General features: G+C 40.8%; 39 protein-coding genes. 14 read left to right on the top strand and 25 right to left on the bottom strand.

From position 1 onward, the window contains the following. A partial coding sequence (locus C200_RS08700) for an IS30 family transposase (RefSeq protein ID WP_033923738.1) occupies positions 1-299 on the top strand: 299 nt, incomplete at its 5' end. Positions 300-881: 582 nt separating this feature from the next. On the opposite strand, the gene C200_RS08695 is transcribed toward C200_RS08700, so the two are convergent. Continuing rightward, on the bottom strand, positions 882-2108 hold the full coding sequence (locus C200_RS08695; protein WP_016209398.1) for an AmpG family muropeptide MFS transporter: 1227 nt from the start codon (positions 2106-2108) through the stop codon (positions 882-884). Between the two features lie 598 nt (positions 2109-2706). On the opposite strand from C200_RS08695, the gene C200_RS08690 reads away from it, so the two are divergent. Beyond that, positions 2707-4413: a hypothetical protein gene (locus C200_RS08690; RefSeq protein WP_016209362.1), complete on the top strand. Its 1707-nt coding sequence runs from the start codon at positions 2707-2709 to the stop codon at positions 4411-4413. Between the two features lie 167 nt (positions 4414-4580). Here the strand turns inward: C200_RS08690 and C200_RS08685 are convergent, their stop codons facing one another. The 17 genes from C200_RS08685 to bamA form a co-directional block, all read right to left on the bottom strand. Then, on the bottom strand, positions 4581-5720 hold the full coding sequence (locus tag C200_RS08685; protein WP_162180151.1) for an MFS transporter: 1140 nt from the start codon (positions 5718-5720) through the stop codon (positions 4581-4583). A 329-nt stretch (positions 5721-6049) separates the two neighbouring features. Continuing rightward, on the bottom strand, positions 6050-8740 hold the full coding sequence (locus C200_RS08680; RefSeq protein ID WP_016209395.1) for a DUF4135 domain-containing protein: 2691 nt from the start codon (positions 8738-8740) through the stop codon (positions 6050-6052). A 291-nt stretch (positions 8741-9031) separates the two neighbouring features. After that, the gene (locus C200_RS14565) at positions 9032-9847 is read right to left on the bottom strand and encodes a hypothetical protein (protein ID WP_016209384.1); all 816 of its coding nucleotides are present in this window, start codon (positions 9845-9847) and stop codon (positions 9032-9034) included. A gap of 350 nt (positions 9848-10197) precedes the next feature. Further along, positions 10198-11118, bottom strand: a complete 921-nt coding sequence (locus C200_RS08670) for a hypothetical protein (RefSeq protein ID WP_032126585.1) — start codon at positions 11116-11118, stop codon at positions 10198-10200. A 541-nt stretch (positions 11119-11659) separates the two neighbouring features. Beyond that, on the bottom strand, positions 11660-12748 hold the full coding sequence (locus C200_RS08665; protein ID WP_129556473.1) for a hypothetical protein: 1089 nt from the start codon (positions 12746-12748) through the stop codon (positions 11660-11662). A 132-nt stretch (positions 12749-12880) separates the two neighbouring features. Then, positions 12881-13303 (bottom strand): hypothetical protein, encoded by a 423-nt coding sequence (locus C200_RS08660; RefSeq protein WP_016209380.1) that lies wholly within the window; start codon positions 13301-13303, stop codon positions 12881-12883. A 575-nt stretch (positions 13304-13878) separates the two neighbouring features. Continuing rightward, the gene (locus C200_RS08655) at positions 13879-15408 is read right to left on the bottom strand and encodes a SulP family inorganic anion transporter (RefSeq protein ID WP_016209368.1); all 1530 of its coding nucleotides are present in this window, start codon (positions 15406-15408) and stop codon (positions 13879-13881) included. A gap of 35 nt (positions 15409-15443) precedes the next feature. Next, the gene (tilS, locus tag C200_RS08650) at positions 15444-16895 is read right to left on the bottom strand and encodes a tRNA lysidine(34) synthetase TilS (RefSeq protein WP_016209374.1); all 1452 of its coding nucleotides are present in this window, start codon (positions 16893-16895) and stop codon (positions 15444-15446) included. After that, entirely contained in the window at positions 16870-17829 is a 960-nt protein-coding gene (locus C200_RS08645) for an acetyl-CoA carboxylase carboxyltransferase subunit alpha (protein WP_016209366.1), read from the bottom strand. Before C200_RS08645 ends, tilS begins: the two co-directional genes overlap by 26 nt. Before the next feature lie 77 nt (positions 17830-17906). Further along, a complete protein-coding gene (dnaE, locus tag C200_RS08640) occupies positions 17907-21413 on the bottom strand; it encodes a DNA polymerase III subunit alpha (protein WP_016209365.1) in 3507 nt (1168 codons plus the stop codon). 23 nt (positions 21414-21436) lie between these two features. Then, a complete protein-coding gene (rnhB, locus tag C200_RS08635; protein ID WP_032126583.1) occupies positions 21437-22006 on the bottom strand; it encodes a ribonuclease HII in 570 nt (189 codons plus the stop codon). 212 nt (positions 22007-22218) lie between these two features. Next, positions 22219-23373 (bottom strand): lipid-A-disaccharide synthase, encoded by a 1155-nt coding sequence (lpxB, locus tag C200_RS08630; RefSeq protein WP_016209376.1) that lies wholly within the window; start codon positions 23371-23373, stop codon positions 22219-22221. A gap of 18 nt (positions 23374-23391) precedes the next feature. Further along, positions 23392-24165, bottom strand: a complete 774-nt coding sequence (gene lpxA, locus C200_RS08625; protein ID WP_016209377.1) for an acyl-ACP--UDP-N-acetylglucosamine O-acyltransferase — start codon at positions 24163-24165, stop codon at positions 23392-23394. Further along, complete coding sequence (fabZ, locus tag C200_RS08620) at positions 24165-24629, bottom strand: 3-hydroxyacyl-ACP dehydratase FabZ (protein ID WP_032126582.1); 465 nt, start codon at positions 24627-24629, stop codon at positions 24165-24167. Before fabZ ends, lpxA begins: the two co-directional genes overlap by 1 nt. Then, the gene (lpxD, locus tag C200_RS08615; RefSeq protein WP_016209391.1) at positions 24629-25678 is read right to left on the bottom strand and encodes a UDP-3-O-(3-hydroxymyristoyl)glucosamine N-acyltransferase; all 1050 of its coding nucleotides are present in this window, start codon (positions 25676-25678) and stop codon (positions 24629-24631) included. The genes fabZ and lpxD overlap by 1 nt, the downstream gene beginning before the upstream one ends. A 51-nt stretch (positions 25679-25729) precedes the next feature. After that, positions 25730-26263 (bottom strand): OmpH family outer membrane protein, encoded by a 534-nt coding sequence (locus tag C200_RS08610; RefSeq protein ID WP_016209381.1) that lies wholly within the window; start codon positions 26261-26263, stop codon positions 25730-25732. Positions 26264-26343: 80 nt separating this feature from the next. Then, on the bottom strand, positions 26344-28737 hold the full coding sequence (gene bamA, locus C200_RS08605) for an outer membrane protein assembly factor BamA (RefSeq protein ID WP_129556472.1): 2394 nt from the start codon (positions 28735-28737) through the stop codon (positions 26344-26346). 311 nt (positions 28738-29048) lie between these two features. Here bamA and C200_RS08600 point away from each other — a divergent pair, with 311 nt between their 5' ends. From C200_RS08600 to C200_RS08570, 7 genes are all read left to right on the top strand, one after another. Then, the gene (locus C200_RS08600) at positions 29049-30116 is read left to right on the top strand and encodes a hydroxymethylglutaryl-CoA reductase (protein ID WP_016209401.1); all 1068 of its coding nucleotides are present in this window, start codon (positions 29049-29051) and stop codon (positions 30114-30116) included. Between the two features lies 1 nt (position 30117). Beyond that, positions 30118-32331 (top strand): hydroxymethylglutaryl-CoA synthase, encoded by a 2214-nt coding sequence (locus C200_RS14980; protein ID WP_080664815.1) that lies wholly within the window; start codon positions 30118-30120, stop codon positions 32329-32331. Continuing rightward, positions 32319-33383 carry a mevalonate kinase family protein gene (locus C200_RS08590; protein WP_016209394.1) on the top strand — a complete coding sequence of 355 codons (1065 nt, stop codon included), beginning with the start codon at positions 32319-32321 and terminating at the stop codon, positions 33381-33383. The genes C200_RS14980 and C200_RS08590 overlap by 13 nt, the downstream gene beginning before the upstream one ends. Next, the gene (gene mvaD / locus C200_RS08585) at positions 33373-34401 is read left to right on the top strand and encodes a diphosphomevalonate decarboxylase (RefSeq protein ID WP_016209364.1); all 1029 of its coding nucleotides are present in this window, start codon (positions 33373-33375) and stop codon (positions 34399-34401) included. Before C200_RS08590 ends, mvaD begins: the two co-directional genes overlap by 11 nt. After that, positions 34398-34937 (top strand): isopentenyl-diphosphate Delta-isomerase, encoded by a 540-nt coding sequence (idi, locus tag C200_RS08580; protein ID WP_016209393.1) that lies wholly within the window; start codon positions 34398-34400, stop codon positions 34935-34937. Before mvaD ends, idi begins: the two co-directional genes overlap by 4 nt. Positions 34938-36630: 1693 nt before the next feature. Beyond that, complete coding sequence (locus C200_RS16370; RefSeq protein WP_230383376.1) at positions 36631-37443, top strand: hypothetical protein; 813 nt, start codon at positions 36631-36633, stop codon at positions 37441-37443. Between the two features lie 470 nt (positions 37444-37913). Further along, positions 37914-39494, top strand: a complete 1581-nt coding sequence (locus C200_RS08570; protein WP_248782673.1) for a hypothetical protein — start codon at positions 37914-37916, stop codon at positions 39492-39494. 120 nt (positions 39495-39614) lie between these two features. Here the strand turns inward: C200_RS08570 and C200_RS08565 are convergent, their stop codons facing one another. From C200_RS08565 to rpsB, 7 genes are all read right to left on the bottom strand, one after another. Beyond that, positions 39615-40490, bottom strand: coding sequence for a lysophospholipid acyltransferase family protein (locus C200_RS08565; protein ID WP_016209397.1), 876 nt, complete (start codon positions 40488-40490; stop codon positions 39615-39617). Between the two features lie 87 nt (positions 40491-40577). Then, entirely contained in the window at positions 40578-41384 is an 807-nt protein-coding gene (locus tag C200_RS08560) for a phosphatidate cytidylyltransferase (protein WP_016209379.1), read from the bottom strand. Between the two features lie 7 nt (positions 41385-41391). Further along, on the bottom strand, positions 41392-42138 hold the full coding sequence (locus C200_RS08555) for an isoprenyl transferase (protein WP_016209371.1): 747 nt from the start codon (positions 42136-42138) through the stop codon (positions 41392-41394). Between the two features lie 7 nt (positions 42139-42145). Next, positions 42146-42703: a ribosome recycling factor gene (gene frr / locus C200_RS08550; protein ID WP_016209396.1), complete on the bottom strand. Its 558-nt coding sequence runs from the start codon at positions 42701-42703 to the stop codon at positions 42146-42148. A 3-nt stretch (positions 42704-42706) separates the two neighbouring features. Further along, positions 42707-43444, bottom strand: a complete 738-nt coding sequence (pyrH, locus tag C200_RS08545) for a UMP kinase (RefSeq protein ID WP_016209399.1) — start codon at positions 43442-43444, stop codon at positions 42707-42709. A gap of 3 nt (positions 43445-43447) precedes the next feature. Beyond that, positions 43448-44326: a translation elongation factor Ts gene (gene tsf, locus C200_RS08540; protein ID WP_016209372.1), complete on the bottom strand. Its 879-nt coding sequence runs from the start codon at positions 44324-44326 to the stop codon at positions 43448-43450. A 174-nt stretch (positions 44327-44500) separates the two neighbouring features. After that, the gene (rpsB, locus tag C200_RS08535; protein WP_032126579.1) at positions 44501-45268 is read right to left on the bottom strand and encodes a 30S ribosomal protein S2; all 768 of its coding nucleotides are present in this window, start codon (positions 45266-45268) and stop codon (positions 44501-44503) included. Between the two features lie 422 nt (positions 45269-45690). Between rpsB and map the strand changes: the two genes are divergently transcribed. From map to C200_RS08510, 5 genes are all read left to right on the top strand, one after another. Further along, the gene (gene map, locus C200_RS08530; protein ID WP_016209375.1) at positions 45691-46500 is read left to right on the top strand and encodes a type I methionyl aminopeptidase; all 810 of its coding nucleotides are present in this window, start codon (positions 45691-45693) and stop codon (positions 46498-46500) included. A gap of 77 nt (positions 46501-46577) precedes the next feature. Continuing rightward, positions 46578-49235, top strand: a complete 2658-nt coding sequence (gene glnD, locus C200_RS08525; RefSeq protein WP_016209367.1) for a [protein-PII] uridylyltransferase — start codon at positions 46578-46580, stop codon at positions 49233-49235. Then, positions 49236-50273, top strand: a complete 1038-nt coding sequence (gene ansA / locus C200_RS08520) for an asparaginase (protein ID WP_016209389.1) — start codon at positions 49236-49238, stop codon at positions 50271-50273. Position 50274: 1 nt separating this feature from the next. Further along, positions 50275-51096 carry a 2,3,4,5-tetrahydropyridine-2,6-dicarboxylate N-succinyltransferase gene (gene dapD / locus C200_RS08515; RefSeq protein ID WP_016209373.1) on the top strand — a complete coding sequence of 274 codons (822 nt, stop codon included), beginning with the start codon at positions 50275-50277 and terminating at the stop codon, positions 51094-51096. Positions 51097-51225: 129 nt separating this feature from the next. Next, the gene (locus C200_RS08510) at positions 51226-52110 is read left to right on the top strand and encodes a DUF2608 domain-containing protein (protein ID WP_016209387.1); all 885 of its coding nucleotides are present in this window, start codon (positions 51226-51228) and stop codon (positions 52108-52110) included. The last annotated feature ends 271 nt before the right edge of the window (positions 52111-52381 follow it).

Raw genomic sequence — 52381 nt, 5'->3', positions numbered from 1 at the left:
TCTTTGATTTTAAAACCATCACCTCTGACAATGGAACAGAGTTTGCGGGTCATGAGGCCATTTCAAAGATCACTGAAGCAGACTTTTACTTTGCTAGACCTTATCGTTCTTGTGATAGAGGTCTAAATGAGCACACAAATGGTTTGATAAGGCGTTTTCTACCTAAAGGGACAGATTTTAATGAAATTAGTGACAAAGAAATAGCAAAAATAGAGCATACATTGAACACCAGAAGAAGAGCGAGTTTGAATTATTGCTCACCTAATCATGTTTTTTTAGAGTATTTGATGGCGGCTTAGTATAGAGTAGTGTTGCACTTCAGATGACGGAGGGCGATTTTGGCATCATTGCCTCCAAGCAAAATACTACTTATTCTCAGGATTTATATGGAAATGTCAACGGAGCCTAATAGCCAGCATACTTAAAACTCCAAAATTTATTTTAACTCTTAAAAATAAAAAATTTAAAATTTAACATCATTTCAATTAAAATTTTTAATTTATCCCCAACACAAAACCTCTTAATTATATTGTTAAATTAAATACTGTTATCTTTTAAAGATGCATTTGTAACTAGCATAAGTTTATTATCAGTAAAATATAAATTTATATTTATATTTATATTTATATTTATATTTATATTTATATTTATATTTATATTTATATTTATATTTATATTTACATAGATGATAAACTAAAGGCAATATCAATATTTTATTATTATTCATAAAATACAAATATAAAATTTACATAATTTTACTTGAAAAAAAATTAGAACTTTACTATGCAAATCAACCCCCTCGACTTTAATTGAACCAAAAAGGTAAATAAATTGGGTGTCATTGCAAAGAGCATCCCTGCCTTAGGTAAAGTGGTAACTTATTATTCTGTATCGAGCCGGTAATTTAATAAATGTTTTTTCATCCTAAACAATAAAATCAATGGCGGAAAACCAATCAAGCAGGTGATAAAATAAAACTGAGCCCAACCAAAATAATCTACCATAATCGCCGCTAATGGCCCAAAATAAACTCGGGGAATGGCGATAATAGCTGATAATATTGCATATTGAGTGGCTGAAAAGCGTTGCTTGCACAAACTCATTAAATACGCAACAAAAGCAACGGTTGACAATGCGCCACAAAAATACTCCACAAATACAGCTGTGGCCATTAAAAAATAACTTTTACTGGCCAGAGCCAGTCCCATATACGCTAAATTAGAAAGCGCCTGTAATATTCCATAACACATCAGCGTACGATAAAGACCTAATCGCTTATAAAAAATCCCACCAACGACGGTTCCCAGCAGTGAAGCTACCAAACTCATTGTCTTATAAATCGTGCCCATTTCTAGCAATGAAAACCCAACCCCTCTAATTAAAAAAGGTGTATTAAGTGCCAATGCCAAAGCATCACACATTTTATATGTTAAAATGAAAATCAATATTGAAAGCGCATGCTCTCGCCGCACAAAATCTTTCAGTGGACCGACAATGGATTCTTGTAATGATCGTGGAGTCGCTTCCTCATTCCTTAGTGCCGGCGCTGCAAATGTTGCTAAAATTTCTAAGGCCATCACCGCTGCCATAATTAAATACGTATTCTGCCAACCTATCTCTGCTGCAAAAACTAAGGCAACAGCGCCCCCAAATAGCATCGCAATACGGCCAGCTAAACTGGTAATTGCAGCCCCCACACCTAATTCATTGGCATGCAAAACATCAATACGATAGGCATCAATTGCAATATCTTGAGAAGCAGAGAAAAAAGAAAAAATCAAAGCAATCATAGCCAAGCCAAATGGGTACTGCTTGGGGCCCGTATACGCCATAAGCACCAAGCCAATCACCAACAGAACTTGAGTCAATAAGATCCAACTACGCCGTCGGCACCAGCCAAAAAGCGAAAAGCGGTCCATCAGCGGCGCCCATAAAAATTTAAAGATATACGGCTGTTGCACCATACTCAAAGCACCAATACCTAAGAGACTCACCCCTGCGACGGTATACCACGCCGATAAGGTCGAACCAACTAATATTAAAGGCAATGAAGATGAAAAAGTAAGTAAAAAAACAGCAGTCGTTCGGCGATTTAAGGATAAATTCATGTGTATTCATACTCAATATCTAAAATTTTACCATTACGCTCTTATCTAGCCGCCTTATCAGCAAAACAAAATAAGCTCTGTCATAATACCATCCTATTTCAACCATCAGCTACAATTAATCTATTTATTTTCTTAACGAGATTGACAGTGTATTACCTTTAAAAAAAGAAGCGATCACTTCATATTCAACACAAATTATTGACTCATTCACTTATATATAAGTTGCATATAATTTACATTATTAATTAAAATAAAATAACAAATTATTATTATAAAAATATATTAACAAATCAAATATCAAGTAAATAACAAATCAATAAATACCCAAAGTAATTATTTATAATATTATGATCAATATTTCCTTATGGAGCAAAGCACAATAAATAAAAGTAAGTTAGATAACTAATACAACCAAACTTTAACTAAACTTTAATAAAATAGATGTTTTATAAATTATTTTTCATTAACCCTCTAATAAATAGAGCGTTAAAATATTACTCAGACTAAGCTTAATATTTAAAAATAAAAAAATTATTATAGCCATTTAGATATTTATGATGTAGTAATATAACAACGTAAAAGTATGGAAGCATAGATTATGTCAACAATAGACGATTTATTACGTGGCCTTAGTGCAAGTCGACAACGAGAACTACTCGAAGAATTAACTGCCGTTTATAATAGTAGCTCTTCAAGACAACACCTTAACACTGAAGCACGTGAAAAATATCGCCAACTCCTCAGAAAGTTTGGCTACATGAACCGATTGCAACAATTTGATAAAACAGAAGGCGAATATAGCTCTCTAAACCACGGATTAGGCCCTTGGCCCGGCGTCCAGTTTTTTCCAAATTGGAATTATACTCGGCTACTCCTTCTGCGCTTTAGAAGGCAAGCCCAGGCCATTGCCAATGCTTTCCATTCAAATGTTTTCAATCGTAACCTTGGTCGTAGAGAGGTCGGAATCGGCTTTTCAATCCTTGGTGTCGTTTGGTATTTACCCAGGTTATTACGCCATACGGCGCTCTCATTAAAACATTTATTCAGCAATGAAAAAAGTTCTAGTGATTACTTTAAGAAGTACTGGTTTCAGTTTTTTAATGATCTCATTTGGGCTGCGACAGGCGCGATCACCTTAGGCATTGGTACCGGTTGGTATCTTGGCCCGTGGGCGGCAGCTTTAGGGCCTGGCGGAATCATCCTAACCGTCGCGCTGTATGCCTTCGACGTTGTTAATATGGTCGCTAAAGCGTATACGAAAATCCGCAAAATGAATCGTATTATTTCCCATACTAATGAACAAATTCAAGGTATTTGCCTAGAGCTTGCCTTACCATACTCTGCAGATATTGACACTCTACGCAGAATAATTGCAGAAGCAGAAGCAAAAATTTACCAAATGCAAGGACAAAGGACCTCTCAATTAGAGGGCTCTAATATTACTCCTGAAATAGTAAGTCGATTCGTATTCCAAAACATCACTGAAGAAATGAAGAAACTCCAACAATTAAAAGACCTTCTTGATATTAAAGAAAGAACGCTCCTTAGAAAATCCTATGTAAAATATGACCAATTCAGCAAAGTTGGCATTACTGTCGGCTTGCTTGCCGGCATGGTTTTAATGCTAACAGGTCCCATCGGTGCCGCAGTAGGTGCAGGTGTTGTTCTTGTAACCTGTGGTATTCAATATTGGCTTAACCACTACTTCTTACCTAAAAAGGAAGTTCAACTTGCTTCAGATCCATTAGAACTGCTGCATTTAAAGTTAAATAGCCATGTTGATAAGCAAATAATTAAGCTCAATGAAGAGCTCCAGTACTTAAAGAACGGTCCAGAGAAAAAACAAACTAACGACAAACTTCTCATGTATATGAGGGCAAGGGGAGCGCTCAACCACTGGAAAGGCCGACTAGAACGTAACAGTGACAGCTCTATATTGTTACGAGCTGCCGCATTAACTATGGATGCAAGCAAAATCCGCAGAAAAGGCACTGGAGCACCTGCTAGCTATAAAGACCTTAAATCCGCACTCAAACACTTTTCAACACCCTGGAGAGATGCATTTAAGGACACACAAGCACAATTTAGTCCGTTGCTCAAAGACTTCTCAGCATCGAGTAAAGTAAAACCTAACGCTGAAAGCCCAAGCCCACTATCACGAAGTAGTACGGACTCTCAAGGCAGTAGCAACGACGAGAACTTTAGCGAGAGACATTTGCTCTTCAAAGCAGCAGCTTCTCAAGCCGCCGCCGATAGCGGTTATCAGCCACTCCAAAGCGGAGTAACCATCGCCACATCACGATAACCATAATCGGCTCCAGTATAAAACTAGAGCTTGAAAGCGCCAGTCTCGCGATGGCAATGTTTTTAATATACCTTCTTAGCCATTGCGAAATGCATAAAATAAAACGAATCAGGGACTATCCTAAGCGTATACCCATAACTTAGCACACTATAAAACAAGTTCTCATTTTAATTTATGGATTTTTTCTGCCATTTTTTCTGAGATTTTTTTCTAGCCAATGAAGTGCTTAAGTTGAAATATTGCATGATAAGTAATATGCCAAGTGTAATTATCGATAATAATAAAAACGGCAACTTTACTGAAACTAACTGACTAAATGTTAACCCAAGCATCGGTATAATAATAGAAGCTAAGCCAAAGATCATCGTGTTTATTGAAGAGACTTTACCCATCATATGGGTCGGCGTATTTTTTTGCAAAAGCGTTGCGCTGGAAATACTAATTAAGGTGATTCCTCCGGCATTGAGCATTGCAAATACAAAAAATACACGTTGAGAAAGCATGGAAGAAAATGCGCCATAAGTAAACATGGAAATAATGACAAGAGTCGCACCTAATTTTATTAAAGTCACTTCATTGCTATTTTTATAACACTGACAAAAAATGCTCGCTGCCATTCCCCCAATACCAAAAAAAGAGCCAATTAAAGCAAAATCTTTGAAGTCTAACCCGATCGACTTTAGCAGCACAGGAAAAAGACTATCTCCTAAATAAATTGCAAATGCAGCTATTATCATCCCTAAAAAAGGAACCAGTAATTTTTTTATATCTAAATCACCTTGTGACAGTGGTCCCATAGCAATTTTAGAGCATTTATCACTCACCTCTTTCAAAAAAAAGGACAGGCCAAATGTCAAAAAAAATAAAATTGATGTAATTAAAAAACACCACTTTTTACCTAGAGTCGAAAAAACAACCATACCAATAATAGGCGCAATAATAAGCAAGCCATTTGCATTAAACTGAATCAAACTATTAACACTTAATAGCTGTTTTTTATCAACCGTTAGTTTTATGATCCTAGAGAGTGCAGGGAAAAACACTGTTTTTAAAGAAGAGCGAATAAAAACAAGAGCAAATAAAATAAAATAGCTATTAGTAAAAATTAATCCTATCGTCAAAAAAAAACACAAGATACTACTATATTGTATACATGTTATCGAGCCTTTGGCATCGACCAAGCGCCCAGCAAAAGGAGAAATAATAATACTCGGTATCGATACAGTAAAACTAAATAGAATAACTTTATATAGGGGTAACTTCCATAGATAAACAATCACTGTATATAACACAGTAAAGTCCATCATGAGCGCAAAGCTTTCTAAAAAAGAAAAGGCTAATACCACTCTAAATATAGTCGATTTTTTTACTAGCCTTATCGCCTCCATAAAATTAATATAGCCAATATTTTAAAGTTAAATACAAAATAAAAATGACAGCAATAATTTTTAAAGCTGCCATAACTAGAATTAAATCTTAGCCGATTGAGCCTGTGCATGAGCAGCTTGAGGAACAAGCTTCAGACCAAGCAAATTCATCAATAGACACTGACTCTAACTCACCCACTAAGGCAATAATTTGACTTTCAGACATATCACACTCCAATTTTATATTTAAATATTCACATTATTGAATATCAATGTACGCCAATTGATAACATGCTGTCAACAACATTCCTTTCATGGGAAGAAAGTAATGTAAGTAAAAATCCTGCTGTGCCGGAGAGCAAACCTGGAAGTTCGTCTTCATGGTAATAATTATCAACCAACACACCATAATTTAAGTAGATTAAATTAATTTTTTGAATTAAACTTTCTTTAACTTGCTCGCATCTTCGCTTAGTACTCTCTTTAATCTCTAGCTGACTCATCGTTAAGATCGTATTCAAAAATTCCAAATAGCCCGCTAAACCATGACACAGATTTAAATTGGCACTTTTTGAATACTCCATATGCGTAAGCACAATCTCTATCTCTTTATCAAAGTCTATATTAATATAGCGCCTTGCATAAAGCTTAGATAAAACAATCCCAATACTACCATGACACCATGACTCATCAGATTGACCATTATCCGGACGTCGCCAATGATTAATACTCGGATCAAAAAATGAACGTTCTCTTTTCATCAACATATTAATCACTTTGATATACTGTATATTTCGACCATAATGGTTCATATAAGCAGAAAGAGCGGCAATAATCCCTGCCGTTCCATGGGCAAAGCCAAGCAATGTTTTATCATTAAGGTGCTGATCAAGAGCATTCACTATTTTTAGAACCACTGACTGGCAAATACAGCCAAGACTTTTACTGATCGCATGATAGCTTTGCAATTGGCCTTTAATAGTCAGTAAGCCTAATACAATGCCTGATAGCCCTTTAATCACATCCAAATCAAGCACGCTTTTTACTTCCAACGCTGATGCCCCATAGGCTATCTTTTGCAAAGCCACTTGAATCACCGGCAGCTCTTCTAATAAATTCTCAGAAGTAATGATATAGACATAAAGGCAACCCACTAAACCCTGATATAAAGATGGCTCATAGGTAATTCTTTCTCGATAAAGGTAATTCTTAATATCATTACGAATGGTTTTATAATGTTTCGTTTTCTTAATGTTTAGCACAGAATTCAGCTGATGCCAGACCAATAAAATCCCCGGTGTACCATTATACAAATCTAAACTTGCCAGACCATTCCAAGTGTTATTTTCTAAGATAATCGTTGACATATGTGCCGTGCTAGAAATATAACAAAGCTTGTTAACTAAGCGCTGCCACATTGATTTAATAATTTCTATATGTGATACCCCTGCATCAAAAAAATCTTTTCTTTCAAGTGTATTAATATCAGGGGATATTTCTGTTAACGTTATTCCATCTCGCCTTGCAACAAAGGCTTTTTTAGCAACTAAGATATTATTAATTTGATTTTCTTTATCCTTATTAGAAAGTAACTTTATTTTTATATCAAACAGATCCTTCGCTGATTTTTCCATCTTTGTAAAAAGAACCTTACCATCATAAGAGCATAACTTTTTAGAATCAAATTTTGCATAAAAAATGGGGATACTCGCACTTTTTAATTGCTCAGCCTCATACTGATATAATGCTGTCGGCAAATCAACTTCATACATTTTATTGATTTCTAATGCTTGGCTTTGCTTAATGAGAGTCACCGGGTGATTAATGTTTTTAATAATATTAAAATAGGTTTTTGTTCCCCTTAAGATTACCCGATAATCAATATCACTAAATAACTCATTGACCTTGGCAATAAAGTCAGGCTTGATTTTCATGATTAAATCGTATGTTTTCTCAAAGCCTACAATTAAATCATCAATATGAGCTTCAAAGGCATTCTTCCTATTGATATCATAGGTTAAAGGACTGGCTTCTTCTTCACGATTAAGAATACTTCGCGGTAACATCAATGTGTCATATAAATGTCCAACCTCTTGATACTTATGCCATTTACCAGAAAAAATTGTTTCTATATCAACAATCACCGGATAATCACCATTGAAAACGATATTTTCATAATGCAGATCACACGATGAAAAAACATAAGCCAAGCATAGCAAAGCACCAAAGCGCTCGAATGCTAGATGATCATTTTGACCTTGCAAAGCCGAGCTTAACCGCTGATGATCCGCTGTAGCCGTTAAGATCGCATGCACTGATTGTATCCATGAATAATCTTGTTTATTAATATTTTTTAAAGCAATATTATCAAGCATTGCTGAAGTCTCAACTTCATTGAGCCAAGTGATAAAATTATTATATTTTTCAAATAAATCGCTTAACCTCGGCTTATAGTAAAACTCACCTGACTCTTTTAGCTGGCTCTTAAAACCAATACAAAATCCACACTCAAGCGCACCATGAAAGTCTCCCACAGGAGAGACCTCAGTAATAACTTCAATTTTCTCACCAACTAAAATATGCGACTCAATTTCTCGTATATCAGCCGCTAGACGCAGATAAAATTGCAGCAGTGCATCTTTTAAAAAACGACACTGTAAATCAAATGAGTTTTTGCTATGGTACTTACTTAAACATGCATTTAAATCAAACCCAGTTAAATATTGATGATAATCATTGCTTTTGTTCTCTTTAAAGTAAATTTGGCTATCCACTTCAAGCGCTCTATATAAAGTAACATCTAGCAAAGAAGAATAGAGTTTTAAAAAGCTCTTCGTAAGAGTTGTCTCACTGATTTTACCCTGAGGAAAAGAATCAAGAATATTCTGAACATCCTTGGAAGAAATGAACTGGCCAATGATACTTCTATAAATGTCTAAGAATGCCTCATTTTTATTCATAACTGTAACCGAGCCTATTATTTAAATCGTCAATATTAAGATCTATAACAGCCGAGTATTTTATCACAAACTAATCATGGGCATAGTGAATTAACAGCAATATCACCATCAAGTTTTTTATATTAAAAACTTAATTTTTAAGATAAAAAATTAGTTTAATTAAAACAATAAATTAACATCATTAAAGATAGAAAAAATAATAAATGCAACTTACAACGCAGAGCCTTTGCCTTGTAAATTGCTAATATTAAACACTTCAAACTATGTTATAGCAAGGCAGGCAAGTCACCTTTAAGCCTCTAAACAGACCTCTAATGTTTGACTCTGAGCTACTTTATAATGATCAAACATCAACATGGGTTGACTTTGGTCTTCATTTTTTGAATGCGAGAAAAACCTTTCATTTTCACGATCTTTAGCACTTAAAAAATACCCTTGACTTGAGCTTTTCACACCAAACCGAGCATAATGGTGGATATCTCGCATCCGAACTTTTGCACCATCCGGGCAAATTTCTTGCCTTAACAAGCTATTCGTAGGAAGATTCAAGAGTCGAACCAGCTCATTCGCTGTTGCTGTGGTGTTGCCTAGATGGAGCAGACCACTTTTTTGCCTAATCGATGCCGCAAAACACAAATCTTGTAATGTCTGGCATTGCCCCAATGTCTCTTGTTTTGATGCTGAAGTATCAAAATTTTGAAGTACCTGTCGCAATCCAACAAGTTTTTCTTCTTTAGCAGTTACTTTTTTTTGTTCCGTACTAGCCACTAATTCTGGCCCTATACATTTCTCGCAGCTCGCTATATACTCATTTAATTGAGTGTTGACCTCTGCAATAAGCTGAGGACCCCTTATATTCAACAGATACCTAGAGAGTTTAGAATTCCTTTTTAAATAGTCTTTTTCTAGATACCTTAAAGCATCTAAAAGGTCTCGACCTGATTGCGCAGTAGTCACTGCAGATAGCGTCTTTCTAATAGTAAGAAGAGGATCGTAACCTTTAATATTAGAAGCAGGGTTATATGGGTTGCCGGAGTTATCCATTACCTCTTGACGAAGCTCTATGAGCCATTGGCGTATTTTACTACGTAAAGGAGAAAAATTCATTTCAACCTCCATCAGATCCAAGGTAAGGATAACTTTACAATTTAAAAAATATTTAATTTATTTAATAATAGTAAATCAATATATAAATATTACCTTAGTTTAACTCTATAATAAATATAATATTTTTTAACAAAATTTTGTAAGGCTGTCACTTTATATCAACTCCAAAGTAAAGTCGCTATCTTTTTTATTTGAAATGCTGTAAATCCCCCAAGTAACCCATGTTTATGGTTTCATGAAACAACAGATAACAAAAAAAGACAATGCGTTATCAATCAGAAAACGGCCTTGAGTTCGATTGGTATTTGAACATTAAGGCCGCTTAACTGGTTATATTTAAAGTAGTATTTTTACATAGAAGGACTTGCAGAATCCATTTTACCCTTCAGACTTTGAAGAAATTTATTGGTGTCAGGTTGAGTTCTCCCCCAAAAAAGAACACCACTTTGGTGATCGCCTTTTACTGTAGCAAGTATCTTTTCTACTTCTTGTAACTTTTCCTCTAAATTCCTGTGATCACGACTCTCGATACAGTTAAAGAGCTTAAATACTCTTTCAGGAACTTTAGCGAGCACACCATCTATTAATGGAATCTCGAATTTACTACTACCAATCCCGAGCTTAAAGCCTCCTTCTTCCGGACCAAGTGCAGCTTTTTTCAAAATATCTTGCTTCAGCAGTTCTAGCCGACTTGAGCAATCTTCAGGTCCAGCTTCAGCCTTTTCACTCTTTTGCTCTAACAATTGCTGCTGCAACTCTTCTACTTTCCGCTGCTTCTCTTCCAGCAATTGGTCCTTCTGCTCCAGCTCCGCCTCTAACAAAGAGATATTTTCTTTACTCTTTACATGTTTGTGGCTACTAATTGCTTCCAGTAACTTTAATCGTAACGAGTGAATTTTCGTCCGCTCTGCTCTTAATTTCGACCCGCTCTGCTTCTGGCTCTCTTGATGCTCTTGATGTCCCTGATGCTTCTGTTTAGTCTGTTCGTGCTCACAAATATTGATACAAAACTCTAGCTGTTTTTCAAAAACAACACATCCCGGCATATCAAAATATTTCTGAAGCAACTCATGCCGTTGCATCTCATCTAAAAACTCTTGAAGATCATCCAATGAGCTAAGATTCTCAAGTTTCCCCTGAAAAATCTCCAAATTATTAAGCAACCCTGGTATAAGACGAGCCCGCCTCTCTAGCTCACTCTTATGAATACTATTTAGCCACTTCTGCACAAGATTTTTCAAAGAATCAAGCTTGTTATATACATCCGGCATATTTATCTCCAAAGCTGCATGAAAATTTAAGAATAATCAAAGGAAATCAATCAAGTTAATCTTCCCTAAAATATTCTATATAAATATTTATATTTAAATTTTATTTATTTAATAATACAGATTATTATCCAACTGATTTAATTAAGTTTATTTTAATTAAAAAATTTTATAATAAAAACAATAGTATTGCCTACGTAAATATTGTAAATATTAAGTAAAGAAAACCAAAGGTAAAAGTTAACAACCCTGGAATTTTTATCGAAGTTTTATTTTTTCAGATTGACCTAGAACGGCTAGAACCAAGAGACTAACAGGCTGTAACAACATTTTTTCAAGCGTTTTCAACGCCTTTTTATTTAAAATCCATTATATTTTTCTCATATTATTTTTTATTTAATTCTATAAATTTTAACTCTGTTAATATCATTTAAAACGATTTAAAAGATATAAATTTTAACTAAAGTGATAGGGTTAACGGAACACTCAATCAAGTATATAAATTATAAATAGACAAGCTAAAAGCGATTTTCCTCACTATCCGTTAATCACCACAATCAAGATTCTTGATATACACATTTGTCGACGGCTGTGTTCTAGCAAAAAAGAAAAAAACCCGGTGCTGAACCTCATCAGCAACTGCTTGTATCGCTTGTATTCTCCTGAGCTTATCCTCTGGGGTAAAATTAAGACCATCCTGGTTTGCCTGAATTATCAACAGGATTTGAGCAATCCTTTTCGGCACTTCTATAGATCTACCACCATTTACACTTATAGAGCATGTACTGCCACCGATCCCCAACTCAAAACGTCCAGCTTGAGCATCCCTCACAATCTTCTGCATTACTAAATCTAGCCTTTGCTGTGCGGAGGGTCCACCTTGAATATTCATATTTGACTGATGAGAAGCTCCAGCTCCTGGAGTACTTGGGCTTGGCTCTACAGTTTGGTCATTTGCTCTTGATTGATGCGAAGGTCCTGCTTCTGGAGTCCTTGGGGTTGGCTCTGCAGTTTGAGTACTTGTAGCCCCTAGCTTTTGCCGCCTAGCAGACAGCATTTGTTGAAGGTGCTGTATTCGTATTTCAAGAGTAGTGAGTGATTCTACACAATTATCTAACCTTTGCTCACAAGCAGCTTCCTGCTTCTTAAAGTTCTCTAATTGCCGTTCACAAAGGTCAAATCCCCGGCCTGTAACTTCTGCTCTCTGTCCAACACTCTGTGCTTGTTGTTCTAATGACAAGCTAGCACCTGTACTAATGGACTCATCTTCATCACTAACACTGGATTGAAGAAAAATCTCGGCCTCTAAAGCACTAGTGCTTGGCCCTGCGACTTGGAGACTCGTACTAGATTGATGAGAAGATTCTGTCTCTGGAATATTTGCGCTTTGTTCTACAACTTGAACACCTACACTTAGCTGATTAGAGGTTCCTGCTCCTAAAGCACTTGTACTTGGCTCTGCGACTAGCTCCCCATTATATACTTGATTCAAAGTACCTGTATCATCGCTTTGCTGCACATCAACCCTTACGCTATGACGAGGAGGAAGCCTATCAAGAGAGTCTTCTACTCCCTTCAGGGTATCTGCTACTTTCTGACTAAGGATATTATATCTCTGGCGAATAACAGCCAAAAGAGCTGCGTTCTCTTCAGTCCAGTGCTGACTAATAACCTCCACTTGTCCATCAGGAGAATCTGCCTCCTGTGCAGTGACCTCTGAGTCTAATACTATTTCTTCATCACTAAGGCTAAGCTCACTAGAAGATTACATTTCTAAAGCAGTTATGCTTAGTTCACTGTCTTTTTCACTAGTTAGCGCCACCCCAGCAACTAATAGTTCATCCCTCAATGATGGTCCCCACTCAACAATCTCTTTAGCTGCTACCCCTATCTCTTTAGCAGCTATCCCCACCATTTCTTCACAAGCTAGAATATATTCTGCTAACAATTTGTCTTGTAAAACAGAGTCGTATGCACCAACTAAGTGACTTTCTTGAAGACAAACTAAAATATCGAGGAGAACTTCCGCCGATTTGGCTCTCTCTACCTGCTTCTCAAGCTTACTAAGAAAGCTAATAGCTCTATGAACTTCCTCTTCAAAATTACCGTCTGGTTGAGCAACAGGTAAACTTATAGCAACATGTTCTAATAACCTCAGCACACTCGCCTGTAAATCTTCAAATAACATAGTCATCTCCAACAGATAATGTTAAAAATAATTCTGCTAGCTAAAAAAAGAACAAGCTAACTTTAGGATAATAATCAGGCTTTATATTTTTATGCTACATCTAAAATACTGCTGTGATAACCTGCTTTTAAGTATTCGATTTGTTCTCCTAAATATAACTGCACAGCACTCATGCTTTTAAAATAGGGAGATTACAATCTAAAAATTAAAGCAATTTTTTGTACATGTAAAGTAAATTTTAAGCAAGGGAAGCTATCGCCCCTTTAAATTTAACTGCTTTAACATACTCTGACTCATTAAAAGTGATAAACAATACATATTAAAATAAATAGATAGTAAAATTACAACTCAATAATTAATTTAAATAATAAGGGCTTGAAATAAAATAGCTTATTGACTGCCGTCTCCAGCCTCTGATAAACCAACCTGTTTCGCGTCAATTTATCTAAGTTTCTCCCTTAAATTCTACTTCTTAGCAGCAGCATATAAATTACTACTCATATACCCACACCACATTGTCCACACCAGCTGTTTTGATATAAAAACAAAAAAGGGAGCTAAAGCTCCCTAGTATTTTATTCAGCAACTCGATAGGTGGGATCTTCCAAGATATTCACCTCAACTTTATTTTTTGCCTTCGATAATAAGACTCGACAATCTGCACTTAAATGCCTTAGGTGCAACGTTTTATTCACAGCATCATAGCGTTCAGCCAGCTGGTTAATCGCCTCTAACGCCGAATGATCACACACACGCGAGTTATCAAAATCAACGATCACATCCTCAGGGTCGTCATACGGCGTAAATAGCGATTTAAAATTAGATACTGAGGCAAAAAATAATGGCCCTTCCAGTTGGTAGACTTTACTACCTGCCTCATTAATATAGGTTTTAGAGTGAGTATTCTTGGCACTTTTCCAAGCGAAGGCTAAAGCTGCGACGATCACACCAACAATCACGGCGGTTGCCAGATTACTAAATACTGTCACTGCCGATACGAGAACTAACACAAAGGCATCGACTTTTGGGATCTTGTGTAAAATTCTAAAACTAGACCATTCAAACGTTCCAATCACCACCATAAACATAATGCCAACTAATGCTGCTAAGGGAATCTGCGCAATGAGTGGCGAGGCAACCAGAATAATCGTTAATAAGCCTAAGCCTGCAATAATACCTGATAAACGTCGACGTGCTCCGGAGTTAATATTGATCATACTTTGACCAATCATTGCGCAGCCCCCCATACCACCGAAAAACCCACAGGTGATATTAGCAACTCCTTGGGCTACGCATTCTCGATTTTCCTGACCGCGCGTTTCGGTCAGCTCATCAATCAACGTTAAGGTCATGAGTGATTCTGTCAGGCCAACAATGGTTAAAATCACCGCATACGGCAAACAGATTTTAATCGTCTGCCAGTTTAAAATAACATCCGGCACATGAAACTTAGGAAAACCTCCTGCCGTTGATGCCAGATCACCCACTGTGCGCGTCTCTAAGCCAAACATATGCACAAGTGCCGTAACTACTAAAATCGCTACTAATGCCGCAGGTAGAAAGCGCGTAATCTTAGGCAATGCATAGACAATCACCATCGTTAATGCAACTAAACCCAGCATAATATACAATGAATTGCCACTGACCCACTGTATCACATCATTCGCATCGTTAAACTGAAACTGCTTGAGTTGCGCTAAGAAAATGACAATCGCCAAGCCATTCACAAAACCAAACATTACCGGCTGTGGTAACATTCGCACCACACGCCCTAAGCGCAGCACACCGATTAAAATTTCTAAAATTCCAGTCATAATAATCGTCACAAAAAGGTATTGTAAGCCTTGCCAACCTGGGTATTGCGAGACCAAACCAACGATAACAACCGCCATCGCCCCGGTCGCCCCAGAGATCATCCCTGGTCGCCCACCTAAAATCGCCGCCAATGTACACATAATAAAAGCCGCATATAAACCCACTAAAGGGGCAACATGTGCAACCAAGGAAAACGCAACCGCCTCAGGAACCAGCGCCATCGCTACCGTAACCCCGGATAAAACCTCATCTTTGACACTTGCTGTTGTTTGCTTAATCAGCCCGAACATATATATTAAAGTCCTCTACCATTATTTCTTTTTGATTACTCGCCCTGCGCGGCCAGAGCAAGACCTAAAATTGCCACTGTTTTTTGATCGCGTTTGACCAAAATTAGCTGCTCACGTAACCAAGGCGGGATTTTTTGTGCATGTAAAAACTTTTTTAACGGCTGCGAATGCGGATGCCCTTGAGGGTGAAAACGCTCACCGCCTTGTCGCAAGCCAATCGTCACGCCTTGCCAATCCCAGTGTGCCAAATCTACACCCAGGTCAACTAAATGCTGACTTGAGATGACCTGGCCATTTTCAAGCGTGACTGTTTCACCACCCCAGGTTTGTTCTTGTAAATGATAAGCACAGCAATGATGACTATCGTCTTGTTGTTGATCAAATAAATACAAATGGCCATGATAACGACGCAATAGCCAATGTCCCCATGTCAGCATGGGCTGAGCATCAACTTTAGCCAAACAGACATCATGAATTAAGTGAGTAAGCTTTACTTCACTTGGCATCAGCACCTGAGAGTGGGCAAGCCAAGCACGAATCAAGGCCTTTTGACGCGCCAAGGAATAAGCCTCAAATCCTGCAAGCTTAAATAAGCTCAAGCAATATTTAGAACATAGACTATTATTTAAATTTAAATTTAAATAATTATTACCCACGTTACTTTGACCCTGATGAGTAAGGTGCTTAACTAAATCCTCCTGTACATAGGCATTAAGCAACTCATTATGCTCAGCACATAAACGTGCACTACGACCAACTGTATCAATTAATCCAGGATAACGTTGATGCAAATTAGGTAACACTTGATGACGTAAAAAATTGCGCTCAAACCTTAAATTATCATTTGAATCATCATGCACCCAGTCTAGCTGATGATCGCGCGCATAATGCGCTAAATCAATTTGCTTAAGTTCTAACAATGGCCGCAAGACTATACGGTCATCGTCAGCTGAAAATTGAGACTCTTTAGCCATCGCTGCCAAACCCTGTGGCCCGGCACCGCGAAACAGCTGCAATAAGACCGTCTCAATCTGGTCATCGCCATGTTGACCTAACAATAATAGGTCACTCTCTTGCATGAATTTTTTAAACACCCCATAACGGGCTGTGCGAGCAGCCGCTTCAAGTCCCGAAGATAATTGACTTAAATTCAGACTGACTTTCTCACAAATAAAATTAATTTGGTAAGACTGACAAACACACTGGCAGTACTCAGCCCAAGCATCCGCCTGAGCATTTAAGTCATGATGAACATGGACTGCAGTGAGTTTATTTTTAATTTGATAGTGTGGGTAATGCTCTGCTAACCGCATCAATGCGGCTAAAAGAACACGGGAATCAAGACCACCACTGAAACCTAAATACAGCTGCCGTGCGCCTATCAGGCGTGGCAGGCAGCTTGTTAAAGCATCGCTAATCGCATCCTTATCATCGCTTCCCAACCCCGTCACACCAACAGGACTAACTGCGTGTTTCAAAGGTTCCATAGCGCATAAAGCGTTGATAGCGTCCTTCTAGAACCTCTTCGATGGGTAACGCTTTCAAGCGCTCAACACGACTGGACAAGCTATCACGAATGGTTTGGCTCACCGTTAACAGATCGCGATGTGCCCCCCCTAAGGGTTCAGCAATAATTTCATCAGCAATGCCATGCTCAAGCAAACGATCTGCGGTAATCCCCATGATTTCAGCTGCATCCGAGGCTTTTTCTGCCGTATGCCATAAAATCGCCGCACAGCCTTCAGGTGAAATGGTCGCATAATAGCTGTATTGCAGCATTAAGGTCACATCACCCACACCAATGCCTAGCGCGCCACCCGAACAGCCCTCACCAATCACACAACAAATCACCGGTACACGTAGCTTCGACATTTCAAATAAATTACGCGCAATCGCCTCAGCTTGACCACGGGCTTCCGCACCGACACCAGGATAGGCTCCCGGTGTGTCAATAAACGTAATTACCGGCAATTTAAAGCGTTCTGCCATCTTCATCAAGCGTAATGCCTTACGGTAGCCTTCTGGGTGTGGCATACCAAAATTACGATACGTCCGCTCTTTCGCATCACGGCCCTTTTGCTGACCTATCACCATCACTGGCCGGTCATTTAAGCGCGCCACACCACCAATCACCGCCTTGTCATCGGCAAAAGCACGATCGCCATGCAATTCATCAAACTCAGTGAAGACATGTTTAATATAATCCAACGTATAAGGACGCTGAGGATGACGTGCCAGCTGAATCACCTGCCATGCACTCAAGTTCGAAAAAATCGACTCAGTCAGTTTACGGCTTTTCTCTTCTAACGATTCAATCTCATTACTGATATTAATATCTGAATTTGAGACACTACGTAGCGTCTCAATCTTCGCTTCTAATTCAGCAATCGGTTGCTCAAAATCTAAAAAATTTAAATTCATCTAATTTAACTTCCCACTCGAATGTAAGAAGGCCAGGCAAAACGCCTATCTTGCCATTGCCATTTGGAAAAATCAAGCTAAGCATAACATACCTCAACCCCCTGATCTGTAAATCCTTGTTTTAGCTTAACAATAAACTCATCCGCCAAACACACTCGCCAGTCCATGCCTAAGCGCAGCTGCCCTTTTAATTGCGAGCTTGTGTAATAATCAATACGGACCGGACATTCACCACGATAGTCTTCAAGCAAGTGTTTAAACGCCACTATATCTAAATCCTGACTCTGTATTTTTAGTAATAAATGCGACGCAAATTGCTCACGAGCGCTTTGCAGATTCCAGACATTTTTAGTACTGATCTTACGTTGACCACTATAATCATCAATACCAGCCTCACCTTCAACCACCACCAACTCATCGATCACCAATAATTCACGTGCAGCCTCAAAACTCTCACTAAATACCGCCATCTCAACACGCGCACCATGGTCATCCAAGGTTAAAATTGCCATGCGCGTCCCACGCTTGGTTTTCATCACCCGTAAGGCAACCACAATCCCGGCAATGACCACCGTTTTTTTCGTCGATGTCACTTGTAAATCAGCCAAACGACAGGTCGTCAACGCTGAAATTTCAGCTAAGTATTGATCAATCGGGTGGCCACTTAAATACAAGCCCAACGTTTCTTTTTCAGCTTTTAGACGAATATCATCAGGCCATTTTTCAACCGCAATCAACTCTGGTGTTTTAACGGACATGCGCGCTGAACCTGACTCAGGTGCTTCAGCTAAGGCAAATAAATCATTAATCCCCTGCTGTTGATTCATTTGCTGTTGCTCGGCAAATTGCAAGGCCCGCGGCAAATTTTCCAGCAAACTGGCTCGGTGCGGCCCTAAACCATCGAATGCTCCAGCACGAATTAAGCTTTCAAATACACGTTTATTAAACTTCTTTAAGTCCACGCGCAAACAAAAATCAAATAAATCAGTAAACGGTCCACTTTGACGCGTCTTAATCAGCTCATCAATCGGCATACGACCAACACCCTTCACCGCCCCCAAACCATAAACCACCGCTCCCTGATCATTCACGGTAAACTGGTATTGACTATGATTAACGTGCGGAAAGATAACATTAAGCTTTAAGCTATCACACTCTTGAATAAGTAAAACGACCTTATCCGTATTATCTAAATCAGCGGACAATACCGCGGCCATAAACTCCGCCGGATAATAGGCTTTTAACCACGCGGTTTGATAAGAGAGTAACGCATACGCCGCCGAGTGAGATTTATTAAAGCCATAACCGGCAAATTTATCGACCAAATCAAAAATCGCTGACGCTTGCTCTTTATCAACATTATTTTTTACGGCACCTTCGACAAAGATTACTCGCTGCCGGTCCATTTCTTCTTGCTTTTTCTTCCCCATCGCCCGGCGCAGCATATCCGCCCCACCCAGGGTATAACCTGAGAGCACCTGAGCAATTTGCATCACCTGCTCTTGGTATAAAATCACCCCATACGTCGGTTTTAAACAGGCCTCTAAACTTGGATGAGGGTACTCAATTTCAGCACGGCCATGCTTACGGTTAATAAAATCATCCACCATACCAGAGCCCAATGGCCCAGGCCGATAAAGGGCAACTAAGGCGATGATATCTTCAAAACAATCAGGCTGTAAGCGGTGAATCAACTCTTTCATACCGCGTGATTCTAGCTGGAACACCGCCGTGGTCTGACAGGCTTTAAGCACATCAAATGCCTTCACATCATCCAAGGCAATACGAGTAATATCAATACTTTCTTTATTTTCAGTCGCTAATCGTGTATTTATCGCTTTCAATGCCCAATCAATAATCGTCAAGGTTCTAAGACCTAAAAAGTCAAATTTGACCAGCCCTGCTGATTCAACATCGTCTTTATCAAATTGCGTAATTAAGCTATTAGAGCCAGATTCACAATAAATCGGCGTATAATCACTGACCACAGATGGCGCAATCACAACACCAGCGGCATGACGTCCGACATTACGCGTCACCCCTTCTAGCTTTAAGGCCAAATCAATTAAAGCCGCAATATCTTCTTCGTTTTGATAGCGTTCAGAGAGTTCGTCCGATTCAGCCAAGGCCTTGGTTAAGGTCATACCTAAATCATTTGGAATTAATTTAGCAACTTTATCAACCATGCCATACGGTTGACTTAACACACGGCCAACATCACGCACAACCGCTTTTGCTGCCATCGCACCAAAGGTAATAATTTGCGAGACCGAATAGCGCCCATAGGTCTCAGCCACATAGCCAATCACGCGATCGCGGCCTTCCATGCAAAAGTCAATATCAAAGTCAGGCATTGACACCCGTTCAGGGTTTAAAAAGCGCTCAAACAGCAAATCATAGGCCAATGGATCTAAGTCTGTAATCAATAATGAATACGCAACCAGTGACCCCGCACCGGAGCCCCGCCCCGGCCCAACTGGAATTTGCTTTTCTTTCGCCCAAGAAATAAAGTCAGCAACGATTAAAAAGTAACCGGCAAAGCCCATTTGATTAATCACGTTAAGTTCAAAATCCAAGCGATCCAAATAGACTTGTTGACGCGACTGATATGCATCCTCTGATGAATATTGCGCTTGATCGAGTAAAACCTCCAAACGCTTTGCCAAGCCATCACGCGCTTGCTCAATAAAATACTCTTCTGTGGTTTTACCTACAGGAATCGGAAAATTGGGTAAATACGGCTGACCTAGATTCAAGGTTAAATTACAGCGCTTTGCAATTTCTATAGAATTTTTCAATGCTTCTGGAATATCAGCAAAAAGCTCAGCCATCTCTGTTTCTGAGCGTAAATATTGCATGCTAGAATAATTTTTCTCACGTCTGGGATCAATCAGCACCACACCATCATGAATACACACCCGTGCTTCATGGGCATCAAAATCGTCTTTTTTTAAAAAACAAACATCATTAGTAGCAACAACAGGCACCTGAGCTTCGCTTGCCAACACGACGGCACTGTGAATATAGTCCTCATCTTGCTCACGTGAAGTACGTTGCAGTTCTAGATAAAAGCGCCCGGGAAATAGCTCACACCAAGCATGTAAACGCGCGTTTGCCAAATCACGTTTTTCTTGTAATAAGGCTTGACCAATATCACCTTTTTTACCGCCGGATAACGCAATTAAACCACCGCTGCACTCTATAAGCCAGCCACTTTGAATGATCGCCTCATCACCAACCTGACCATATAGATAAGCCTTAGAAAGCAAGCTACACAAATTGTCATAGCCTTGTTTATTCTGACAAAGCAATAATAATGGGTAACGCGTCTGATCGCCTTCATGCTGCACCCAGATCTCAGCACCTACCAACGGCTTAATGCCGGCATCACGTGCTGCGCGATAAAATTTAATCAGGCCAAATAAATTAGCATGATCAGTCATCGCCACAGCACGCATTCCTTGCGCTTGCACTGACTGAATTAAGGATTTAATACGCACTATGCCTTTAATCAACGAATACTCGGTATGCACACGCAAATGGACAAATTGTGGTAACACTCTCAATGCTTCAGCTTCAGACACATCTTAACCCTAAATTATAAACTTCAAGCCAGCTCTGCTAATACACGCTGTACAGGCGCAAACGAACGCCGGTGCTCAGGCGTCGCCCCTAAGCGTAACAGAGCCTCCAAGTGAACCTTGGTCGGATAACCTTTGTGCTTGGCAAAGCCATAGCCTGGATACTGTCGCTCTAATTCAATCATTTCTCGATCTCGTGTTACTTTTGCTAAGATCGATGCGGCACTAATACAGGCTTCTTTCATATCGCCTTTAATAATCGCTTCACTTGCCATCGGTAAATCCGGCACACGTGAACCATCCACCAACACTTTATCTGGCACCAGCGGCAAAGCCAATACCGCACGGCGCATCGCCAGCATGGTTGCATGTAAAATATTTAAATCATCAATCTCAGCAACTTCAGCGCGCCCTAGCGCATAACATAAAGCCCGCTCTTTAATTTGCTCATACAAGTACTCACGCTTTTTCTCGGTCAATTTTTTAGAATCAGCTAATCCTTCTATCGGCCGCTGAGGGTCTAATATCACCGCCGCGGTAACAACAGCACCGACCAAGGGCCCCCGGCCGACTTCATCCACTCCAGCAATTAACATTGTTATTTATTCTCTATATATCATTTTTATATTTAATTTTTAATTCTAAACTGAAACTGCATCGATTTAACTTAATAACTTAAACCAATATAAAAAAACTGCTCGAACTTATTCTTACATTCACTCTTTCACCTAACTTAACTTAATATTTTTTTAAATCACCGGACCAACACGCTAGACCTAACTCGGTCTTCTGTATGATGGTGATATGATCAGTGCTCTTTTTTGGACTTAGATTCAAGTAAATCCAATGCAATCTTTGCTGCATTTTCACTGGCATTTTTTTTAAGTAACTGATGAAGCTGATTAAAGCGATCTTTTAAGCGGGTTACTTTCTCAGGGTGATCTAGCCAATAAACTAACTCGTTATATAAAAGCTCAGCTTGCACTTGGTCTTGAATCATCTCAGGCACCAACACTTGACTCGCAAGAATATTCGGCATCGCAATAAACGGTGTTTTTACGAAACGCTTAGCTAAAAAATAATTAAATGCTGACATTTTATAGGCCACAACCATCGGCCGCTTTAATAACATCGTCTCTAACGTTGCTGTCCCTGAGGTGACTAAAACAACCTCACTGGCCGTGACCACATTACCAGTTTGCCCTAAAAAGCTATGAATAATTAGCTCAGGCGCCACTTCTTGACATAATTTTCTAAATTCTGTTAAACGCGCCTTATTCGCCATCGGTGTAATAAATTCTAAATCTGCATATTTTTGCACTAACAGCTTAGCTGTTTTTAAAAACTCAGGGCCTAATAGCTCAAGTTCACTGCGGCGACTGCCAGGCAATAAAGCAACATAGCGCTTGGCCTTATCCAAACCTAAAGCCCGACACGCATCATGACGATTAAGCACTAAGGGAATTTGATCAGCCAAGGGATGACCAATAAAATACGCTGGATGATGAATTTTTTTGTAATAATCTGGCTCAAAAGGGAAAATAGTGAGTAATATATCACACGCCGCTTGAACCTTATAAATGCGCTTTTCTTTCCACGCCCACACCGTTGGGCTAACATAATGAATCACTGGAATATCAAGATGCTTTAATTTTTTTTCCAAGCGTAAATTAAAATCAGGCGCATCAATGGCAATAATTAGGTCTGGTTTATTTTTTTTAAAATATGCCAATAACTCATAATGAAACGCAATAATACTCGGCAGCTTAGCAATGACAGCAGAAAACCCCATAACCGATAAACGATCGATTGAGGCAATGCGAGTACAACCGGCTTTTTCCATTAATGGACCCGTCACCCCAGTCAATTCAAGCTTAGGATCTATTGCAAATAAAGCCTCACAAAGACCTGCGCCGAGCAAATCTCCTGAGGCTTCACCTGCAAGAATGGCAATTTGAGTCATGAGTTGTAATACGCTTAATTAACGTACAATACCACGCTCAGATTGTTGTAAAAAGTCGATCAATGCTTTAACTTCTGGGCACTCATCTATCATGTCAGCCAATTTGGTTAAGGCTTCAGGCACGGTTAACCCTTGACGATAAATCACTTTATAAGCACGGCGCAAACGCAATAAAGTATCTGCATTAAAGCCACGACGCTTTAAGCCTTCAACATTTAAACCATAGACCGTCGCGTTATAACCACCCGCCGCCAACATATAGGGTGGTAAATCCTGCACAATATTAGTATGCCGAGCGACAAACGAATGCTCACCGACTTTACAAAATTGATGCACCCCAGCAAATGCAGCAAGCGTCACATGGTCATTGATATAGACATGACCTGCCACACCCGAATTATTCGAAAATACCGTATGATTCGCGATAATACAGTCATGGGCAACATGCACATACGCCATAAATAAATTATCATTACCAATACGTGTCGCACCACCACCAACACCTGTGCCACGATTAATGGTACAACACTCACGAAAAGTATTGCGGTCACCGATCTCCAACCAAGTATCTTCACCTTGGTATTTCTTATCTTGAGGGTCTTCACCGATCGACGCAAATTGATAAAACTTATTATCTTTGCCTATGCGTGTTGGGCCATTGATCACCACATGAGAGGCAATCTCAGTACCTTCGCCAATTTCAACATTGGGGCCAATTAAGCTCCAAGGGCCAATACTGACGTTATCTGCAATTTTCGCTGTCGGGTGAACTATTGCACGTTCATCAATCACTATTGGACTTCCTTATATGCGCCCATCATTTCTGCAGAACAGACCAATTTACCGTCTACTTTCGCCTGAGCTTTGAACTTAAAAATATTACGCTTAGATGAGACAATCTCAACTTCAAGATGCAGCTGGTCACCTGGCAATACAGGCTGCTTAAAGCGTGTATTATCAACCCCTGCCAAGAGAAAAATACGATTCTCACCCGGCAGCACGCCCATTGATTTAAACGCCAACACACCCGTGGCTTGAGCAAGCGCCTCAACAATCAAAACTCCTGGCATTACGGGGTATTTTGGGAAATGGCCTTGAAAATAAGGCTCATTAATCGTCACATTCTTAATCGCCACCAGAGATTTTTCTGGCTCTAAAGAGAGTACACGATCGATCAATAAAAAAGGATAGCGATGCGGCAAATGCTCTAAAATCGCCTGGATATCCATCTTGTCCATATCAATCTCGTCTGCCATTAGGATGTTGCCTTTTGTTCAATTAACTCTTTAAGTTGTTTTTCTAACACACTCACGCGTTTTGCCAGCTCACTGCTGCGATTAAAGCGTGCGACATTTTTTTGCCATATTTTCTGTGGCTTCACAGGAATTCCCGAAGAATACACCCCCGGCCGTTGAATCGACTTAGTGACCATCGTCATGCCGGTCACAATGCAACCATCATGAATACTGACATGCCCCGCAATTCCTGTACCGCCGCCAATCATACAATATTTACCTATGGTTGCGCTACCTGCAATGCCAACACTGCCTGCAATTGCCGTATGCGCGCCAACCGACACATTATGAGCGACTTGAATTAAATTATCTAGTCTTGCTCCCTCACCAATCACCGTATCACCTAAAACGCCACGATCGATTGCTGTTCCAGCACCAATTTCAACATCATTTTTAATAATCACACGGCCAACATGGTGAATCTTCACCCAGCGACCTTGATCATTGGCATTGCCAAAACCATCCGAGCCAATCACCGTCCCACTGTGAACCATCACGCGATCACCTAAGCTAACATCATGACAAAGAGTTACATTCGCCATGAGCCGACAGCTCTCACCCAGCTGAGTGTTTTCACCAATAAAACAGCCCGCGCTGATTTTGCAATCTGCACCGATCACAACCCCAGCTTCAATCACCACATGGGGACCAATTTCAGCCGATGCATGAATCTGTGCACTGTCATCAATTACCGCACTGGCATGACAACCAGGCTTTACCTGTGGCAAAGGATAAAACAATGCCATCGCTTGAGCATGAGCGACATAGACATTAGCCACTTCAATTAAGCGCGTATTTAAACCTACCTCGAGCCCATCACGGCTTTTAACAAAAACACAAGCCGCCTCGCTGTGCGGCAACATCGCTGCATATTTAGGCTCAGTTAAAAACGTCAAGGCTCCAGGACCTGCCGAAGTAATCCCATCAATATGAGTTAGCTCAATATCATCACCACAGAGCTTGCCACCGACATGTGCTGCAACTTCAGTGGCTAAAAAGCTCTTTACCATCACCCGTTATCCTTATATTTTCACTTGATATCAATAAATATTTAGTTTTTATTATTTAGCTGTTTTTTCCATCTGCTCAATAATCGCCTGAGTAATATTCATCGTTTTAAGTGCATATAAAGTGGCCGCTTGACGCAAAACTAAATCTAGCTTCTGTTTCTCAGCCACCGTCATGACAGCTTCACCGACAGCTTTATTAAAACTGGCCAGGACTTTTTGCTCATCTTGCTGAGCCATTTGTTGCAGGTTAATGGCTTTTTGTTGCAGCGCTTGATTTTCTTTCATGATTTCCGCTTGCTTTTTCTCTTTATCTGCTGCACTCATAATTTGTGAATTACGTTGAAAATCAGCAACTTTATCTTGTAAAGTTTTGCGCTCACCTTGCAAACTACCCAGCGCTTTTTTATTTTCTGCTTCTAATTTCATGCGCTCCGCACTTAAGGCTTTTTCCCCTTGCGGCACTGCTTTAAAGACTGCTTGTAAATTGACCACGCCCACCTTCAATTTTTCAGCAGCCGCCGCCCCCGCAGCAAAAGCTGGAGCCAACAAACTCAGTGAGATAATGGTTAACGCTATTTTTTTCATTTTGTTTTCCTCATTACTATTTCAATTACAAATTCAATTATTACGTCTCATATTACGACTAAAAATAAGCGCAAATAACACTAAAATGCCGTGCCAATCGAGAACTGAAAGGCCGCCCGCGACCCCTGAACTTTCGTATTTAAAGTACTTGCCAAGCTAAAATCAATCGCTCCTAATGGCGAGAACCACTCTAAACCAACACCCAGGGTATAGGCTAAATTTGATAAGCTCGGACTTTTATCACCTAAGTAATTTTTATGGCTATTGGCTGTATTATATGTATCTCGATTAGTCGTTGTATCATAGACATTTCCCATATCAAAAAACGTCTCTAAGCGCATTTTCGAGCTATCTTTTACAAGTGGCATTGGAAAATACACACTGGCACCGGCATTAATCAATAAATTACCGCCAATAGCATTCCCCTCACATGTTTGCGTACCATCACTGCAAGCAATCGCATCGTTCGGCCCTAACGTATCATAGCCACGAATCATGCCCCAGGTTGGCGAACCAGACCAGCCACCAGCACCAAAGTTATTAAAGAAGGGTAAACCACCTTTGCCTGAGCCATACGAGTTTCCATAACCAAAACGCCCACGCAAGGATAAAGTAAAGGTGTCATTAATCGGGTGATACCAACGCCCATCAACCGTTCCCGTATACCAGAGCAGGTCACTGCCCGGACCAGTAATAGTTCCTGTAACACTTAATTTTTCACCGTTGGTTGGGAATGGCCATTTATCCAAATTAGTATATGACCAGCCCAAAATAAGGCGATAGTCGTTATAGCTTTTTTTGCCATTTTGCTCATCAATAAAATTTTGCACCGTCACTGAGTTATTCGTGCCTTGGTTTAACGTCGTATGATTAACACTCATACCCAAATTAATTTTCGAGCGTAATGTTGCTGGAATACCAAAAATCATTGACGCACCATAGCTATTTGTCGAGTAATCAGCTAAGCCTTGCTCTTCCGCATTGGTCTTATTGCCATAGACACTTAAAGTCCGGCTAATACCACTTTCAGTCCAATACGGGTCAGTAAAGCTGACATTGATACTTTGCGATGGCCGTGACCAAGAAATATTTGCGCTTAAGGTGTTGCCCGTCCCTAAGACATTCGGCGTTGAATAACCAAGACCGAGTAATAATTTATCCAGTTGAGAGTAGCCAATAGAAAACTGGACTGAGTTTAGACGGGTATTTTCTTTGACTTTATAATCAACATTGACATAGCCAGGTTTACCTGGGACCACGGGCGTGGTTGCCTTTACAGAATCAAAATAACCTAAGGTATTTAAGTATTGATTCGAATTATTCAGACCACGCGTGGTCATCAGGCCACCTTCATACAAATTAGAGCCCCGACGCAAGACTTTATCATTGGTTGAATTATTACCAATAAATTTAATTTGATTGATATAGACCAGGTTTTTTTGATCAACAACAAAATTAACACTAACCGTATGATTGTCTTTATTGACCTCAGGCACGGGTGTAACCGTTGCAAAAAAATAGCCCTTATTACCTAAGGCTGCTTTCACTACACTAGTCACCGCAAGTAAATCTTCTCGTGAAAAAAACTGGTTTACTTTCAGGTGTTTTTTAGCAATTTTATCCAGTTGATCTTGACTTAACACCGAATGACCAATGAACTGATAAGCTGATAAGTGATATTTTTCACCTTCATGAATATTCACATTGATATAAACTTTTTTACGATCAGAGGACAGAGATACCGTCTCAGAATTAACACGAAACTCAACAAACCCCTGGTTCATATAAAAATTAGTCAGGCTTTTAATATCCGTATCAAGTTTCGGCTTCGTATACTTGTCATTATCAGTAATAAAAGAAAACAGTGTCGGTGTAGAAAGCTTAAATTGATCCAGCAATTCACTGCGTGAAAAGACTTGATTACCTACGATGCTGATACCACCGATCACCGAGGGAATCCCTTCTGAAATATCAATGGCTACCTTAACACGATTGCGCTCAAGCGCTGTCACTTTTGTCGTCACCCGTGCATTATAAAATCCACGGTTATACTCTTCGTCCTGCAGCTGTTGCTTAATTTGTTTTAATAAATACCCATTATAAATATGACCTTGCACAAGCCCAGTACTGGTTAAGGCTTGTTGTAGGGCCTCTTTTGGAATCGAGTGGTGACCTTCAGTGACAATTTCACCAATCACCGGGCGCTCTTGCACTGTAACAATCAGTGTCTGACCATCACGCTTTAGCTCAACATTATTAAAATAACCACTATTATATAAGTTTTGAATCGCTTCAGAAGACAAACGGCTGGTTAATGTTTGTCCTTGTTTGACTGGTAAATTTGTTAGAACAAGATCTTTAGAAAGGCGCTGCAAGCCTTCAATGTCAATGTTCTTAATCACAAACCCAGCAGGCGCTGCCCACGCAGTGGCCCCCAGCACTCCCAGTAATGCACTTACAATTACCTTCTTCATTAGTATTTGGCTCGCTTTTATCATTTAACCTTTATTGGCTCTACAGCGCTTTGCTTTATTTATAGACTTCTTTAAAACGCACCCATCATAGCAAATTACATCGTCAAGACAAAGTATCCCAAGACTTAGCTAAATCGCTCATCATATTTTCAAAAGGCCCACAAGCTCATGACAACGACATATACAACGATCTAAGAATATTAAGACATTGCTAAGCAATCTTTGCGTCGATTGCATTTCACTGTGCTTTCAAAGATAATACTTGTCTTGATGTACTCCAATTTTATACGATCATACGCAGGTAAGCCAAAGTGACCAAGCAGTTTGCAGCGGTGCCGATGAAATCTATCGGTCCAATATTAATAAAAAATTTAGAGCTAAATAGCAAAACCGAAGTTCGCGTCCCCATGGCAACCTTTGAAACTACACTTTGGCCATCCACTGCACGTGGTGCTAAACTATCACGCCTGTGTGGCGGCATCGACAACATGATTTTAAGTGATAATATGGCTCGAGCCATCGCTGTTGAGGCTCCAAGTAGTCGCTATGGCTATGAGGTGATCGAAAATCTAAAAGAGCGTCAAGAAGATATTGCCCTTATTATTCAAGGCTCCAGTCGCTTTGCCAAGTTCGATGCGCTGACAACACGCCTAATCGGCAATACTCTATATCTGCGCCTTGCCATTCATCCAGGCGATGCATCCGGCCACAATATGGTGACAAAATCAGCTGATGCACTGATGCAGTGGCTATTAAACGAATATCAAGAGTTGCGCTATCTTTCAGTCTCCAGTAACTGGTGTACTGATAAAAAAGTGTCTGCGGTTAATGGCCTGCTCGGTCGCGGTCTACACGTCGTCAGCGAGCTCATCATCCCCCGTGACATTTGCCAAAAGCACTTACGCACCCCACCTGAGCAAATACACGCGCTGCATACAAAAAAAAACTTGACCGGTAGCATCATTTCAGGCGGGTTACTGTCTGCCAATGCCCATTTTGCCAATATGTTACTGGCGACTTATTTAGCGACAGGACAAGATGCTGCCAATATCGTCGAAGGTTCTCAAGGCATTACTCATGTTGACCTACTTGCTGATGGCTCACTGCATTTTTCAGTTAGTTTACCCAATATTATTGTCGGCACCGTTGGTAATGGCAAACACCATGAGTTCGTAACAGAAAACCTTACACTGCTTGGCTGCAATAACCCAGAGGCTCCAGCAGGGGCCAACCGTCGTCGCCTTGCCATGATTATCGGTGCAACCGTTCTGTGCGGTGAACTTTCATTAATGGCCGCCCTCACCAACCCGGGTGAACTCATGCACAGCCATATCGTCTTCGAGCGTGACCAACGCCATACCATCAGTGGAAACAATTAATATGCAACAGGTTGGAATCGATACGCTCGGCTTTTATACACCTAATTTTCACCTTGACATGCACGAGCTCGCCAAGGCTCGTAACATAGATATTAAAAAACTTCACATTGGCCTTGGTCAACATCAAATGGGCGTTCCTGCCCCGGATGAAAGCATAGTCACTATGGCAGCCAATGCGGCGGAAAAAGCATTACGTGATATTAATAGTAATGACATTGATACGGTCCTGTTTGCAACAGAAAGCGGCATTGACCAATCAAAAGCAGCAGGAATTTATGTTCACCAATTACTCAAGTTGCCTGAGTTTTGCCGCGTCATTGAATTAAAACAAGCCTGTTATAGCGCAACAGCGGGTCTACAAATGGCGATGGCCATGCTACAACAGCAAGTAGATAAAAATAAAAAGATCCTATTAATTGCTGCAGATATCGCCCGTTATGGCCTCGGCAGCACTGGCGAATCTTCACAAGGCGCAGGTGCCATTGCCATGGTACTATCCAACCAACCTCGCCTCATTCGCATTGAACCGGGCAGTGGTTATCACACCCAAGATGTCATGGACTTTTGGCGACCGAATTACCGTGATGAGGCCTTAGTTGAAGGCAAACACTCCATCGAGCTTTATTTAGAAACGTTAAAAAAATCCTGGCTACGTTACCAACAAGTCACTGGGCGTCAATATAGCGATCATGATCGCTTTTTATATCATATTCCAGTCCCCAAACTGGCGGAAAAAGCCCATCAAAAGCTGGCCATGCTTAACCAACAACCGCGACCAATAAAACAGGCCTTAGACAATGAAATTGGCGACAGTTTACGCTATAGCAAACAAGTTGGTAATTGCTATACCGCATCTTTATATATTGGCTTATTATCACTGTTAGATTTAAGCCAAGACGATTTAACCGGCAAACGCCTGGGCTTTTACAGCTATGGTTCTGGCTGTGTCGGTGAGTTTTTCAGTGGCGTCGTCCAAACAAACTATCAAAGCGTATTACAAACGTCTGAGAACCAACAGATGATCACAGCGCGCACAGCGCTTAGCATGACAAAGTATGAAGAGTTCTATAATTTCAACTACCCAAAAGATGGCTCCAGCTTAATTATCCCAGAACATACAACCGGGCACTTTCGCCTTTCTGGCTTTAATAATCACAAACGTATTTATCAAGCCACAGCCGATAAAAGCCCAGACAAAACTCATGCCCGCGCGCCCGGTAAACTTATTTTAAGTGGTGAACACGCCGTTGTTCATGGCGCGCCAGCCATTGCTATCGCCATCAATCGCTATACAACCACAACGGTCAGCAAACAACAGCAAGACTTAAGCTTTCATTTTGAGAGCTTAAAACACAAAAGTGACTATAGCTATGATAAGCTGAGCGATTTAAAACAGCGCATTAAACGCGCTCACCAACGTTTTATGCAAGGTGAGCTTGGTATTCGTGACGTCTTGCAAAAGCCCTTTGAGCTGTTGCAATTTACCGCCAGTCACAGCATCGATATGATCAAGCCTTCAACACTGGCTCATGGCGTTAATATTCACACTGAATCCGATATTCCTATCGGCTGTGGCATGGGCTCCTCAGCCGCCGGCATCGTCAGCTTAAATTATGCAATGTCGCTGTTCTTTAAACAGCGCATTTCAGATAAAGAGCAGTTTGAACTCAGCTTAACCGCAGAAAATATGCAACATGGTCAATCTAGTGGCATCGATATCATGCTCAGCTTACATGGTGGCTGTCGTCAGTTCCAACAAGGCGAATCCAAAACACTGCCTGCACCTACTTTCCCACTAAGAGTCATCAATACCGGCACACCAGAAAGCACTACCGGTGAATGCGTCAAAGCAACGCGAGATTACTTTAAAAAAAACCCAGCATTCACTGAGCAATTTGCTCTTGTCACCAATCAATTAGAACACGCCATTCTCAATCAAAATCAAGCGGCTTTTATAAAGGCAGTACGCGCGAATCATCGCCTACTGTGTGAGCTTGGCATCGTACCGAATAAGATCCAAACCCTGATCAGCGCCTTAGAAGACACCGGTGCAGCAGCAAAAATCTGCGGTGCCGGCACCGTCACCGGTCAACACGCCGGTATTGTCCTTGTCGTCAGCGACCACTACGACCAAGCAGAGCAAATCGCCAAAGCACAGGGCTATCAACTTGAAACTATCGCTATCAGCAACCACGGCGTCGAATGTCTCGATTAATTCATACCTCAGCCCCTGGCAGTACACTATTACTTGGCGAACATGCCGTCTTAGCCGGTGAAGCCGCCCTCGTGTGCGCGCTTGATAAACGCATCTTTGTCACTCTAAAACCACGAGATGACCAGTCGATTAGTATCAATTCAGAGCTCGGCTATTATCAATGCCCACTTAGCCTATTCACTCAGCCAAACACCAAAGCACAATTACAAGATCAATTAAAAAATACTCCAGCGAAATTTCGCTTTGTCTTAGCGGCTATTCAGCAAGCCAGCCAAATTAACAATAACAGGCTGCAATTGGGCTTTGATTTAACTATTCGGGCAGATTTTAAAGCCACTGTCGGTTTTGGCTCCTCTGCTGCCGTCACTGTCGCTGTACTTGGTGCATTACTGCGCCATACACAGCAGAAACAGCAAGAAGTAAATCTTAATTTATTATTTAACCTCGCTTATCGGGCCATACGTGCCGCACAAAATAATCAAGGCTCCGGCGCTGACGTTGCCGCCAGTGTCTATGGCGGCCTTGTGCATTATCAACCTCAATTATCATCACCACACGCACAGCTCCAGCAACACATTCAAACACTAAAACCTAAATTTCACTACCCGCATATTCACTTAATTTATTCAGGGTATAAAACACCCACCCCTGTTGTCATCGCTCATGTTGCCGAGCAATTTAAAAATAAACCCAATAAATTAACGGCGATTTATCAAGCAATTGCTCAATGCACTCAACAAGGCCTAAAGGCGTTGACCAATAATGCAGGTGTGATTGAGGGGCTTGCAACACTTGCAACCGCCATGACGACTCAACAAGTACTGATGACAAAATTAGGGGTTAATAATGACACGCTGCAAAACATCATCGATCACTTAACTACCGATCGTAATATTTTCGCCGCAAAAATTTCCGGCTCCGGCCTTGGTGATTGCATCATTGCCTTAAGTCATACAGCCACCCCTCCGCGATTAACCGCTGAACATGCTGCACAAGGCATCCAATATTTACCCGCTGCCATTTGCCCGACAGGTTTTTGTTATGATCACTAAACAAGATTATATTCGCTCTCTCTTACTGAACAACCATAATCAAATACAAGATACAGGCCACGCCTTTGCGCCTAGCAATATCGCCTTAGTTAAATATTGGGGCAAGCGCCAAACCGAGCTTAACCTACCCCTCACAGACAGTTTATCGATCAGTCTTGCTCATTTAGGTGCCAAAACAATAATCAAAGAAAAAGCACAAGAAAGAATACACAGCAATAAAAACCAAGATACATTTATTTTAAACGATCAAACTGTCGATTTAACTCATGCTTTTTCTAAGCGCTTAACCGCGATGTTAGACCTTTTTCGCCCAGAGCCTCACACAACTTATCATGTAAACACCACAAGTAATATTCCAATTGCCGCAGGACTCGCCTCTTCCGCCTGTGGTTTTGCCGCATTAATATTAGCTCTTAATAATCTATATCACTGGCAATTATCTGAACAAACTCTTTCTATCCTCGCGCGTATTGGCAGTGGCAGTGCTGCGCGCTCAATTTTTCACGGCTTTGTCCACTGGCACGCCGGTATTTTAGATGATGGCCGTGATAGCTATGCTCATCGCTTAAATCAGACATGGCCAGAACTCTGTATAGGCCTGGTGATTTTCGAACACGGTGAAAAGATTATGAGCTCTCGAGCCGGCATGCAGCACACCATAGCCACCTCACCTTTATATGCAAGCTGGCCTAAAACCGTCGAAAATGATCTAGAGCACATACAAACAGCGATTACACAGTATGACTTTACTGCCCTTGGCCAAATTGCAGAAGGCAATGCGCTGGCCATGCATGCGACCATGCACAGTGCACGACCGGCCTTAATGTACTCAACAGCTGAGACAGTCAGTGCCATGCAGACAATCTGGCAATTGCGCCAAGACGGTCTCGAGGTTTATTTTACCCAAGATGCCGGCCCTAATTTAAAGCTATTATTTCAGCAAAAAGATAAAAATATCATTCAAAATTACTTTCCCAATATAACAATAATTCAACCCTTCAAGGATATTACTGCGTGAGTACTATAGATACAGACTATGTCATCCTCGTTGATGAAAATGACAATGAAATCAGCAGTGATGAAAAACTCAGTGCACATGAAAATGCCTTATTACACCGTGCTTTCTCTGTATTTATTTTTCGTAAAAATAGTGAGAATCAACTTGAGTTATTAATTCAGCAGCGCCAAGCACAAAAATACCATTGTGGCGGTCTCTGGACCAATACCTGCTGTTCTCACCCGCGACCAGGAGAAGCCACTAGCGCCGCCGCAGAGCGTCGCCTGTTTGAGGAGATGGGAATTACACAAGCGCTAACGCCTGTCGGCCATTTTATTTATAAAGCCGAATTTAGTAATGGCCTCACTGAATTTGAATACGATCATGTCTTAATCGCTGAATTTCGTCCGCAAGAATTTACTGTAAATCCGCTAGAAGTCGATAATTATCAATGGATCACTATTCCTAAGCTTATTTTAGCCCTTGAAACGTCACCTGAACACTATACGCCCTGGTTTAAGCCTGCCCTAGATATCGCATTAGCTCAAGTAAAATAAAGCCTCATAAAACCTAAGCCTCTTGATCTAATCAAAGGGGTTTATTACCTAACATGACAACACTAAATTACCAGTTAAAGCATAATGTTAGATTAGGCTAAGATACACACTAAACACTCCTGCACAAATACAAAATTGCAAACACATAATCTTCTATAACAAGCTTATACTCACAACAATACTCAGCTCATATTTCACAAACACCGCCCTATAAAACAGCCCAATAATTTACAAAAAACAAACATTAAGCTTAACAGATTCTTTTGTTGTTTTCATATTAACCATTCACAAATCAATCCAGAATAAAGCACAATTTTTCAGGGTATTTTCAAGGATAAGTCAAAGCAAAGGAACGCTGTCATTATTAACACTAACTATATATAATTTATTAATTTATACAACAAGATATACAGTTATACTTCTTTTTTAAGTTATTTAAAATTTAGTTCTGACACATTTCTTTACCTTTAAATCAATATCCTCTAAATACGAATCACAACTGAGTTTAAATAGTTTTAAAGTACAGAGATAAGGATCTAACTCTATGAGAATCACAGTTCGCAGAACCGGCGATCAAATCCACTTTCATTTTTCCAATAACATAATGGCTGACATTTTTTTAAGGCATTTTCCTGTAGAGTACGGGCCTCAAGGTCGTATCCCGATTCACAATGCTAATGTTCTTAGTTTTCCTTGTTATACAGCAAGAAGTGGCGATTTTGTTATTAATTTTGGCTCACAACATCGTTGTAATCACTTCATAGACACCCTCAGAGAATGTGCTAACCTACCCAATCTCAACACATTTAATTGGTTTTTTACTTCTCCTCTCCGAGGACAAGAAGGTGAGTTTTATTTAATACAGCATTTTTTTGCAAGAGAAAATGTAGACTTACTGATAGCAGATAATGAACCTAGCGTTGCCTATCAACCAAACGCTATAACTCAGCGCAGGATGCCTGATTATTACAGAAGCCCTAGGCTCACGACACACAGAAACCCTATACCGCCAGCACACCACGGAGCATTTTCAACCTTTACCTCTCCGGTAAATTATGGAGCAACTACTACAGCGTTCGCACCACAAGGAACGCCCCTGTCATCAACACAATATAGAGCTCACAGCAGAGCTAACACACACAGAAGGCCAACACATACAACCCCGACTGCTTCCACAAACCATAGACCACAACCACAAGCGGCTCACCCAACAGTAGACCATCACAGAACGGTCATGCCACCGCCAATACATCAGCTACCTGTAATCCCAGCAACAGCAACTTCTACAGACCAAAGACCACAGATAACTTACAGACCACAGTTAATATATCCCCGTCACCAACAAATGCGTGCAATCCGAGCAGCTCCTACCATAGCACCACTAGACTTCACAATACCTGCCATGGCAGCACCTGTTGATCTTAGAACAACTGTCACCATACCACCAAGAAACGTCTTTATACTGCCCCGTTACAGAGCCCCAATAGCCGCACATGAAGAGCCCGCGATGTTCGCCGCATATAATCACCTCTTGCGTGTGCTAAGCACTCTGAACTCAGACTCTAGAATAATGGAGTTCATACAAAGAGCGATGACTTACCCCGATAAGGCCATCGCTCGTGCAACCGTAGATTATTGTGTAACCCAATTAGCACACCCTGACCCAGTAATCAGAGGTGGCATTATCGCACAAATGACGATAGCAACAGGAGACTGCTCAACACCCATTTATGATCGATTATTAGAGCTCTATATCAAGATGAAAATCGACAAAGATGAAGCCATTCCGGCAGATATCTTTGCAAGAGCAATGCTCGCACGAGCGATCGACCGTGAAACCGAGGCATTAGGAATTGCAGGGAACAAAAAAGAAGCAACAGAAATAAAGAACGCACTGCTGATGTCTATCTGCTCTGCATCTGCAGTAGAAGCAGTAGCAGCAACATCAGCAGCAGTGCATGGCAATCCTTTAGCAATCGATGCTCCCTATGACCTCATAGCAACAACCGCTAATCCTGAATATGCACTTTTCTTAATTAGCAGAAAACCACATATCTGTGCAGCCTTTAAAACGTGGATTTGCGATGCAGATGGCAATTTTAGCCCGGAAAAACTTGACCTCAAAGTTGAAGAAGAACGTAGGCTGCTCATAGGTGAGTTACCCTTTGCAAACGGTACCTATGATGAACTCATGGCATATTGCCAGGAAAAAGGCTTCTTGGATATTACTAGAATACCTATTTTTAATGGCACTAAAGATCAGATCATAAGTAATATCCGTCGAGGGGCAGGCATCACTGAAATGACCGATATTCAGCAGATAAACGCGCGCTTAAGACAATTCAAGCAAGCTATCATAACTGGAATAGATCGCCTTATAGCAAGTGATACCGAGCAACAGGCGGCAACTGAAACCGCAGCAAACCCACAATTATTTTTTCAGCATACGGCCAGTAGCACTCAGACTGATCAACCCCAAGCTGATAGAGCACCAAACGGGCCATAATCTATTTAGTCACAACCAAAAGCACTCTATCTAGCCAGTATGTTTATTACTTAATAATTAATAATTGAGCCTGCTGGCTATTTGCTCTATTTCCCTTGATAAGCTGCAAGAACGACTTACCCTGTAAGATTGCCAAGCACGGCAAATAAACCACTCATCACTTTACATAAAACAAATCAAAAATTAACAAAACATACCCATTATTTTCATATAAGTCATTAACAACACAGTCCAAAATAAGCACAGTTTTTCAGGATAAAAGAACAGTTGTTAGGAGTAACAACCACTTTCATGGTTAAACTTTTTAAGTTATTACAAGCTAAAAATAAAATCAAATAATAAAATTTTATTCCAATCTATTTAGGCTTACTTAACATTAACCAACTTTTCTATAAATAAAAACCCTGATTAATCTTAATAAAAATTCTATTTTAATAATGGCTAAAAAAGGACAACAAGGAGCTCGATTTATGCCAAAAATGAATATAACAGCAGAAATAAGAAAAGGCAAAACAGCTAAAGACCGACAAATTCAGTTACACTTTGATAGCCCAGCATTGGCAGGAGTCTTTTTGGATCATCTTCGAGATAACTTTGAGGTGGGGCAAGTACCGCAAGCATATATAGACCCGACTCTAATGCAGTTTCGAAATAATCCTTTTGGCTTTGTACCCGGTCAAAGTCATGATAGGCCACAAACTCTAAATTTTCCATGTTATGAGGTGGAACATCCTTATGATACTGCAGACCCTGAAGATCAAGAATATGGCATCAATTTCGGCTCAGCAAAGGCTCGTGATGGTTTGATAAAAACACTGGCATGGGCAACAGAACAACAAGAGTTTGACTGGTTTAAAACCTATGGAGACCGAGCGACTACGCTGTATATAAAACAGGTTGCTTTTGAACACGGTAACTTTCTTATTTCAGGCCCAGATAGACGACCTGCACGTGCCTTAAAAGACAAACTAGGGAAAATAGAATATGAACACCTGTTAAAAGGCTTAAATGATCTCGAACGTGCAAAACGAACTATCGCTGAGTATCCACATATAGAAGAATTCATTCAACTCGCACTGCGCCACACACATGGACTATTTCGCGACACAGCCCTAAAATACTGCCTCGCTCAATTAGGTGAACATCGTCCAGAAATAAGAGAGCCAATGGTAGCCGAGATGGCCGCTGCTACACAAGGAGGTCGTGCATCTGTTTCCCATTTTCTATTAGAAACCTATGTTAAAGCCATGCTAGAAAAAAATACAGCAATGATACCTGGTCTACTAGAAAGGGTCCTACTCGCCAGACACATTCAAAAGCATGCTGAAGAGTTCGGGATAGAAGGTAATTCCGAACTGTTGGAAGGATTGTTAAATATGGTATTTTTGCCAAACAGTCAGATTCCTGAAGGTATGCCGATAAAATTTAAAACCCCATACCAAACACCTCCAGCAGTCATTGACACCAGAACATCATTTGGGCAACTTCAAGTCAGACACAATAGTGTCATCGCACTCTATAACTTACTCTGGCAAGAGGGTCGCTTTAGCCCTGATAAGCTAACTAGGGTTATTGAAGCAGAGAGAGGGGAGCTTTTTCGTGAAATTCCATTTGCAAAAGCAGCCCTCATCGCAATAGAGAAGTGTGGCAGAAATAAAAATTTCTCCGACTTTGGCGAACTCGGGTTAGTTGGTGATGAAAATCAAAAGCAACGATGCATCTACGCGCTTGCTGGAGTTAATATCCGAACAGATCATGCTGATATAATCCATGCTAAAGTGGCAGCATTCACGCAACAGGTGACACAGGCAATACAAGCACAAGCACAAGCACAAGCACAAGCACAACAACATGATCGTTCACAACAAAAAAGCGCTGCCCACCACCAAGAACACCCGCAAGAACGGCCAAGAGTTGGAAAAAGAAAATACCAATCTTTATTTCTTAACCAAGCTGCAGCTGAGGCGCAAGCGCCTGCCCGTCAACCTCAAATAGGTGAACCCGACGGTGAACTTGAACCCGGCGCACCCGAACCCGGTGCACCAAGGTAACTATAACTATATATTAGATTCTCACACAAAGAGCACTATTGCTTACAGGCAACAATAAATCACTTTATTATGCCTGTAATTTCAATAACAGCTCTAAAATACACTAAAATCGCTAGTTTTTTATTTCCAAAAATTATGCGACCACATCATCCATTGATCAGGGTGACAGGTAATCGCTGCTGCCAAGCGATCCATTACCATTTGTAAAGTATTCTGTACCTTGCTGGCTTTATCGAGTAAATCATTTTGGTCTTGATCAATCTCTATTTTTTCCAAATGAATATGCGTTTTACCGTCAATTACAGGAGTCGTGACCACAATAATGGGCACTTGAGCTTGTAGCGCCATTTTCACTGCCACGGGCGAAATCGATGCGGGGCGATTAAATAAATTAACTTTTAAACCATGCTTTTTAGCGCGCTGATCAATGACCACAATCGTCATTAATCGTCTTGCAACTTTGTATTCTTTAAGCAATGCTTTTTTAATGCCCTGACCCGCTGGATACAGTCTGATCTTTCTCATCCGAATTAAAAAGCGATCAATATAACGATTTGCCGGCTGATTGTAAAACGCGCCGACGGTGAGCTCTGGCTTGGAGCGAAAAAATGCCGACAGCGCTTCCCAATTGCCATAATGAGCGGTGACGATAATTGCACCTTTCTCATCATTTTTAACAATGTCATCGATTAAGTATTCATTTTTTACAACAAATTCAGAGTAAAACTTTTTCTCGGCAATATTAATTAACATGACGGTTAGCGTATGCCTTAAGCTATTTTTTAAAATAACTTTATACTCATCCGCTGACTTTCCAGGCAAGGACTGCATGATGTTATCCATCATAAAAGTAAAGCGCTTTTTAGCCACTAAAAAATACAGCACAGGAAAAAGTAGCCTATTTGTCACACGCACCCCTAAAATACGGGTAAGCCAAACAACAAAGAGCAAGGCACCATAAGCCAGTCGATCAGAAAGTTTATTTTTTCCTACCATAATCACACTATGCCTTGATAAAATTTTGCTAAAACTACCGAAAAGTAATGCTATAGATCGTTAGCCTAACTTAAATTTAATTAACAACTAACTCATAGATAAAGGCAAAGAGAGCCATTGCCATAATAATAGAAAAATCGGCAATCCAGCCACTACACCATCTAAACGATCGAGTATCCCACCATGGCCGGGTAAAAAGTGACCACTATCTTTTATACCGCGCTCGCGCTTGGCCATGCTTTCTGTCAAGTCGCCAAGCACAGAAACTAAAGAAACACAAACGGCAATTATCAGGCTTGCTACCACACTAATTTTAAAGACACAGTGCAATAAAGCCACGCCAATCATCATCGAACACATCACACCACCGGCCAGTCCCTCCCAGCTTTTGCCAGGACTCACAGCAAGTGCCAATTTACGCCGACCAAGCGCACGCCCGGTAAAATAAGCCCCAATATCCGCCGCCCAGACCAAGGCCATCGCAGATAATAATAGCCCTGCGCCTAAATAATTATAAATCGTCAGCAGTGCAACAACAGCTGGAAGCAAAATAAACAGCCCCGCAACTAAGCGGACAGTCACGCCTTTTGCCCAACACGTCGCCGAACGTGGGTAACTCACAACAGCGAGCAAGGCAATACACCACCAAAGCAAGGCCAATAATAACGATAACTGACTCCACTTTAATGCAGGAAACACTAAAATTAAAACGCCAGCACTATAAAAAAAGCGCGTTTTTTTTGATAATAATGCTGATAAATTGGCCCACTCCCAGGCTGACCAGAAAATAACCGCAAGCACAACCACAGCAAATACGGGTTTTGGCGCAACAAAGAACAGTAACAGTGCAAAGATAATTAATCCAGCACCGGTGAAAACACGTTGTTTTAACATGAATAAACTACTCGTTGATTTGTTCTGGCGTCTTACCAAAACGACGTTGGCGGTTTGAAAAGTCAGTAATGGCTTTATCTAATTCAGTTTCATCAAAATCAGGCCAATGCACATCGGCAAAATAGAGCTCAGTATAAGCTAATTGCCACATTAAGAAATTACTAATACGCAATTCACCACTGGTACGAATAAATAAATCAGGATCAGGCAAATGCGATGTTGAAAGATACTCTGATAACATCTGCTCATTAATTTCTTCAGTCGATAAATCACCACCTTCCACCGCAGCAGCAATTTTCTGAGCAGCATGAGCAATATCCCAACGCCCACCATAATTGACCGCAACCACCAGCTTCATGCCAGTATTATTTGCTGTCTTTTTTGCAGCCGTCAGTAATTTTGTCCGTAACTTATCTGATAAGGCCGATAAATCACCAATAAACTCTAAACGAATATTCGCATTTTGTAAGCGCTTAAGCTCACGGTTGACAGTCCAAGAAAACAGCTCCATGATCAGTTTGACTTCACGCTCAGGGCGATTCCAGTTTTCACTACTAAAGGCAAACAGTGTTAAGGCTTCAATGCCACGCTCAGCACTGGCTTTAACAATACGACGTACTGCCTCAGCACCAGCCCGATGGCCTGCAGCGCGAGGTAGTTTTCGCGCTGTTGCCCAACGACCATTGCCATCCATAATAATGGCAATATGTTTAGGAGCTAAATCTGCCTCTGCCTCAACACTCATAGAGCTCATCTATCCTTTAAATCTCTATTAACTCTTTTTCTTTGACCTGAATAATAGACTCAACATCGGTGATACATTTATCAGTGACTTTTTGTACACGATCTTGAGCGCGACGCTCATCATCTTCGCTCATTTCTTTTTGTTTTAACAAGTCTTTAAAACGGTTATTCGCATCACGACGAATATTGCGAATCGCCACACGCGCATTTTCAGCTTCACCTTTAACAATCTTCACCAGGTCACGGCGACGCTCTTCTGTTAATGCTGGCAAAGGCACACGAATCACCTGGCCTGCTGACGATGGATTAAGACCCAAATCAGACACCATAATCGCTTTTTCAACCGCAGCAATCATGGTTTTTTCCCAGGGTACCACCTGTAGTGTTCTAGCATCAGCAATACTAATATTGGCAATCTGGCTCAATGGCGTATTACTACCATAATAATCAACAGAAATATGCTCTAATAAGCTCGGGTGTGCACGGCCGGTACGAATTTTAGCTAAGTTATCGCGTAAGGCCTCTAAACTTTTTTCCATACGTGCTTGCGTATCGGTAATTATTTGATCTATCACTTTTTATTCCCCACCACTGACTAAGGTGCCTTCATCTTCACCTAAAATAACACGAAGAAGCGATTTTTCCTTAAAAATATTAAAGACACGAATCGGTAAATGATGGTCACGACACTGGCAAAAAGCCGCCAAGTCCATCACACCTAACTCTTTTTTTAAAGCCTCTTCATAACTTAAAAATGAATAGCGTTCTGCTGTTGGATCTTTTTCAGGATCTGCAGTATACACACCGTCAACACGCGTTGCTTTTAACAATAAGTCCACATCAACTTCGATGCCACGTAAACTTGCCGCTGAATCTGTTGTCACTAAAGGGTTCCCAGTGCCTGCGGCAAAAATTACCACACGCCCTTCAGACAGGTGATGCATGGCTTTACGACGATCATAGTGATCTACCAAGCCACTCATCGGAATCGCTGACATAATCCGTGCGGGTACATCAATGCGTTCTAACACATCACGCATTGCCAACGCATTGATCACTGTCGCCAACATGCCCATATGGTCACCCGTGACACGACTTAGTCCAGCCTCAGAAAGGGCCACTCCGCGTAAGAAGTTGCCCCCACCGATAACAAGGCCGACCTGAACCCCTAAAGCCATCACTTGCTTAATCTCATGTGCAAATCGTTCGATTGTCTTGGGTGAAATTCCAGAGACATTCGTCCCCATCAAGGATTCACCACTTAGCTTCAATAGAACACGCCGATATTTCAGCGCTCGTGATGTCTTGGCCGTCATGGATTAACCTCCCTGGACAGTTTTCATCACTTCTGCAGCAAAATCATCTTCTTTTTTCTCTATGCCTTCACCCACTTCAAAGCGAATAAAACCAAGTACTTTAGTGCCACGCTCTTGCAAGTATTGCCCTACTTTAACATTAGGATCGATCACAAACGGCTGACCAACCAAGGCATTTTCAGCTAAGAATTTATTAATCCGTCCACCCATCATTTTTTCAATGATATTGTCAGGTTTCCCGGCCATATCCGGCTGCGCTTTGATAATTTCTTTCTCTTTTTCTACAATCTCAGCAGGCATATCTTCAGGATTAACCACCATAGGATTTGACGCTGCAACATGCATCGCCACTTGCTTGGCCAGCTCTGCATCACCATCTTCAAGTTCAACAGCAACACCAATGCGCCCACCATGAGTATACGCACCAATCACGCCTTGTGACTCAATAATTTGAGCACGACGTACTGAAATATTTTCACCAATTTTAGCAATCAATGCAGTACGTTTTTCTTCAACTGTCTGGCCATCCGCACCCATCGCTTCAGCTACAGCCGCCACATCAGTTAAGCTATTTGCTAATACCAACTCACCGACTTCATTGGCAAACGCCAAGAAACTTGCATCACGTGCAACGAAATCAGTTTCACAGTTAACTTCTGTTACCGCCACTGTTTTATTATCAGTCGATGCTTTAATAATAATCACACCTTCTGCGGCAACACGACCCGCCTTTTTCACCGCTTTTGCAGCACCTGACTTGCGCATCTCTTCAATTGCAACTTCAATATCACCACTCGCTGCAGACAGTGCTTTTTTGCACTCCATCATGCCTGCACCTGTACGCTCACGTAATTCTTTAACCATTGCAGCAGTAATTGCCATTGTAAATTCCTCTTTAAATTTAGATGTAAGTTAAGTTAAGTTAAGTTAAATTAACTTTAGATTAGCCTTAGATTAAATTATCTCACTATTGATAAGAAAAAAAGGGGTCCTCTAACAAGCCCCCTTTTTTAATAAAACTCAGCGAAATTGATTTACCCTAAGAGCCCCTAAGGTTTATGCATCTTTTTCCGCTTCTGTTCCTGATGCTGATTCTGCAGTAATTTCAACAAATTCATCACCTTTCGTCGCTGCAATCTTTGCTACTTCACGCGCTTCAAGAATCGAATCTGCGATACCTTGTGCATAAAATTGAATAGAACGAATCGCATCGTCGTTGCCAGGGATCACATAATCAACGTCATCCGGGCTGTTATTAGTATCAACAACACCAATAACTGGAATACCGAGCTTCTTAGCTTCAGCGATAGAAATTTTTTCATGGCCAACATCAAGAACAAAAACCGCATCTGGAAGACCTGCCATGTTCTGAATTCCACCTAAACTGCGCTCTAATTTATCCATCTCACGCTGTAAAGTTAAGGCTTCTTTCTTCGTAACACGCTCAAAGGTGCCATCAGCAGCTTGACCTTGTAATTCTTTTAAACGCTTAATCGACTGACGTACTGTTTTATAGTTCGTCAACATACCGCCTAACCAACGGTGATCAACATAAGGCATGCCACAGCGCTGAGCTTCTTCACGAATGATATTCGATGCCGCACGCTTAGTACCAACAAAAAGAACCTTGCCCTTTTGAGACGCGAGCTTGCTAACAAAGTTAATCGCATCTTTATAAAGCGGTAAACTTTTTTCTAGATTAATAATATGAATATTATTGCGCTCACCGAAAATAAAGCGCTTCATTTTTGGGTTCCAAAAACGAGTTTTGTGTCCGAAGTGAACTCCGGCTTGTAACATTTCACGCATGGTCACAGCTGCCATGACTTTCTCCTAATTTTTAAGGGGTTAAACCTCCACAGTCCCTATCTTTCAACCCTTGGGCACCCGAAACATAGTTAATAGCCTGTGTGTGTTTTATTATTAATTGCGCAAGATTCAAGAGTAAAACTCACTTGCAGCGCCATTTTATACCATAAATTAGCATTAAAGACAACGGCTATGCTCAGGTTTTACTTTGGCCATTTTAGCTATGGTGCCATCATCAATGATCTATTACACTAATGACATTCTAGCTGGTGACATTCTAGCTGGCATTTTGGCTAACAAGGCTTAATATTTATCCAGCCAGTACTAAAAAGTATCAAAAAAGACTGAATTACGAGAATACACTCAATGAAAGCCACCTAATAATTTAAAGGCTAAAATTAAAAACTTAAGACAATCAACCAAGAGCATAGAGCATCATGACCATTAAAATTAAGACAAGCGATGAAATCGAAAAAATGCGCAAAGCAGGACGTTTAGCTGCTGAAGTTCTCACCATGATCAGTCCACATGTGGCCCCCGGTGTAACGACAGAAGAACTCAATACCCTCTGCCATGACTATATTACGCATGAGCAACAAGCGATTCCCGCCCCCTTAAACTACCATGGTTTTCCAAAATCAATCTGCACCTCAGTGAACGATGTCATCTGTCACGGCATTCCAACCGATCGCAAACTGAAAAAAGGCGACATCGTCAATATCGATGTCACCGTCATTAAAGAGGGCTACCATGGTGACACCAGCATGATGTTTCATGTCGGTGAATTTAGTGCCAAAGAGCGACAAACACCTCAATATCAAGCCCGTGAGCGCCTCATCCACATCACCCGTGAATGTTTATTTAAGGGCATTGCTGAAGTCAAGCCTGGCGCAAGCTTGAAAACCATCGGCAAAACTATTCAAACACATGCTGAACATGCTAATTATTCCGTCGTTCGTGAATACTGCGGTCACGGCATCGGCGCCGTCTTTCATGAAGAGCCACAAGTGGTGCATTACGATGACCCACAGGTAAAAGACGTTATTTTACAAGAAGGCATGACCTTTACAATTGAACCGATGATTAATATGGGTAAATCCCAAATAAAAACCTTAAATGATGGCTGGACGGTAAAAACCAAAGACCGCTCACTCTCAGCGCAATGGGAACATACCTTACTGGTCACCGCTGGTGGCGTTGAAATTCTCACCCAGCGTGATCAAGAGCAATTTCTTTATTTAAGTTAAAGCTAAAGCAAAGCAAGGCTAGGGCTAGACTAAGTGAATAAACTATATTAATAAACTAAAATTAGGCGTAAGCAATAATGGACGCGATGGTATGGGCACAGCAAACACGTGAAAAATTAATTACCCTTAATGACAAACAAAAGGCGATATTGCAGCAATTTCCACAACGCGCCTATCAGCTATTGCGTCAACGTGCCAAAACAATCGACCGCATTCTAAACCAAGCGTGGCCAAAACTTGAGCTTGCCCGCTGCACGTTAATTGCCACGGGCGGCTATGGCCGCGGCACCCTGTACCCTTACTCTGATATCGATGTACTGATTTTAACTCACAAGCCCATTAAACGAATCAATCAAGGCAATGATCACTTATCTAGCCTTAATCTAGACCCTCATCATGAGCAGCAAAACTATCAAAATGCCATCAGTGTGTTTTTAACGCAATGCTGGGATGCCGGTCTAGAAATTCGTCATAGCGTTCGCACCCTCGCAGAGTGTCTCAAAGACAGCAGCCATGATCCTGTCTTTTTTACCAGCATCTTAGAAACACGCTATTTAAATGGCGATAAAGCCTTATTTACCGAGCTCCAACAGAAACTACACTCACTTAAGGTCTGGTCTAAACAGCGCTTCTTTGAAGAAAAACAAAGAGAAAGCGCAAAACGTTACCAGTTATTTCAAAATACCGTTTATAACCTAGAACCTGATATTAAAAATAGTCCAGGGGGATTACGTGACCTTGACACCCTACGCTGGTTATTACTGCATCATTTTGGTGATATACATCTCATCCAGCTCTATAAGCGTAAACTAGTAACACGACTTGAATACCGCAAATTAGCGCAAGCACAACAATTCTTTGCACAAATTCGTCTTGGCCTACATTTATGCACTCAACACAAAGAAAACCGCCTACTCTTTGATCATCAGCCCAAACTCGCTGAGTTTTTAGGCTATCACGGCGAATCTAGCAACGACACTGTAAGCATGATGATGCAAAACTACTTTCGCCATGCTGCTGAGCTGCGCCTACTTTTTATCATCTTGATGCGCCAATTCGAACAATCCTTTACTCAGGTAACAAGCCGATCGATTGGCAAAACCCCTTTTATTAAAACAGGCCATTATATTGGCCTGGCTGAGCATTACAGTTTTAAAGAGCAGCCCAAACTCATCCTCGAGATATTTCTATGCTTGGCCAAACAAGATCAACTCATTGACATTGACGCTAAAACCAGCAAAGCACTGATGGAAAGCCTTGCTCTCATTGATGAAGGTTATCGCAACCAGCCAGAACATCAACGCCTTTTTGCCACATTATTACAATATCCAAGCCAATTGCGCATGATGAACCGCTTTGGCATTATTGGCGCTTATCTGCCAATCTTTAGCGCCATCATCGGCCAAATGCAATACAGTTTATTTCATAGCTATACGGTTGATACACACACTTTATTTGTTATGCAAAATATCGAGAAGTTTTGCCGTTCACAAAAAAATCAAGACCAGAGTCACACTCAACATTTAAAACACTATGAAAGCGTCAGTCACACTTTAGAAGACCCGGCAATTATCTATACAGCAGCATTTTTCCATGATATTGCCAAAGGTCGTGACGGCCAACACTCTGAAGAAGGCGCCATCGATGCCAATGCATTCTGCCAAGCCCATAGTTATACGCCTTATCAAACACGCCTCGTCAACTGGTTGGTATTGCATCATCTACTGATGTCACAAACCGCACAAACCAAAGATATTCAAGACCCCCATGTCATTAACGAATTTGCACACAAAATAAGGGATTTGACCCATTTAAACTATTTATATGTCTTAACCGTCGCCGATATTCAAGGCACCAACCCAAAGCTTTGGAATAGCTGGCGAGAAGCTTTACTGAAGAACCTTTACCTAGCCACTAAAGATGCCTTAAAGCGCGGCAGCGATACAGACCATCTGGTCATCGAACACATGCAAGAAAATCAAGCCGATGCACTTGCACTCCTCAATATGAATATCTTCTCATCTGGGCAAGTGCTAGACCTCTGGCAATATTGGCATAATGACTATTTTATTAAAAATTCCGCCCAAACAATCGCTTACCAGACAACCTTAGTGTTAGTCTTAGCGCCAACTAAACTGCCCATCATTGACTTTCAACACAGTGAACAGCCAAAAATCACCCAGGTGTTTATTTACTGTCAAGACAGCGCACATTTGTTTACACGCATCGTCAATGCGCTTGACCGACTCAATATCAGCGTGAATGAAGCGGCCCTTAGCACCACACTCAATGGCTACAGCCTGCACCATTACGTTATTTTCGAGCAAGACAACACCCCTCCCGAAGGCACAATACGTCTAAATGAAATAAAGCAACAACTAAGTACCGCCATCGCCAACCAACACCTGCCCTCTTTTGTTAAACGCCGCCCTAACGCCAGACTCAGTCACTTTCATGTCCCAACCCAGGTGAGCTTTCAAAACACCCTTTCTAAAATGACAGCACTAAAACTTATTACCCGCAATCAGCCGTCATTATTAGCTTATATTGGCTTAACACTATCCCAACACAACCTCATTATTCACAATGCCAAGATCAGCACGTTTGGTGAACGTGTTGAAGATACGCTGTATATTACTGATCAAGAACGCCAACCCATAGACGATCAGTCCCTCTTAAATAAAATAGCTCAAAGTCTGTGTTACCATTTTGATAAAATTCAGGAGTCACCTTAAATGACGAAAGCTGTGACTAAAAAAACAATCTATATCGCCTACACTGGCGGCACGATCGGTATGCAACCGACGACACAAGGCTTCAACCCATCCCCTGAATTTCTTGCCAAACAAATGACTGAGCTCCCTGCCATTCACCATGAAAAAATGCCGAATTATGTCCTCAATGAATATAGCCCACTGATTGATTCAGCAAATGCCACCCCTCAAGATTGGGTCAATATCGCTAAAGATATCCTAGAAAATTATGACCAATACGACGGCTTTGTGATTTTACATGGCACTGATACCATGGCCTATACGGCCTCCGCACTGTCATTTTTATTGCCTAACTTAGATAAACCAGTCATCATCACCGGTTCACAGATTCCAATCGGTCAAATTCGCAATGATGCAGCTTGCAATATTATCGATGCCTTATTGATTGCCAATCATCACCCAATTCCAGAAGTTTGCTTATATTTTAATAATTATTTACTGCGCGGCAATCGCAGCCAGAAAACCTATGCTGATCGACTCAACGCCTTTCGCTCACCCAATTTTCCACCCCTGGCTGAAATCGGTATTGAGATTAAAATTAGAGAACACCTCATCCTTCCTCCCTCAACACCCGCGATCCAACTGCCAGCCTGGCAAGATGCAAAAATTGCCGCCTTTCGATTATTTCCAGGCTTTTCCATGACGATTTTAGAACATGTCTTGGCCCAAGATATCAATGGGATTATTCTTGAAAGCTATGGTACCGGCAATGCACCCAATCAAAATTTATCCTTTTTAAAGGCATTGCAGCAGGCGAATAATCGCGGTGTTGTCATTGTCAATTGCACACAATGTTTACAGGGCGCGGTGAAAATGCAAAATTATAGCACCGGTCATGCCTTACTGGATGCGGGTGTTATCAGTGGCCACGACATGACACCGGAGGCCGCACTAACTAAACTTTCTTGGTTATTTAGCTGCCATCAAGATATTACACTTATTAAAAACAAAATGACTGAAAATCTTCGAGGCGAATTAACAGCAGAAAAGGCGATATAATATGACCGAATTAGAACCTCTCATTCATGACCTCTTCGAAAGACGTGCTCACTTAACTACCAGCAACTTACAGGCCCATGAACGCACCGCAATTGAAGAAGCGATAAAGCAACTCGATCAAGGCACATTGCGTGTTGCTGAAAAAATTAACGGCCACTGGCACACCCACGAGTGGTTGAAAAAAGCAGTTTTGCTCTCTTTTGTAACCAGTAATAATCAAATCCTCAATCACTCCAACCAACAATTTTATGACAAAGTACCACTTAAATACCAAGGCTATACTCAACACGACTATGAGCAACAGGGAGTACGCATTGTACCCCCGGCAACCGCTCGTCGTGGCGCTTATATCGCAGCAAATACAGTACTAATGCCAAGTTATGTCAATATTGGCGCTTACGTTGATTCCGGGACGATGGTCGATACCTGGGCAACTGTCGGCTCATGTGCGCAAATTGGTAAAAATGTCCACCTTTCTGGTGGTGTTGGTATTGGTGGTGTTCTAGAACCCTTGCAAGCGACACCGACGATTATTGAAGACAATTGCTTCATCGGTGCGCGCTCTGAAATTGTCGAGGGCGTCATCATCGAAGAAAACTCGGTCATAGGCATGGGAGTTTTTATCAGCCAAAGCACTAAAATCTATGACCGCGAAAAAGATCAAATTTCCTACGGTCGCATTCCGAGCGGTTCTGTTGTCGTTGCCGGTAGCTTACCCTCACAGCAAGGCCAGTGTCACTTAAATTGCGCAGTCATCGTTAAACACGTTGATGCAAAAACCCGAGCCAAAACCGGCATTAATGACTTACTGCGTAACCACTAACTTTCACACACCTAAGTTAAGATTTAGCTGTTACCTTACAGCTTTTTCTTTTCTTACTGCGATCCCGAATCACTCCAAATTAAATCTTAGTAACTAACAACAAAACTAATAACAATAGGTATAATTACTATGCATGCTCGTTTTTTAGCACTCGCATTGACATTGGGTCTTATCACATTAATCTCTCCTTGTTGCTTAGCCTCACAACAAATCACCGTTCATACATTTAAGCAGTTTTACCAACAGGCTGAGCACACAGCAGAGCAATATTCTCCAAAAGATATCCTTATCGTCTTTGATATTGATGATACCTTACTCAAATTAAAACAACCCTTCGGTGGGGCGTCTTGGTGGGACTGGCAAAGCAATTTACTTAAAAACAACCCCAAAAGCCCGCTCTTAGAAGCGCATAGTGTTCAAAGTTTATTAAAACTTCAAGGCATGTTATTTGCTTTAAGCAAAAGCCAACCTGTAGAAACTAATCAGCCTACGCTTGTAAGTAAGCTACAACAACAAGGCTTTAATCTGTTAATTTTAACCGCCCGCAGCCCTGAGTTTCGTAATAGTACAGAGGCCTCTCTAATAGCAAGCAGCTATCACTTTAATAAAACGGGTACTGTCCATCAATACCTGCCATATCAGCTTAATCATCTTGAAAAAACAGGCTTAACCCCTGCTGAAATTAAGCAATTTCATTGGCAAACACCACGCCTCATCAGCTATGGCAATAATATTCTCTTTAGTGCCGGACAAAATAAAGGGCTTATGCTCAAGCTGTTATTAAAACGCTTAGGCTTGCACTTTAAAAGCATTCTTTTTGTAGATGATAGCAAAACTAATATCAAGGCAATGCTCAATGCCTACCCTGATACAAATCAAACTGTCACTGCATTTTACTACACACACATGCGACAAGAAAAAAACAATTTTAAAGATAACATTCCAAAAATCCATCAAGCATGGCAAGTCTTTAAGGCAAGCTATGAAAAAAACTTTGGGGCATTGCTTCAATAAAATTTAGCGCAATTACCACACATAATATTTAATTTTAAAATTAACAATGTTAGTTTTTTGAAAATTTACATTTCCGTATATTTACATGTTGTATTCTCATGATTTGAAAAATATTTTTAATAATGTTTTTATAGCACTCAACGAATAGTTTCTGACATTGACTTCATTACTTGACTAAGCGCTGTCTCTAAATTTATTTCATCTTGATCAAGCTTCATGCGAACCCTATTTTTAAGCGGTGACCATACATGCTCTATCGGGTTTAAATCAG

The organism is Piscirickettsia salmonis LF-89 = ATCC VR-1361 (assembly GCF_000297215.2).
Taxonomy (GTDB): domain Bacteria; phylum Pseudomonadota; class Gammaproteobacteria; order Piscirickettsiales; family Piscirickettsiaceae; genus Piscirickettsia; species Piscirickettsia salmonis.
This window is presented reverse-complemented; position numbering and strand designations above follow the sequence as displayed.

Coding starts and splice junctions, on each gene's coding strand:
- C200_RS08560 (WP_016209379.1), bottom strand. CDS start 41,384: ATGTTAAAACAACGTGTTTTCACCGGTGCTGGATTAATTATCTTTGCA.
- C200_RS08610 (WP_016209381.1), bottom strand. CDS start 26,263: ATGAAAAAAATAGCGTTAACCATTATCTCACTGAGTTTGTTGGCTCCA.
- lpxB (WP_016209376.1), bottom strand. CDS start 23,373: ATGACTCAAATTGCCATTCTTGCAGGTGAAGCCTCAGGAGATTTGCTC.
- C200_RS08670 (WP_032126585.1), bottom strand. CDS start 11,118: ATGCCGGATGTATATAACAAGCTTGATTCTTTGAAAAATCTTGTGCAG.
- bamA (WP_129556472.1), bottom strand. CDS start 28,737: ATGAAGAAGGTAATTGTAAGTGCATTACTGGGAGTGCTGGGGGCCACT.
- ansA (WP_016209389.1), top strand. CDS start 49,236: ATGACGAAAGCTGTGACTAAAAAAACAATCTATATCGCCTACACTGGC.
- rnhB (WP_032126583.1), bottom strand. CDS start 22,006: ATGTTAATTGCTGGAGTGGATGAAGTCGGCCGGGGGCCCTTGGTCGGT.
- C200_RS08555 (WP_016209371.1), bottom strand. CDS start 42,138: ATGAGCTCTATGAGTGTTGAGGCAGAGGCAGATTTAGCTCCTAAACAT.
- C200_RS08685 (WP_162180151.1), bottom strand. CDS start 5,720: ATGATGGACTTTACTGTGTTATATACAGTGATTGTTTATCTATGGAAG.
- glnD (WP_016209367.1), top strand. CDS start 46,578: ATGGACGCGATGGTATGGGCACAGCAAACACGTGAAAAATTAATTACC.
- C200_RS08645 (WP_016209366.1), bottom strand. CDS start 17,829: ATGAATTTAAATTTTTTAGATTTTGAGCAACCGATTGCTGAATTAGAA.
- rpsB (WP_032126579.1), bottom strand. CDS start 45,268: ATGGCAGCTGTGACCATGCGTGAAATGTTACAAGCCGGAGTTCACTTC.
- C200_RS08660 (WP_016209380.1), bottom strand. CDS start 13,303: ATGTTATTTGAAGATTTACAGGCGAGTGTGCTGAGGTTATTAGAACAT.
- fabZ (WP_032126582.1), bottom strand. CDS start 24,629: ATGGCAGACGAGATTGATATGGACAAGATGGATATCCAGGCGATTTTA.
- C200_RS14565 (WP_016209384.1), bottom strand. CDS start 9,847: ATGAATTTTTCTCCTTTACGTAGTAAAATACGCCAATGGCTCATAGAG.
- C200_RS08565 (WP_016209397.1), bottom strand. CDS start 40,490: ATGGTAGGAAAAAATAAACTTTCTGATCGACTGGCTTATGGTGCCTTG.
- C200_RS08690 (WP_016209362.1), top strand. CDS start 2,707: ATGTCAACAATAGACGATTTATTACGTGGCCTTAGTGCAAGTCGACAA.
- tilS (WP_016209374.1), bottom strand. CDS start 16,895: ATGGAACCTTTGAAACACGCAGTTAGTCCTGTTGGTGTGACGGGGTTG.
- C200_RS08590 (WP_016209394.1), top strand. CDS start 32,319: ATGTCTCGATTAATTCATACCTCAGCCCCTGGCAGTACACTATTACTT.
- pyrH (WP_016209399.1), bottom strand. CDS start 43,444: ATGACGGCCAAGACATCACGAGCGCTGAAATATCGGCGTGTTCTATTG.
- lpxD (WP_016209391.1), bottom strand. CDS start 25,678: ATGGTAAAGAGCTTTTTAGCCACTGAAGTTGCAGCACATGTCGGTGGC.
- C200_RS14980 (WP_080664815.1), top strand. CDS start 30,118: ATGCAACAGGTTGGAATCGATACGCTCGGCTTTTATACACCTAATTTT.
- C200_RS08655 (WP_016209368.1), bottom strand. CDS start 15,408: ATGTTCGGGCTGATTAAGCAAACAACAGCAAGTGTCAAAGATGAGGTT.
- C200_RS08570 (WP_248782673.1), top strand. CDS start 37,914: ATGCCAAAAATGAATATAACAGCAGAAATAAGAAAAGGCAAAACAGCT.
- C200_RS08510 (WP_016209387.1), top strand. CDS start 51,226: ATGCATGCTCGTTTTTTAGCACTCGCATTGACATTGGGTCTTATCACA.
- dapD (WP_016209373.1), top strand. CDS start 50,275: ATGACCGAATTAGAACCTCTCATTCATGACCTCTTCGAAAGACGTGCT.
- tsf (WP_016209372.1), bottom strand. CDS start 44,326: ATGGCAATTACTGCTGCAATGGTTAAAGAATTACGTGAGCGTACAGGT.
- mvaD (WP_016209364.1), top strand. CDS start 33,373: ATGATCACTAAACAAGATTATATTCGCTCTCTCTTACTGAACAACCAT.
- C200_RS08695 (WP_016209398.1), bottom strand. CDS start 2,108: ATGAATTTATCCTTAAATCGCCGAACGACTGCTGTTTTTTTACTTACT.
- C200_RS08680 (WP_016209395.1), bottom strand. CDS start 8,740: ATGAATAAAAATGAGGCATTCTTAGACATTTATAGAAGTATCATTGGC.
- C200_RS16370 (WP_230383376.1), top strand. CDS start 36,631: ATGACGATAGCAACAGGAGACTGCTCAACACCCATTTATGATCGATTA.
- map (WP_016209375.1), top strand. CDS start 45,691: ATGACCATTAAAATTAAGACAAGCGATGAAATCGAAAAAATGCGCAAA.